Source organism: Leifsonia sp. KNZ12-8B, assembly GCF_056755495.1.
Window position 1 is genome coordinate 1 of sequence record NZ_JBPGXM010000002.1, and the last position, 55,804, is coordinate 55,804.

Consider the following 55,804-nt stretch of genomic DNA (forward strand, 5'->3'; position numbering starts at 1 on the left):
AGATGTGTATAAGAGACAGCCCTCCACCGGCCCGCCGCCACCCACTGCCCGTACTGCGCCCTCCAGTGCGCGATGACGCTGACGCCCGACCCGGCCGCGGCGACCCCGGTGACGGTGGCGGGGAGGATGTTCCCCACCAACCGCGGCGGCCTCTGCAAGAAGGGCTGGACCTCCGCCGAGCTGCTGGCGGCGCCGGACCGGTTGACGACGCCGCTGGTCCGCCGCGACGGCGAGCTGCGGCCGGCGACGTGGGAGGAGGCGCTCACGCTGGTGGCGGACCGGCTCACCGCGATCCGGCGTGAGGACGGACCGGACGCGGTCGGCGTCTTCGGCGGCGGCGGGCTCACCAACGAGAAGGCGTACCTGCTGGGCAAGTTCGCCCGGGTGGCGCTCGGCACCTCCCGCATCGACTACAACGGCCGGTTCTGCATGGCGTCCGCCGCGGCCGCCGGGACCCGCGCCTTCGGCATCGACCGCGGGATGCCGTTCCCGGTGACCGACCTCGACGACGCGGACACCATCCTGCTTCTGGGGTCGAACGTCGCGGCGACCATGCCGCCCTTCATCGGGCACCTCGCGGGCGCCCGCGCGGCGGGCGGCCTGATCGTGGTCGACCCGCGGCGCTCCCAGACCGCGCAGCTCACGGACGAGGGCGGCGGGGTGCACGTGCAGCCCGCTCCCGGGACGGACCTGACGGTGCTGCTGGGACTCCTCCACGTCGTCCTCGCCGAGGGCCTGGCCGACGAGACGTATCTCGCGGAGCGCACGACCGGCTTCGACGCCGTCCGCCGGTCGGTCGCGCCCTGGTGGCCGGAGCGGGTGCAGGAGCACACGGGCGTCCCGGTCGCACAGCTGCGGGAGGTCGCGCGGCGGCTCGCCCGCGGGCGCGGCACGTACATCCTCACCGGACGCGGGGTGGAGCAGCACGTCGACGGCACCGACACCGCGACGGCCGCGATCAACCTCGCGCTCGTCCTGGGCCTCGTCGGTCGCCGCGGGTCGGGCTACGGCACGCTCACCGGGCAGGGCAACGGTCAGGGCGGCCGGGAGCACGGCCAGAAGTGCGACCAGCTGCCGGGGTACCGGAAGATCGCCGACCCGGCCGCGCGCGCCGCGGTCGCCGCGGTCTGGGGTGTCGAGCCGGACTCGCTGCCCGGTCCGGGCGTCCCCGCGGTCGAGCTGCTCGGGATGCTGGGCCGGCCGAGCGGTGTGCGCGCGCTGCTCGTGCACGGCTCCAACGTCGTGGTCTCCGGGCCCGACGCCGGCGCCATCCGCGCCGGGCTGCGCTCGCTCGACCTCCTGGTGGTCAGCGACTTCGTGCTCTCCGAGACGGCGGCGCTGGCCGACGTCGTGCTCCCGGTGACGCAGTGGGCGGAGGAGGAGGGGACGATGACGAACCTCGAGGGACGGGTGCTCCGCAGGCGGCGAGCGCTGGACGCTCCGGAGGGCGTGCGGAGCGAGCTGCGCATCCTGGCCGAGCTCGCCGCACGGCTGGGAGCCCCGTCGGCGTGGCCCACCGACCCTGCCGCCGTCTTCGACGAGCTGGCACGGGCCTCCGCCGGAGGCATCGCCGACTACTCGGGCCTCAGCCACGCCCGCCTGGACGAGCTGTCCTCGAGGGACGAGGCCGCGCACTGGCCGTACCCCGCGGGGTCGGCGGGCACGCCGCGGCTCTTCCTCGACCGCTTCGGCCATGACGACGGCCGTGCCCGGCTGGTGGCGGTGCGGCCGCGCGAGCTCGACACGGGCCGGACGCCGGGCGCCCTCACCCTCATCACCGGGCGGCTGCTGGAGCACTATCAGTCCGGCGCTCAGACGCGGCGCGTCCCGGAACTCGTCGCCGCCCAGCCGGAGGCGCGGGCGGAGCTGCACCCGGCCACGGCGGCCCGCCTCGGCATCGGCGACGGCGACCCTGTGCGCGTGCGCAACGCGCGGGGCACGGTGACGGCGGTCGCGCAGCTGAGCGACGGGATGCGGATCGACACGGTGTTCCTGCCCTTCCACTTCGGTGGGAGGCAGTGCGCCAACCTGCTCACGGAGGGCGCCGTCGACCCGATCTCGGCGATGCCCGAGTTCAAGCGCACGCTCGTCACCGTCGAGGCCACGCGAGAGGGGATCGCGTGACGAGACCGCTGCGCATCGTCCTGATCGGCTACGGGCCGGTGGGGGCGCGCCTGGTGGAGGAGCTGCTCCCCGCGGTGACCGCCGGCCAGGCCTCCCTCGTCGTCGTCGGCGCCGAGGACGAGGACGCCTACAACCGCGTCCTGATCGCGGAGTACGCGGTGGGAGCCGCCTCCCGCGACCGCCTCGACCTGACCGACACCGAGGCAGCCCGGGAGGCGGGCGTCGACGTACGCCTCGGCGACGTGGCGGTGCGGATCGACCGGGTGCAGCAGCGGGTGCTGCTGGGCAGCGGCGCCGAGCTTCCGTACGACCGGCTGGTGCTGGCGACGGGCGCACGTGCCAACATCCCGACGCTCGACGGCCTGCAGCACGCGCGCCGCGAGCGGCTCGCCGAGCCGGCGCCCGAGCTCGATCGGGGGCCACGTCCCCTCCCGCGCGGGGTGGTCGCGCTCCGCGACCTCGCCGACGCCGACGCGGTCGCGCCGGTCGTCGCGGGCGGCGGCACGATCGTGGTGCTCGGCGCGGGCGTGCTCGGGATGGAGTTCGCCCTGCTCGCCGCCGAGCACGGCGCCCGGGTCGTGGTGGTGCACCACGGGCCGACGCCGATGGCCCGCAACCTCGACGAGGCGGGAGGGCGCATGCTGACGCGCTCGGCCAAGGCGCTCGGGATCGGCATGGCCGCGCACGCACGCGCCGAGAGCATCGGCTTCCGCGACGACGAGGCGGGCCGCGCCTTCGACGGCGTCGGCTGCGCCGACGGCACGTACATCCCCGGCGACCTGCTGGTCCTCTCCTGCGGGGTCGGCCCGCGGATCGAGCTGGCCGCCGCGGCGGAGCTGGCCTGCTCGGCCGGCATCCTCGTCGACGAGGAGCTCCGCAGCTGGAGCGACCCCGACGTGTTCGCCATCGGCGACTGCGCCCAGGTCGCCTCCCCCGAGGACGCGGGGCCGGACGGACGGGTCCCCGGTGCGCCCAGCGGCCTGATCGGGCCGGGATGGCGACAGGCGGCCGCGCTGGCCCGGCGGCTGCGCGCAGAGGCCGCCGGCGGAGCGGCCGGGCCGGACGCCGTGGTCGCCCTCCGCGAGCGCTCCACCGCCGTGATGCTGAAGGCCACCGGGATCGATGTCGTCTCCGGCGGCGACCACGCGGCGGAGCCGTGGGACGCCGACGCGCAGGTCACGGTGTGGCTCGACCCCGCCCGCGCCGCGTACCTCAAGACCGTGGTCCGCGACGGGGCGCTCACGGGCTTCGTCTCGGTCGGGCTCCCGCATGCCGGGGCCGAGCTCACGCTGCTCTTCGAGCGCGGCGCCGCCCTGCCCGCCGAGCCGTCGGCACTCCTCCGGCTCGACGCCGCCGACGCGGGCGCGCTGCCTGCGGCCGACCCCCTCGGACCCGACGCGACCGTCTGCTGGTGCAACGGCGTGACGGCCGGCCGCATCGGCGAGGCCGTCGCGGCGGGCAGCGACTCGGTGGAGTGCGTCGGCCGCGACACCAGGGCGGGCACCGGGTGCGGCGGCTGCAAGGGGCGCATCGCGGCCATCCTCGCGGCGGCGGCATCGGCGGCGGGGTGAGCGGCGGGATGAGCAGCAGAGTGAGCGGCGGCCGGGTGAGCGGCGGCGGGACGATCGGCGCCGGGATCCTCGGCGGCACCAGCAGCGCCGCCGCTCAGACGTCGAGCCGGTACCCGCGCTTGACGACGGTCGCGACCAGGCCGGGCGTCGCGAGGCTCTGCCGCAGCCTGCTGAGCGAGACCTCCATCGCGTGCTCGTCGTTCTCCCCGGCCAATGCGACGGCGAGCTCGTGGCGCGAGACCACCGCGCCGTTCGCCGCCACCAGGGCGCGGAACAGCGAGAGCGACGCCGGGGTGAGCCGCACGGGCATCCCGTCGACGATCGCCAGGCTGCCGCGCAGCTCGACGTCGCCGTGCCGGGTCGTCACGCGCCGGGTGGCCTGCGCCTCCAGGTGCTCGCAGACGAGCCGGATCAGCGCGCCCATGCGGTATCGGTCGGGCTGCAGCGGCGTCACGCCGACGCCGATCAGCGGCGCCGAGGTCACCGGGCCGACGGTCGCGGCGACCACGTCGCTCCTCAGCGCGTCGACCAGCTCGGTGTACCGGCCGCGGGCGAGCGCCGCGCAGAAGAGCCCGTCGACCGCCGGGGCGCTGGTGAAGGTCACGCAGTCGAGCTGGCGGGCGGCGATCGCCTCCACGAGGCGGGTCACGCGTTCGTCGCCGTCGTCGGCGACCGACCACGAGTACGGCGCGACCGCGAGCACGCTGTGCCCCGCGTCCCGCAGCCGCTGCAGCTGGCCCTCGTCCGTCTGGCCGTGCAGCTGCACGGCGACGGTGCGACCGGCGGGATGCTCGGCGATGACCTTGCTCACCAGGGAGGCCGTCGTCTCCTCGTCGCTCATCCCCGCGTCGTCGAGGCCCGCCGCGCGCACCGCGCCGCGCGCCTTCGGGCCGCGCACCAGGATGGTCGCGCCGGCGAGCACGCGCTGCAGGTCCTCGCCGAGACCGGCTGAGTCGGCGACCTCGAACCAGCGCCGCATCCCGTAGCTGGTCGTGGCGAGGAGGAGGTCGGGCAGCGCCGCGATGATGCTCTCGGTGTCGGCGATGACGGGAGCGTCGTCGTGCGCGTGCTGCATCTGCACCGTCGGCGCGTGCAGCACCGTGGCACCGCGCCGCTCGAAGGCGTCGATGAGGTCGGCCGAGCGGCGGTCGCTGGTCACGCCGATGCGGAAGCCCGCGAGCTGATCCGGGCGGAAGGCGGGAGCCGCGCCCCTGTCGTCCGTCATCTCAGCCTCCCGCCGCCGCCGCGTCCGCGAGCGCCGCCGCAGCCGCGGCGTCGCCGTCGCGGGCGAGCGCGACCACCTCGCCGATCACCACGACGGCGGGCGAGGAGACTCCCGCCCTGGCCGACTCGGTGAGGATCGTCCGCAGCTCGCCGAAGGTGGTGCGCTGCCGCGACGAGAAGCCGCGCTCGACGATCGCGACGGGCATCTCCGGGTCCATGCCGAAGCGCGCGAGGCCCGCCGAGATCGACGGGAGGTTCGTGATGCCCATGAGGATGACGATCGTGCCGCCCAGGCCGGCCAGGTGCTCCAGCTCGCCGGGCGAGAGCGGCGCGTGCCCGGAGACGACGGTGAACAGCCGGCTCACGCCGCGGTGGGTGACCGGGATGCCGGCCGCGCCGGGCACCGCGATCGCGCTCGTCACTCCCGGCACCACCCGCACCGGGACGCCGGCGCGACGGCAGGCCTCGGCCTCCTCGCCGCCCCGGCCGAAGACGAACGGGTCGCCGCCCTTGAGCCGCACCACGGTCGCGCCCGCCAGCGCGTGCTCGACCAGCAGCCGCTCGATCTCGCCCTGCGGGATGGGGTGGTGCCCCGGCTGCTTGCCGACGTCGATCAGGCGGGCGCGCGGAGCGAGCTCGACCAGCGTCTCGTGCGGCGCCAGGCGGTCGTAGAGCACCACGTCGGCCGCGGCGAGCGCCCGCACGGCCGCGACGGTCAGCAGGTCGGGATCGCCGGGCCCGCCGCCCACCAGGGTGACCGAGCCGACGGTGGTCCGGTCCGGGTTCGTCCGGTCCGCGTTCATGCGTCCACCTCGTCCCTGCCCCGGACCGGGAGGCTCGCCCCGGCCACGAGCACCGGCCCGGTAGCGAGGCCCGCCCGGCGCTCCTCCTCGGTCGCGGGGCGCAGCTGCCCGCGCTCCTCGACCCGCGCCACGGAGGGGTCCGGCGTGCCGGGCGCGTTCACGAACGAGCGGAAGCGCCGCAGCCGCTCGGGGTCGCGCAGCGTCGCCGCCCACTCGTCCTCGTACGTGTCGATGTGCTTGGCCATCGCCGCCTCCAGCTCGGCGCCGAGCCCGAGCGAGTCCTCCACGACGACCGCGCGCACGTGGTCGATGCCGCCCTCGAGGTCCTCCATCCAGCGGGCCGTGCGCTGCAGCCGGTCGGCCGTGCGGATGTAGTACATGAGGTAGCGGTCGATGTAGCGGACCAGCGTCTCGTCGTCGAGGTCGGAGGCGAGCAGCTGGGCGTGGGCGGGCTGGAAGCCGCCGTTGCCGCCGACGTACAGGTTCCAGCCCTTGTCGGTGGCGATCACGCCGACGTCCTTGCCCCGGGCCTCCGCGCACTCGCGGGCGCAGCCGGAGACGCCGAACTTGAACTTGTGCGGCGCCCTGAGCCCGCGGTAGCGCAGCTCCAGGTCGACGGCCATGCCGACCGAGTCCTGCACGCCGAACCGGCACCAGGTGGAGCCGACGCAGCTCTTCACGTTGCGCAGCGCCTTGCCGTAGGCCTGGCCCGACTCGAACCCGGCGTCGACCAGCCGGCGCCAGATGTCGGGCAGCTGGTCGAGCCGCGCGCCGAACATGTCGATGCGCTGGCCGCCGGTGATCTTCGTGTAGAGGCCGTACTCGGTCGCGACCTCGGCGATCACCGCGAGCTTCTGCGGGGTGATCTCGCCGCCCGGGATCCGCGGCACCACCGAGTACGTGCCGTCCTTCTGCATGTTCGCGAGGGCGCGGTCGTTGGTGTCCTGCAGCGGACCGCGGCCGCCGTCGAGCGGATGGCCGTTGTGCTGGCTGGCCAGGATGGAGGCGACCGCCGGCTTGCAGATGTCGCAGCCGAGCCCGGTGCCCAGGCGGCCGACCGTCTCCTCCCAGCTGGTGAGCTCGAGCACCCGGATGGACTCGAACAGCTCCTGGCGCGAGAGCTCGAAGTGCTCGCACAGCGCATGCGACACCGTTGCGCCTGTGCGGGTGAGCTCGGCCTCCAGGATCTTCTTCACCAGCGGGACGCACGAGCCGCATTGCGTCCCCGCCCTGGTGCAGGCCTTGAGCTCGCCGAGGTCGTGGCAGCCGTCGTCGGCGACGGCGCCGCGCACGGTCCCCACCGTGACGTTGTTGCAGGAGCAGACGAGGGCGTCGTCGGGCAGCGCCCCGCCCGCGGGAGGCTCGGCTCCGGCGGCGGAGAGGTAGGCCGCCGGCTCCGCGTCGAGCTCGCGGCCGAGCAGCGGTCGCAGGCTGGAGTACGGCGCCGCGTCGCCCACGAAGACGCCGCCGAGCAGCGTCTTGGCGTCGTCGCTCACGACGAGCTTCTGGTACAGGCCGCGTGCCGGGTCGGCGTAGACGATCTCCAGCGCGCCCGGCGCCGCGGCGAGCGCGTCGCCGAAGCTCGCGACGTCGACTCCGGAGAGCTTGAGCTTGGTCGCGTCGTCCACCGTGGTGAAGGTCGCGTCGCCGCCGAGCAGGCGGTCGGCGACCGTCTCCGCCATCGCGTTCGCGGGCGCCACCAGTCCGACGGTCCGCCCGTCGATCGCGGCGACCTCGCCGATGGCCCACACGGCCGGGTCGGAGGTGCGGCACGCCTCGTCCACGACGATCCCGCCGCGGTCGACCGTCTCGATCCCCGCCGCCCTGGCCAGCTCGTCGCGGGCGCGGATGCCGATCGCGAACACCACGATGTCGGCCGGCACCGTGCGTCCGTCCGCGCAGCGCACCGCCGTCGGGAGCCCGTCGTCGCCCCGCAGGATCTCGCGCGGCCGGGTGCCGAGGTGCAGGTCGATCCCGCGCGCCGCGATGAGCCGCCCGAGCGCCTGCCCGGCGCCCTCGTCCAGCTGCGCCGACATGAGCCAGCCGCCCGAGTGGATGATGACCGCCTCCGCACCGAGCGCCGCGACGCCTCCCGCCGCCTCCAGCCCCAGCAGCCCGCCGCCGGCGACCGCGACCCGCGGGGCCCGGCCGAGCCGCTCGCGCAGGTCGGCCACCTCGGCCACGAGGGCGTCGACGTCGTCGATGGTGCGGTAGACGCGGCACGCCTCGGCCCCGGGGATGTCCGGCACCGGAGCGGACGAGCCGGTCGCGAGCACGAGCTGGTCGTAGCCCAGCACGGCTCCGGAGCTCGTGGTGACGGTCCGCGCGGCGCGGTCGATCGCCGTGACGGCCTCGCCGATGCGCAGCTCGACCCCCGCGTCCGACCAGTGGGCCACCGGCTCCAGCGTCAGGTCGACGGCGCCGTCCGCGAGCCGCTTGCTCAGCTGCACGCGGTCGTACGGGAGGTACGGCTCCTCGGCGAGGACGACGATGGAGCGGTGGGCGCCGGAGTGGTCGGTGCTGCTCTCCGCGCCGCGCGAGACCAGGGCGTCGACCAGTCGGTGGGCGGCGGGTCCGCCCCCCACGATCAGCGTGCGTTCGGTCGTCATGCGGGCCCCTTCCCCGTCCGGCGGCTGGCGCCGCACCAGGGCGGACGTCGCTGCCTGGTGCCTTCCGAGCGTAGGTGCGGGCGGTTTCCCGACCGTTTCGGCGGTGTAACCGGGCGTTAACACGGGCCGCACACGGACGGGGCGCGGGTGTGAGGCGGGTGTCACGCGGACGTTACAGCGCGCGCCGCCTCCCGAAACATCCGCGCTCTAGCGTCGGAGCATGACGATAACCGGGAATGACGTGCTGGCGGCAGGAGGAGGCTCGGCCGTCGGCGGCGCGGCCGACCGCGGCACGGCCGAACGCGCCGAGTTCGAGCGGTTCGCGGCCGGGCGCGCGACCTGGCTGCGCGCCTGCCGGGTCGACGACCTGGAGCCCACGTGGGGCGAAGCCGTGCTGCTGAGGATGCGCCAGATCGCCGTCTTCCTGCTCGGCCCGCGCGAGGTCTACGCCGTCTCGCACGAGGACCCGGCGGCCGGCGGCGCCCCCGTGATGGCCCGCGGCATCGTCGGCTCGCGCGGCGACCGGCCCACCGTGGCCTCCCCGCTGCACAAGGAGGTGTACGACCTGGGCACCGGCGAGTGCTTCAGCGACCCCTCCCTCGCCCTCACGACCTTCCGCACCCGCATCGTCGGCGGCTTCATCGAGATCGAGGTCGGCGATGACTGAGCGCGCCGCCACCGCGGCCGTGCTCGCCTCCCACGGCACCGCGTCGCCGGAGGGCCAGCGGGCGGTGCGCAACCTCGTGGACGCGGTCGCTCGTGCGCTGCCGATCCCCGTCCTCGGCTGCCACGTGGACGTGGAGCAGCCGGACGTCCCCACCGCCCTCGCCTCCGCCTCGGCGCAGGCCGACCGGGCGGTCATCGTGCCGCTGCTGCTCTCGGCCGGCTTCCACGTCTTCGTCGACCTGGCCGACACGGCCGCCGCCTCCCCCGTGCCCGCGACGGTGGCCCCGGCGCTCGGCCCGGACCTCCGGCTCGTCCAGGTGCTGGCCACCCGTCTCGTGGAGGCCGGCTACCGCCCCGGCGACGAGGTCGTCCTGGCGGCGGCCGGCTCGACCGACGCGCGTGCGGTCGCCGACTGCCACCGCACCGCCGCCCTCCTCGCCGGTCGCCTGGCCGCGCCGGTGACGGTCGGATTCATCTCCGCCGCCGCACCGTCCCTCCCGGACGCGGTCGCCACCGCACGGCACCGCACGCCGGGAGCCCGGGTGCTGATCGCGACGTACCTCCTCGCGCCCGGCTACTTCGCCACACTCGCGGAGCAGGCGGGAGCCGACGTCGTCACCGCCCCGCTGCTCACGCCCGAGTCGACGCCGCAGGAGCTGGTGGACGTGGTCCTCGACCGGGTGGAGGCGCTGGCCCCGGTGCCGGCGCACTGAGCGGCGCGGCCGACACGCACGCGGACGGGAGCCTCAGGCGCTCCGCTCGAACAACGACCTCCCCGGCACGGCCTCCAGCAGCTCCTGCGTGTACGGATGCTGCGGCCGGGCGAACAGCTCCGCTGCCGGCCCCGATTCGACCAGCCTGCCCCGGCTGAGCACGGTCACATCGTCGGCGATCTGCTGCACGAGTCCGAGATCGTGCGAGATGAAGAGGTAGGTCAGGCTCCGTTCCTCGCGGAGGTGGAACAGCAGATCGACGATCTGCGCCTGGACGCTCACGTCGAGGGCCGAGGTCGGCTCGTCCAGCACCAGGATGCGCGGCGCGACGACGAGGCTGCGGGCGAGGGCCACGCGTTGCCGCTGGCCGCCCGAGAGCTCGATCGCGCGGCGCCCGAGGACCGACGTGGGCAGCGCGACCGCATCGAGCGCCTCGATGACGCGGGCATGCCGGGCGCGAGCGGTCGAGCCCCCTGCGATCCGGAGCGGTTCGGCGATGATCTGGCCGACGGTGAACCGCGGATCGACCGCGGCGAGCGCGTTCTGGTAGACGAGCAGGAGGTCCTCCGGGCGCTGGTTGAAGGGGGCGGGATCGCGTGCGACCTCGCGCCCGTGCACCGCGACGGCTCCGGACGTGTACGACGTGAGCCCGGCGACGATCCGCGCCAGCGTCGTCTTTCCCGACCCGGATTCACCGACCACCGCGTGGACCGAGCCATCGGAGACGTCGAGCGACACGTCGTCGAGGGCCACGACCTCCGTGCCCTTGGCGGAACGCGGCGGGAAGACCTTGCCCAGCCCGCGCACGCTGACGACGGGTTCGCGTTCGACGGCGGCGAGGAGCCGTCGATGCGCGTACTTGTCGGGCGCCGCTGCGGGCACGTCCAGGAACAGGCGCTGCGTGTACTCGTGCTGGGCCCCCGCGAGGAGGTGCTCCACGCGCCTGTGCTCGAGGAGGTCGCCTCCGTTCAGCACGGCGACGTGGTCGCTGCGCTCGGAGGCGAGCGCCAGGTCGTGAGTGATGAACAGCACGCCCAGGCCGCGCTCCGCGCGGAGCTCGTCGATGAGGTCGAGGATGCGCTTCTGCACCGTGACGTCGAGAGCGCTCGTCGGCTCGTCGGCGATCAGGAACACGGGATCGGCCGCGATGGCGGTCGCGATGAGCACACGCTGCAGCTGGCCGCCCGAGAGCTCGTGCGGGTACGACCCGAGCCGCTGCCCGGGATCGGCGATGCCGACCCGGTCGAGCAACTCGATGGCGCGGTCGCGCGCCTCGGCGCGACCGAGTCCGCGCCGCCCGACGCGGATGGCCTCGCCCAGCTGATCGCCGATGCGCTGCAGCGGGTCGAGCGAGCTCAACGGGTCCTGCGGCACGTAGCCGATCGTCGTTCCCCGCAGCGGACGCCAGTCGCGAGGCCGGAAGTGCGTCACGTCGGTGCCGGCGAGCTCCACGCGACCGGACGTGACCCGGCCTCCGGCGGGCAGGAGCCCCGAGACCGCCCGGGCGATCGTGGTCTTGCCGGAGCCCGACTGGCCGACCAACGCGAGGGTCTCGCCGCGGCCGAGGGTGAAGCCGACGTCGCGCACGACCTCGGTGGCACGACGGCCGGAGCCGTACGCGACACGCAGGCCGGAGACGGCGAGGAGGGGGAGTTGTTCAGTCACGGGTCCGTCCATTCCGCGCGGTGCTGCTGAGCTGGTTGATCGCCCACACCGTGAGCGCGATCGCGATGCTGGGGAAGACCACCAGCCAGGGCGACGAGGTGATGTACTGGCGGCCCTCCGAGACGAGGAGCCCCCACTCCGGCTGGGGCGGCGGGGCCCCGTAGCCGAGGAAGCTGAGCGCCGAGATCCACAGGATCGCCGTGCCGAACTGCAGGGCGGCGAGTGAGAGCACGGCCGAGAACGAGTTCGGGAAGACGTGCCGCCAGAGCACGTAGGAGGGACGACCGCCGATGTGGCCGGACGCCTCCACGAACGGCAGGTTCGTGACCGTCAGCACCTGCGACCGCATGACGCGGGTGAAGGTGGCGACCGACGAGACGCCGACAGCGACGGCCGCGTTGAGACTGCCGAAGCCGAGCGAGACGACCACGACCATGGCCAGCAGGAGGCCCGGGATGGACAGCAGCGCGTCGACGACGCGGCTGATGACCGCATCCACGGCCCCGCCGGCCGCGGCCGCGACGAGACCGAGGAATGTGCCGATGCCGAGTCCGACCACGACGGCGACCGCCGAACCGAGCAGGGTCCGGCCGGTCCCGTGGACGATGCGCGCCCAGAGGTCGCGGCCCAGGTAGTCCGTGCCGAGCCAGTGCTGCGCGCTCGGGGCGGCCAGGATGTTCGCCTGATCGCCCGCGAGCGGGTCGTCCGGGGCGAGCAGGCCGGGCGCGACCAGGGCTGCCACCAGCACGAGGAGCAGGGCGATGGCGATCCCGTCGACCCAGCCGAGGCGGCGTACGAGCCGGCGCAGGAATGGTGCGAGCGGCGATCCGCCCGGCCGCCGTCCGGCGATGCCGGGTCCGGTGGTGAGGATGGTCCTCGTCATGCGTGCACCTCCGCGGTCTTCTTCGCCCGCCGCCGCCCGTCACGCGGCGCCGACGCGACGATCCGCGGGTCGAGCACCGGGTAGGCGAGGTCGGTGATCAGGTTGATGGCCAGGTAGACGGCCGAGACGATGAGCACGATCGCCTCGATCGTCGGGGTGTCCTGGTCGCGCACGCTCGTGTAGGTGAAGTAGCCGAGGCCCGTGCGGTTGAACACCGTCTCGACGATCACAGAACCGGCGAGCAGGTCGCCGACGATGAGTGCGAGCAGCGTGATGGACGGGATGGCGCCGTTCTTCAGGACGTGCCGGAGCGCGATCCCGCTCGGCGAGACGCCCTTCGCGGTCAGGACGGTCACGAACGGCTGCGTGGACGCGTCCCCGAGGCCCTGGATCAGCACCTGGCTGAGTGCGCCGCTCGAGGCGAAAGCCAGGGTGAGGGCCGGCAGGATCAGCGAGACGAACCCTTGATCGGTGATCGACGAGACCCAGCCGAGCTGGAACGAGAACACGAGGATCAGCACGTAGCCCACCAGGAAGCTCGGGGCGGAGATCGACAGCACGGGGACGGCGCGCGCCGCATCCCGGAGCGGCTTCCATGGCGCGAACGTCGCCAGCAGAGCGATGCCCAGCGAGAGCACCACGGTGAACAGCAGCGCGAGTCCGGCGAGAGCGAGGGTCTGACTGAGCGCCTGCCCGATCAGGTCGGCGACGCTCTTGCCGTTCGTGAGCGAATACCCCAGGTCGCCCCGCACCAGCCGGGAGAAGTACAGGAAGAACTGCACGATCGCCGGCTTGTCGGTGTCGTAATACTCGCGCAGGCCGTCGGCCGTGGATTGCGGGAGCGGGTTGACCGGGTTGTCGATCTTGTTGTCGATCGGGTCGCCCGGCAGCACGAACAGCGCGACGAACGTCAGCGCGTAGACGATGAACATGACGACGAGGGACTGCCCGACCCGTCGCAGGATGTAACCGGCGGAGGGCATGCTCAGGGCACGCTCACGTTCGAGAACAGCGGGAGCGCGCCGTCCGAGAGCTCGAAGCCCGTGATCCCTGGCCGGACGACGAACACCTGGCTGTCGTTGAGGATGGGGATGACGTACGCCTTCTCGGTGACCAGGTGGTCCTGCGTCTGCTGGAGCAGGCTCGAGCGCTGCGCGTCGTCGACGGCGGTGATCTGATCGTTCAGCAGCTTCTCGAGCGTCGCATCCGCCCCCTTGAGGCCCAGAAGGTCGGAGCCCGCCTTGCCGTAGTACTCGATCAGCCCGACGGAGGGGTCGGGATGGGGCCAGCCGACGCGCAGGAAGCCCACCTCCTTGTCGGCGAAGGCCTTCGCCCAGTAGCTCGAGTAGTCCAGCTTGTTCAGCTCCAGCTCGATCCCCAGCTGTTCGAACTGGCTCTGCACGGCCTGGAACAGCGCGTTCGCCGTGTTGTCGTAGACGTCGATGTACGTCTTGAGGTGCAGCCGGGTGCCGTTCTTCGTGCGGTACCCGCCGGAGTCCCTGCCGGTCCAGCCCGCCTGGGTCAGCAGCTTCTCGGCCGCGCTCGGGTCGTACGAGAAGGCCGCCGAGACATCCTTGTAGCCGAAGGTGTGCGGCGACAGCACGCTCGTCGCCGCGGTCCAGCTGTCGGTGTAGATGTCCTTCAGGATCCGGTCGCGGTCGATCGCGTGCGACAGCGCCTGCCGTACGCGGATGTCGTCGAGCGGCGGCGTCGTCGTGCGCAGGAACCACTGGTTCGAGAGCCCCACACCGGACTTCGCGATGATCGTGTACTTCTGCTTCGCCAGCGCGATCTCGTCCTTCGGCTCGACGTAGCGGAGGATGCCGGCCTGGCCGGACCGGACCGCCCCCAGCCGGACGGCGTCGTCCTCGGTGGGGATCCACACGATCTTCTGCAGCTTCGACTCGCCCTGGTTCTTCGCGCTCTTCGGCGCCCAGGCGTAGTCCGAGCGGCGCTCCAGCACGTACTGCTTGCCGTACTTCTCGGACGCGACGCGGAACGGGCCGCTGCCGATCAGCTTCGTGTACTTCACCTGCTGATCGTGCGTCGCGTCGATCGTCGCGTTCGCGACCAGGCCGGCGCTCCACGAGGTCAGCACGTTCAGGAAGGGTGCGTACGGGGTGTCGAGGTGGACGCGCACCTCGCGCTTCGCCTCATCCACCGCCACCGAGATCGCCCGGGGGAACTGGCTGTTCGCCGAGATGCCGTTGCTGCTGTCGCCGTTCACCTGCCACTCGAGGTTCTTCTTGACGTTGGCGACATCGAGCGGTGTGCCGTCCGAGTACGTGATGCCGTCGCGGATCACGAACGTGTAGTCGCGGCCGTCAGCGGACTGCGTCCACGTCTCGGCGATCCACGGCTCGAGCTCGTAGGTCGTGGGGTTGCGGTTGATCAGCCGGTCGGTGAGGTTCTGGATGAGGTCGCGCGTCTGCCAGGTGCCGGACTCCTGCACCTGCGCAGAGGTCGGGATCTCGGGGTCGAGGTAGGTGAGGGTGCCGCCTCCGGCTCCCGCGGCCGGCACGGCCGAACTCTCGGTGGTGCATCCGGCGAGCAGGGTGGCGCTCGCGATGCCGAGTGCCGAGAACGCCAAGAAGTTGCGCCGGTTCAGTGCACGTGCGCCGAGGGTCTCGAGCGGTGAGGAGGCCATCGATCGTCCTTTCATCGGGGTGTGAGCGACGACTATCCCGGCGGTCGGGAAGCGCGGTCGAGCGGGCGTTTCGGTTTGTGACGTTCCTTACGGACCGTGACGTCGGCACGTGACGCGAGCGGCGCCGCCTGCGTAACGTGCCGCACCATGACCTCCCCGACGACCCTCGCCCCGCCCCGTTTCCGCACGCGCCTGGACGCTCTCGACCCCGTCATCCACGACCTCTCCGCCGAGCTGCAGGGAACGACGGCGCAGCGGGAGCGCGACCGCGAGCTGCTCCACGACCCCGTCCACCGGCTGGTCGACGCCGGCTTCGGCGCGGTCCGCGTCCCCGTCGCGCTGGGCGGTCTCGGCGGGTCGCTCGAGGACCTCTTCGAGCGCCTCGTGCACCTGGCCGCCGTCGACCCGAACCTCGCGCACGTCTTCCGCGGGCACATCGGATTCGTCGAGAGCCTCCACGCCGAGGCCCGCCGCAGCTGGGCCGACACCTGGCTCGCGCGGGCGGCGGACGGCATCCTGGTCGGAAACGCCCAGTCCGAGCGGAGGGCGACCGCCGACGTCGCGGCGACCATCGCCCGCACCGCCGACGGGTTGCGGCTCACGGGCACCAAGTACTACACGACGGGGAGCATCTACTCGGACTGGATCCTGCTCACGGCGAGCCTCGACGGCGAGCGCGTCAACGTGCTCGCCGACGCCGCGCAACCGGGCGTCGCCTCGGTCGACGACTGGGACGGCTTCGGCCAGCCGCTGACCGGGAGCGGGACGACCGTGTTCACGGACGTGCCGATCGGGCCCGCCGACATCATCGCCTGGAGCGACGAGGACGACGGCGCGGGCGAGTACGTCGCCGCGGTGTTCCAGCTCACGCTGCTGGCCGTCCTCGCGGGCATCGCCACGGCCGCCGTGCGCGACACGGTCGAGTTCGTGCGACCGCGCCGCCGCATCTTCGGGTTCGCGTCAGAGGCGCGGCCGCGCGACGACGCGCTCGTGCAGCAGGTCGTCGGCCAGGTCAGCAGCGCCGCCGACGCCGCCCGCCGTCTGGTGCTCTCCGCTGCGCGCGAGCTCGACGGCCTGAGGGCGCGGCCCGACCGGCGTGAGGCGTTCCGCGAGTCGGCCCTCAGCGTGTTCCGCGTGCAGCAGATCGTGCCGGGGATCGTCCTGGATGCGACCACCGAGCTCTTCGAGGTCGGCGGCGCGAGCGCGGTGGGGAACGGGTTCGCGCTCGACCGGCACTGGCGCAACGCACGCACCCTGTCGTCGCACAATCCTGCACGGCAGCGCGCCCGCTCGATCGGCGAGTGGGAGCTCAACGGCACGTTCGCGACCTGGGGACGCGAGCACACGCCGGCCGGGGCACGGGAGTCGGTGCAGTAGCGCCCGCGTCAGCCCTCCCCGAACGCGGCGCGGCGGAAGCCGCGGGCGCGGTGCTCGTCCGGCAGGAAGGGGCCCTTCCCGAACACCTTCTCGCGCAGGGTGCCCTCTCGGTACTCGCTCTGCATGAGCCCGCGCTGCTGCAGCACCGGCGTGACATGGTCGACGAAGTCCTCGAACGACCCCGGCGAGACCACGTACTGCACGTTCATCCCGTCGACGCCGGCGTCGTTCCACGCCTCCACATGGTCGGCGATCTGCTCCGGCGTACCCACCACCCGGAGGTTCCCGAACCAGCGGACCAGCTCGCCGATCGTGTACCGCGGGTTCGGCGACATGGCGATGAGCTTGCCGACGATGCCCTCCCGGCCCTCCGGGCGCTTCGCGATCTCACTGATCGGCTCCTTCGGATCAAGCCGGCTGAAGTCGTACCCGAGGAAGACGCTCTGCTTCGCCAGGTTGGCGTCGATGCTCTGGAAGTCCGTGATCTCCTCGTGCAGCCGGCGCGCCTCCTCCTCGGTGCTGCCCACCACGAAGCCGAGGATGCCGAACAGCTTGACGTCGTCGGCACGGCGGCCGTGGCGGACGGCGGCCGCTCGCACATCCTTCACGACCGGCTCGGCCTCGGCCGGGCTGAGCGCGTTGATGAAGAGGCCCTCCGCGTTGCGTCCGGCGAAGTCGCGGCCGCGCGGCGAGACCCCCGCCTGGATGAGGAACGGCGTGCGCTGCGGCGAGGGCTCCGTGAGATGCGGGCCGACGACGTCGTAGAACGGTCCGACGTGGTTGATCTCGTGGATCTTGCCGGGATCGGAGTACTGCTGCCGCGCCGTGTCCCGCACGACGGCGTCATCCTCCCAGGAGGCCTCCCACAGCTTGTAGACGACGTCGATGTAGTCGTCGGCGCGGGCGTAGCGGTCCTCGTGCTCCGGCAGTCCGCCGAAGCCGAGGTTGCGTCCAGCGCCGGGCAGGAACGTCGTGACGATGTTCCACGCGATCCTGCCCCGCGTGAGGTGGTCGAGCGTCGACATCTTGCGCGCGAACGCGTACGGAGGCTCCTGGAGGATGTTCTGCGTGAGCACGAAGCCCAGGTCCTCGGTGGCGTACGCCAGCGCCGGGATCAGCTCGCCCGGGTCGTTGATCGGGAACTGCATCCCGCTGTACACCGCACGCTCGCGCGAACCCTCGAAGGTCTCGTACGGCGCCAGCACGTCGGCGAAGAAGAGGGTGTCGAACCGTCCGCGCTCGAGCAGCCGTGCTACATCGGCCCAGTAGTGCACGTCGTTGTACCGCAGCTGCTCGCTGCCCGGCCACGCCCACATGCCCTGGTCGTGGTGGGAGACCGAGAAGATGTTGAAGGCGTTGAAGATCATGCGCTCGCGATCGGCCATGCTCACGCCACCTCCGCCTCGTCGGCCGGCACCGGTTCGACGCCGAGCACCTCTTTGCCGATCTCGGTCGCGAGCACCTCGGTCGAGTAGGCCATCAGCTGCCCGGCCTGCGCGTTGCGGAGGTGGCGCTGGATGGGCGACTGCTTGAGGTATCCCGATGCACCGCCCACCCGGACACCGAGCTGGGCGACGTCGACCGCGATCTTGTTGGCGAGGTACTTGGCGCGCGACAGGTTGGAGAAGAACTCGGGCCTCCCGGCGTCGGCCTCGGCGAGGGTGCGCTGGAAGAACGCGTGCACGGCCTCGAGGCGCGACTGGGCGTCGGCCACCTCGTGCTGGATCCACTGCTGGTGCGAGAGCGGCTTGCCGAGGATCGCGCGATTGCGCGCGTGATCCACGAGGGCGCCGAGGGCGGCGTCAGCGATGCCCAGCGAGATCGCGGGCAGACCGGCGGGCACCGCGGCGAAGTCGCCGGGCTGCGGCGAACGGCCGCGGAGCTCCTCGCGCAGGAGGGTGCCGCTGAAGGAGAGGAGCTGGCTGCGGGTGGCACGCAGGCCCAGCGTGTCCCAGATCGGGATGATCGAAACGGTGTCGTCGGGGATGACGGCGAAGAAGGTGGGCGCGCCGTCGACGAGCGCGTTCACCAGGAGGTAGTCGGCGATCTCGCTTCCTGACACGAACCGCTTGGTGCCGTCGAGCAGCCAGCCGCCCGCGGCGGGGCGCGCCTCCTGCTGCGGATTGAGGAAGCGGTTGCCGCTCGTGGGCTCCGACAGGGCGTTGGCGAAGCGCTTGCCGGCCAGCAGCTCGTCGGCGAAGAAGCTGCCCTGGCGCTCGCGGGTCAGCTCGGCCAGGCCGACGGCCGCGCCGGTGTGCATGGTCACGAGCGTGGCGGTGGAGGGATCGGCGGCGGCGAGGATCCGCACGGCTTCGCCGAAGGCCTGATAGCTGATGCCGGTGCCGCCGAGATGCTCGGGCAGCACGGCCGCATCCAGTCCGGCGTCGTGCAGCGCGGTCAGGTTGCCGACAGCGATCTCGGCCCGATCGTCGTACCCCGCGGCCTCGGCCTCGAAGCCGGTGGCGAGCTCGCCGATCGCGTCGAGCAGCTCGCGCTCGCGGGCGGGGAGGTCATGCAGGCTGTTCGGGGCGGTCATCGGACTCCTTCTGGTTCGGGTGCTGGGGTGGGGAGCGGCACGGCGGCAGAGCGGGTCGCACGTGTCCGGCGCCAGACGCGACGCGAGACCACGCAGAGCACGACGAGCGTCGCGAGGTACGGGAGCGCCTGGAAGAGCTCGACCGGCAGGCCGAGGCTCTGCGTCTGCGCCAGCAGGGCCAGGCTGTTGAAGAACGAGAACAGCAGGGCGCCCGCGATCAGTCCGGCGGGGGTCCTGCGGCCGATGATGACGACGGCCAGGGCGATGAATCCGGTGCCACCGGTCATGCCGGGCGAGAAGGTGCCGATCTCGGCGAGCGGGACGGTCGCGCCCGCGAGCCCCGCGAAGCCTCCGGCGATGATCGCCGCCACGACGCGGAAGCGGACCGAGGCGATGCCCCGCGTGCGCGCCACCGCCTCGTCGTCGCCGACGGCTCGCAGGCGCAGGCCGAACCGGGTGTGATCGAGGACCAGCCAGGAGAGCACGACGAGCACCAGCGAGAGATAGAAGAAGAGGCCGGCGCCGGCCAGGCCCGGTCCGATCACCGGGACCGCTTCGATCAACGGAAGATGCAGCGGCGGCTGCGTCTGCACCGTCTGATTGGTGTGCCCGGCCGGGTTGAGCACTTGGTAGAGGAAGACGCTCAGGCCGCTGCCGAGGAGCCCGATCGCGATTCCCACGATGATGATGTCGGCCTTGCCGACGGCCGACGCCAGGCCCACCAGGAGTCCCGCCACCAGTCCGACCAGGATTCCCGCGAGGGCGCCGACCCACACACCGCCCAGGTGCGAGCCGAGCACCCCGAACACGGCGCCGAGCAGCATCATGCCCTCGATGCCGACGTTGAAGCCGCCCGTGCGCTCGAGGAAGATCTCACCGAGGCCGGCGATCACGATCGGCGCGCAGAGGGCGAGCGCGCCGGACAGCACGACGGTCCAGAAGTCCACCGGGCTCATGCCGCCACCTCCGCCCTGGCTGCGACCGCGTCTGCGCGCTCACGGCCGGTGATCTTGACGGCGGCGAGCGCGAGAGCCGCCGTGAGCAGCAGGATGCCCTGCGTGACGGTCCCGATCGCGGTCGGCACCGTCCCCGTCGCGATCTGGATGCCCGCGGCGCCCGTCCCGAGGGACGCGTACACCACCGCGGCGATCGCGATGCCGATCGGGTTGCCGCGCCCGAGCACGGCGACGGCGAGACCGGCGAAGCCGATGCCGCTCGAGACGTCGGGCTCGAGTCGCTGCGTCACGCCCGCGACCTGCATCCACCCGGCCAGCCCCGCCGCGGCTCCCGACACGATCATGGCGGTGAGGACGGCGCGGCGCGGGGTGAGGCCGAGGCGGGCCGCGAGCAGCGGGCGCGACCCGTAGACGTCCAGCACGAACGCCTGCCGCGTCCGCGACCACCACCAGAGGACGACGAGCAGGACGGCGACGAGCACGATGCCGACGTGGATGCGCCCCGACACCGGCAGCATGGGGAGCTGGGACGGCACCGGCAGCGGCGGGCTCTGCGGGCTCGCGTTGGTCGCCGGGTCGCGGAGCACCGTCCGGAGGAGGAAGGTCAGGAGCGACACCGCGAGGTAGTTCGCGAGAAGCGTGAACAGGATCTCGGTGACGCCCCAGCGCAGCTTCGCGACGGCGGCGGGGAGCGCCCACAGGACTCCGCCGACGATCCCGGCGACGGCGCCGAGCGAGAGGGCGATGACCGGGCTCACCGACGGGCCGAGCAGCAGAGCGAGCGCGGTGGAGAGGACGGCACCCACGATCGCCTGGCCTTCGGCTCCGATGGTGATCACGTCGGCCCGCAGAGCCACCGAGACTCCGATGGCGACGAGCGCGAGCGGCGTCGCGTCGGCCAGGGTCTGCGTCAGGTTGTATCCGTCGCCGAACGCGCCGGTGAACCATCCGCTCACGGCGATCCCCAGGTCGCCACCGGTGGAGGCGACCAGCGCGAGCACGACGGCGAAGCCGGCGACCACGTACAGAGCCGCGATCAGGTAGCCGCGCCGGCGGCGCGCGAACGCGAGCAGGTCACTCATGGCCGCCTCCGTCCGTCGGCGCCGTGCCGGTGAGCCCCGCCATGGCGCGGCCCACCCGGGAGCTGTCGAACTCGTCGGCCGCGAGCCGGTCCACGATGCGTCCCTTCGAGAGGATCAGGATGGTGTCCGCCAGCTCACGGATCTCGTCGGTGTCGGCGCTGACGAGCAGCACCGCTGTGCCTGCGGCGGCGGCCGCGCGGATCTCGCCGCGGATGACGGCGCCCGCATGCAGGTCCAGCCCCTGTGTCGGGCCGTGCAGCACCGCGACGGCGGGAGCGCCGTCGAGCTCGCGACCGACGAGCAGCTTCTGCTGGTTGCCGCCGGACAGCGCCCGTGCCGGCAGATCCGGGTCGGCCGGGCGCACGTCGTGCCGCTGCAGGAGGGCCGCGGTGAACGACCGCGCCGCCTTCCAGTCCACGATCCCCCTCCGGAGGAAGCGGCGACCGCTGCCGAGGGTCCTCAGAACCGCCGAACGTGTGAGCGGCGCGTCCGGGAGGAGGGCCTCCTCGCGCACCTCCGGGACGTAGGCGAGCCCTGCCTCCGCAGCCCTCTCGGGCCGGCCCGTGACGGCCGTGCCGTCGACAGTGACGGTTCCGGACTGCGGCGCGAGCACCCCGGCCGCCGCCTCGGCCAGGGCGGTCTGGCCGTTGCCGGCGACGCCGAGCACACCGACGATCTCGCCGCCGCGGACGGCGAGGTCGACATCGTCGATGCGCGCCCCGCCGCCCGGGGCGGAGACTCCGGCGAGTCGCAGGCGCGGCTCGCCGACGACGTCATGCGATCGCTTCGGGACTGCCGGGACGCTGCCCACCATGGCGTTGACGAGCTCGTCGTCGGAGACGTCGGCCACCCGGGCCGCGAGCGTCACGCGGCCGTGCGACAGGACCGTCACCTCGTCGGCGACCTGCCGCACCTCGTCCAGGCGGTGGGTGATCAGGAGGACCGCGTAGCCGCCATCGGCCAGCGCGCGCACGCGGTCGAACAGCGCGGCGGTCTCGAAGGGACCGAGCGCCGACGTCGGCTCGTCGAGCAGCAGGATGCGGGCGCCCTGGGCCAGCGCGATCGCGAGTTCGCCGAGTTGCCGTTGCGCGAGGCCGAGCTCGCGCACCCGGACGTCGGGCCGGACCGGCAGACCGGCCTGGTCGGCGGCCTCCCGCAGCAGACGGGCGGCACGCCCGCGACGGGCGATGCGCTCCGGCTGGCCGAGGATGAGGTTCTCGGCCAGGGTGAGCTCCGGGATGAGGCTGAGCTGCTGCGCGACCAGGCCGATCCCCCGCTCGATCGCCTCCTGCCGACCGGCGAAGGCCACCGGCTCGCCATCGACCGTGACGGCGCCCCGGGTCGGCCGCTCGAGCCCCGCCAGGATCTTCAGCGCAGTCGACTTCCCCGCACCGTTCTCCCCCACGAGCGCGTGCACTCCGCCCGGCGCCAGGCGCAGGTCGACGTCGTGCAGCACCTGGGCGCCTCCGAAGGATTTGGAGGCGCCCAGGAGCGCGAGAGCGGAGCCCATCGTGGTGCCGTCCCGTCCGATCAGCCGACCGAGGGAATCGTCAGCTCGCCGCTCGCGAGCTTCTTCGCCAGCTCGTCGACCTGCTCGGCGATGTCCTTCGGGAGGCCGGGAGCCGCGTCCACCGGGTTGATGTCGGCGAAGACGAGGCCCTTGTTGGCGATCGTCGAGGTGTACGAGTGGTCGCCGAAGTCGCCCTTCCCCACGTGTCCGACGATCTCCTCGAGCGTCGGAGTGAAGTCGAGCTTCACGAGGCCGATGTTGACCTGCTCGGCGTCGGAGGACGAGGTGCTCGACGCCCCCAGCGTGGCGATCCCGCCCGCCTTCGCGGCCGACAGCACGCCCGGGGTGTACCCCTCGGCGCCCGTGACGATCAGCTTGGCGCCGGCGGCGATCTGCGCCTTGGCGGCCTGGTTCGCGAGAGCAGGGTCCTCCCAGCTGCCCGTGAAGATCGGCTTGAGCTCGGTCGCTGCCGGGTTCGCGTCCTCGAGCCCGAGCGTGAGGGCCTTGTAGGTCGTCTCGTTGAACGGGGCCAGCTGGCCGTCGACGACGCCGACGGGCGACAGACCGGTCTTTCCGGCGACCCAACCGGTCAGGTAGCCCTGCTGGTCGCTGGCGTAGGTCCAGGTCTCGACGTTGGCGGTGGCCTTCTTCAGGATGTCGGCGGAGCCCGTGGCGACGAAGTGCGCCTTCGGCTGCTCCTTGGCGACGGTGAAGACGGAGTTCGCGAAGTCGAGGCCCCACCCGATGATGAGGTCGTAGCCCTGAGCGGCGTACTGACGGAACGCCGCCTCGGCGTCGGACGACGACGTCACCGATTCGCGGATCTGGGCCGTGATCTCACCCTTCTTCTCGAGGGCGTGCGCGGCGTCGGCCGCGTACTGGTTGAACCCGCCGTCGTTGGCCAGGCCGCCGAGGACCACGGCGACCTTCAGCTCGTGGGCGGACGGACCGTCGGAGCCTGCGGCGGCTCCGGCTCCGGAGGAGCAGGCGGCCAGCACGGCGACCACGGGGATCGCGACCAGCGGGGCGAGGAGGGAGCGCAGCTTCATGGCGGGCGCCTTTCGTCGGGTGTGCAGGGGCAGTCGCGGAATGGGGGGCGCAACTTGTCGACAAGTTTGCCCAGACCGCGGGCCGGGCGCGACGCGGGCCGAAACATAACGCCACACTCGACGCGGCGGCAGCGGGTCAGAGGCTCAGCGGGTCAGAGGCTCAGAGAGCGTCCCACGGCGGTCGCACGGTGCGAGCGAAGGAGTAGCGGACGACCTCGGGCAGATGATGCTCGAACGCGTAGAACAGGCGCCGGCCGCTCACCGAGACGCCGATCAGCTCGAACGTCATCACCGGGGTGCCCTCCGGCCGTTCCAGCAGGCCGGCCGCCTCCGCGTCGAGCGCGGCGGCCCCGGGCGTCGCGACCTCCCACACGAGCGGCTCGTTCCAGACCTGCGTGACGGCGGTGAACACCGAGTCGTCGAGCTCTCGCGGCTCGGCATCCGGGAGGAGGAGGTAGCCGGAGGCGAGCATGGCGGGCTGCCCGTCGGCCCGCCACCGCTTGACGCTCCGCAGCGCCGGGCTGCCGGGTTCGGCGTCGAGCAGCGCGGCGATCGCGGCCGGGAGCGGCTCCACCGCGGAGGCGAGGATCTCGACCTCCGCCCGATACCCCATCCGAGACAGCAGCACGGTGTGCTCGAACTGGTCCTCCAGCCGCACGCTCATGCGGAGCCCGACGTGATCCACCGTGGTGGGTGCGCCCTGGCGGCGGCGGAGGATGCCCTGCCGCTCCAGCTCGGCGAGCGCATTGCGCAGCTGCTGCCGCGTGCACCCCAGGCGGGCGGTCAGCTCCAGCTCGCCGGGAAGCGCCGCATTGGCCGCAGCCGCCTCGCGGACCTCCCGGAGGAGCTCGTTGTGCAGGCTGCGGTCGGTCACGATCCCCGAATCTATCGGGCGGCGGCCGCGGAGCGCAGTCGGGCCTCCAGGCGCGCCTTCGTCGTGTCGTCGGCGAAGCAGGCGGCGATCGACGCCCGGGCGAATCCGATCAGGTCGGCCTCGTCGAGGCCGAAGGTCTCGGCGCACACGGCCCAGTCGGCCTCCAGGGTCGTCCCGAGAGGCGCAGGGTCGTCGGTGTTGATCGTCACGTTCACGCCCGCGTCGCGCAGCGTGACGAGTGGGTGCTCGCGCCAGTCGTCGTAGATGCCCAGCACCACGTTCGAGCGGGGGCACACGCCGAGCGGGATCTGGGTGTCGGCGAGGTACCGCAGCAGCTCCGGGTCCTCGACCGCCCGTACGCCGTGATCGATGCGCTCGGCGTGCAGCAGGCGGATGGCGTCCCACACGCCCTCCGGCCCGCTCGACTCCCCCGCGTGCACCGTGCGGCGGAATCCGGCCGCCTCCGCCAGCGCGAACGCCTCCGCGAACCGGGCGCTCACGCGGCCGGCTGCCCGCTCGTCGCCGTCGATCGAGAGCGCGACCACGCGCCGGGGGCGCGCGTCGGTCATCCACTCGACGACGTCGCGCGCCTCGGAGGCCGACTGCTGACGCAGCAGCGAGTAGCACAGCCGCACCTCGGCGAGGCCGTCCTGCTCGGCCTCGTCGAGGCCCGCGGCCAGCGCGTCGAACAGCTCGGGCACGCGCCCGGCCCAGGCGCCCCAGTGCGTCGGGTTGATGATCGCGTCGGTGTAGTCGATGCCGGATGCGGTCTGGCGCGCGGCGAAGGTGTAGGCGTGGCGCGCGGCCTGCTCGGGAGTGCGGACGAGCCCGCACTCCCAGTCGAGGAAGCGCAGGAAGTCGGCCAGGTCGCCGGAACCGTCGCTCGCGTCGTGCGTGGACACGTCGAAGAGCGTGGCCGCGGGGCCCGGAAGCGGCTCTCCGGCGGCCTTCGCCAGGTCGAGGAGGTCGACCAGCTCGAAGTTGCCCTCGAGATGGACGTGCGTCTCGGCCTTCGGCAGGGCCCGGATCCAGGTCTCGTCGATGCGGCGTGCCGTCGCGGCGCTCCCGGCGGTCGGCGCGGCGGTGGTGGTCGTGCTCATGGGCGGCGGGATCCTTTCGGCGGGCGGCCCGCCGACTCTATTCGCCGCAGCAGCTTGTTGACAAGTTGGCTCACACGGCCAGCTGCGACGCCGTGCCGAGGCTGTGCCAGGTGCGGTTGTGGTACACCAGCGGGGCGGCCTCCTCGTCGCGCACATGCGACTGGAGGGCGTGCACCGCCACGATCGTCGACTTGCCGGCGCTCATCGTGTCGACGACGCGACCGCGGATCCAGGCGTGCGCGGCCGGGAAATACGGTTCCCCGGTGATCAGACGCGTCCAGATCCTCGTGTCGGCGAAGCGGTCGGCGCCGCTCGTGGCGCACAGCCGCGCCAGGTCCAGCTGGTCTTCGGCCAGCAAGTGCACCACGACGTTCTCGGCACGGAGCAGCGTCGGCGCACTCGACGAGTGCGCCGAGATCGAGAAGACGAGCAGCGGGGGTTCGGCGCTCACCGAGAACACGCTCGTCGCCGTGAGGCCGACCGGTCCTGCGCCGTCGTCGGCGGTGATGACCGCGACGCCCGCCGCATGGTTGCGGAAAGCGAGTTTGAACTCGTCCGGGGTGAGTCCCTGCGAGAAGCGGGCGCCGTGCTCCCGAGGGCCGGCGTGCTCCCGAGGGCCGGCGGTCTCTGCGGCGTGCACATCGGTCATGCGGGCTCCTCGGGACGATGCGTGGGATGCGGAACGAATGGCGTCCATCCTGCACCCGCGTCAGGCCGAGCCCCTCCCCCGCATTACGCCGCTTTACGAGGTCGTCGGCCGGCTGAGAAGGTCGGCGTGGTGGATGGCCGCCACGTTCGGATGCGCCCGGAGGCGGTAGCGGAGAGCGTTGTCGCCGTAGGTCTCGAGGATCGGGCTGTCGGTCGGATCGGACGAGAGGCCGCGCGCGTCCGCCTTCAGCTCGGGCGGCAGCTCCAGGCGCGGCACGGTCGAGTCCAACGCCGGGTTGAAGAAGAAGGGGATCGAGATGCGGTCCGTTCCGAGCCGCGGGGACTCGACGCGGTGGAGGGTCGCCTTCAGATAGCCGTCGGTCGCCAGCTCGAGCATCTCACCGATGTTGACGACGAACGCTCCGGGAATCGACGGGGCGTCGATCCAGGCCCCGTCGTGCTCCACCTGCAGCCCGCCCTTGCCGGGCTCGACGAGCAGCAGCGTCAGCACACCGCCGTCACGATGCGCGCCGACGCCCTGCTCGGCGACCTCGGCGCTCGCGCCCGGGTAACGCACGATCTTGATGAGCGAGAACGGGTGGTCCGCGAACGCCGCGTCGAACACGTCCGCCGGGGAGCCGAGTGCCACCGCCCACGTGCGCAGAAGCCGCAAGGAGAGCGCACTGAGCTGTTCGCGCCAGCGGGTGATCGCGCTCTGCAGCTCCGGGAGGGCCTCCGGCCACAGGTTCGGTCCCTCCAGCCGCTGGAAGGCGGGGCCGCCATCCACGGTCTCGCGCTCCTCCCCGATGTCGATCTGCTCGCGCCAGTCGACCACGCCGTTGGTCAGCTCACCGCCCGTGCGCGTGTACCCGCGGAACTGCGGGCTGCGCACGTTCTCGATCGCGAGCTTGTCCGCTTCCGGCAGGTCGAAGAACCGTCGGGAGACATCCAGCACCTCGTCGATCAGCTCCTGCGGGATGCCGTGGCCGACCAGGTAGAAGAACCCGACGTCGTGCGTGACCTCGCGCAGCTTCGCGCGGAACGCCGACGCGGACGCATCACCCCGATCGAGTTCCGAGATGTCGAGGACCGGGAGTGCGTCGAGAGCCATGGGATCCATGGTCGCAGGAGACGACGCCGATTTTTGCTGTGTTACACGAGCTTTCGACGCCGCCGCCGGTTTGGCGAGAAACCGATCACCGGGTAGTCTGGGCCGCAGCCTCACTCCCCAATGTTTTACTGGGATCGCGGGGCCGCGCGAGTGTAGTTCAATGGTAGAACCTCAGCTTCCCAAGCTGATAGCGCGGGTTCGATTCCCGTCACTCGCTCCAGTTGTCACTTCTTGAGCCGGGTGTGCTTTTTCTGACCGCCTCGGCCAGATGGCACAAGGCTCATCGACGTCGGCACGACACAACACTCGTACTGCTGAAGCCGGCACAAAACCGCGTATCCGCCACTTCCAGTCCGTGGTTATCCCTATACCCGATGGACTGGCGGAGTATCGCGCCGGGATGTGCCGCGCTCAGCAGAACGGCATCGACGACGACGAGTGCCGGACCGTACTCGCCGTCGCCGCTCGATGAGACCAGTCAGTAGGGCCGAGGACGTGCTTCGAAGTCGTGGTCCTCGATGCGGCGGACCGCTTGCTGCAGCACGCGGAGTGCTGCAGCGAGCTCGCCGGGGTCGATTCCCTCGAGCGCGACGTCGCGGACCTCGGCGAAGGGGTCGGGCAAGGTACTCCATAGGGCGCGCCCGGCTGCTGTCAGAGCGAGGATCCTTTGACGTTGATCGGTCGGCGACGCGGTCTGCTCGACCAACCCCTTCTTGACGAGGGTGGTGACGATCCCGCTCAGGCTGGCGCGTTCGATGTGGAGTGCGGGGCCCAGTTCGCGCTGCGCGGTAGGTCCGTTGCCGGCGAGCTGATAGAGCACGGCCCACTGGGTAGATCCGATGCCGTGTCCGCGGAGCACGGCATCGACAGCCGCCCTGTTGGCGAAGTAGTAGCGCTTGGCCCAGGTGCCCAGTGACGTCGCCTCGGCATCGGTCATGGGCTCAGTTCTACCAGGGGATCGGAGTGTTCTCCCAACGGGTGAAGGTGCCGGTCGGGCCGTCGGGGCCCAGCAGGCAGACCCGCACGACCTCCCGCGAACCGTCCTCCAGAGATTCTGTTCCGGCGAAGCTGTTGAGGTTGGTGGCGGTGAATGCCGGGGACACGAGGTTGACCTTGATGTCTGTGGCCTCCAGCTCGATCATCATCGCCAAGGTGATCGCGTTCAGAGCCGCTTTCGAGGCCGGGTACACCGGCCCGAACATCGAGTGATACGGATAAGACGGCTTCGCGTTCTCCGTCAGCGAGCCGACGCCGCTCGACACGTTCACGATCCGGGCGTCGGTGGATTCCCGCAGCAGCGGGAGCATCGCCTGATACACCGCGAGTGCGCCGAACACATTCGTCTCCCAGACTGTGCGGATCTCTGCCAACGATGCGGTACTGGCTTTGTTCGCCGCCTCGTAGTCCGCCAGGAAATCACCGGCGCCCTGGACCGAGCGGGAGATGCCGGCGTTGTTGACGAGCAGATCCAAGCGGCCGTAGTCGTCTCCGATGCGTCGCGCGGCGGCGGCAATCGATTCCGCGTCAGTCACGTCGATCTGGATGGCTACTGCTCCAGGTCCGATCTCCTCGGCCGCGGCCGACCCGCGGCCGAGGTCTCGTGATCCGAGGAGCACAGTGACGCCGTTGGCGGCGAGCTCCTTGGTGACCTGGTATCCCACCCCTTGGTTCGCACCGGTGACCAGTGCAATGCGTTCTCCAGCCAATGCCTTCCCCCTTGTTCGGTACCCAACGATTATTGTTCGCTACCATACGACCCGTCAAGGCGTCGTATGCATCACATCCGCGCTTGAATCATGAGGAGTCCCGCCCGCCGGCTGCCCGCTTGCGTGCTACAGTTTCGCGTATGATCACGCGTGTGCACGCATATCTTCCGGCTCTGGTCAGAGCCGGCGTCGTGTAGCGCGCGTTCCTAACTGGTCAGAGCCCCAAGGCAAGGACATTCGTCCTTGCCTTTTCGTGTATCCGCGGGAGGCTCTGGCCCGTCCACTCCTCTCGTCGCGTGGAGAGGAAACCCATGTCTCGGGCAGATGAGATTCTTGAACCGATGTGGCGGACGATCGACTCGATCATCGATGAGGAGGCCCTGCGACAGCGGCTGGATACGGGCGAGCGACTGCGCATCAAGTACGGCGTCGATTTGACCGCTCCCGATCTTCATCTGGGCCACGCGGTGAACCTCTGGCTGATGCGTCATCTGCAGGACCACGGACACAAAGTGGTCTTCCTCCTTGGCGACCTGACCACTCAGGTGGGAGACCCGACGGGCAAGAGCGAGACTCGTCCCGTCCTCTCCGAAGATGCGATCGAGGCCAACGCGCGGGCGCTCCTGGACCAGGTCTCGGTCGTGCTCGACACCGATCCGGAACTCTTCGAGGTGCGCCGGAACTCGGACTGGTTCGGGCGCATGCCGATCTCGGAGCTGCTGGGGCTGTTCAGCATGACGACGCACGCTCAGCTCATGGCGCGGGACATGTTTCGTGACCGCGTTGCCGCTGGACGCGAGATCGCCCTGCATGAGCTGACGTACCCGGTGTTTCAGGGCTACGACAGTTTCGCGATGCACAGCGACCTGACCATCGTCGGCTCCGACCAGCTTTTCAACGAGATGATGGGCCGTCAGTTCCAGCAGCGCCTCGGCGCGCGCCCACAGAGCATCGTCACCACCGTGATCACCCCCGGGCTGGACGGCGGCCCGAAACAGTCGAAATCTCTCGGCAACTACGTTGCGCTCACGGACACGGCGACCGACAAGTTCGGGAAGATCATGAGCCTCAGCGACGACCTTGTCCCGACGTGGGCTGGCGCTTACACCGCCCTCGCGGATTCAGATCTTGCCGAGATCCATTCGGACGCGGAGGCCGGCGGCACGCGAGCCCGCGACGCCAAACTGCGGCTGGCCGAGGCCGTCGTCGAGCGCTACCACGGCACCGCAATCGCCGCCCAGGAGCGTTACGCTTTCGCCGACGTGTTCTCGCGAGGTGCGGCCCCCGAGGACATCCGGGACGTCTCGGTGGTTGAGAGCGAGCTCACCGCGTTGGGCCTGCTCGAACGTGTCCGGCCCGACATCAGCCAGTCCGCCCGCAGGCGCTTGCTCGCTCAGAACGCGGTCCGCATCGACGGACGGGTCATCAGCGATCCAGACGAACGGATCATCGTCAGCGACGGAAGCATCGTCCGAACCGGCAGGCGAGCATGGGCACGAGTCAGGCGGAGATAGTCACCTCCACAGCCAACGCAAGGCATCCGGGAGAAGAACGCCACCGTGGTTGGGGCTGTGTCCTCCGTCGCCCACGACCAGACGGAGGTCGTATCCGGCACGGGCGAGTGCCGCGGCAGTTTCCAGGTTCTCCGCGAACCAGTTGTCCTCCGGGGCGTTCCAATTGAGGTCTCGGTGGGCCGCGTGGACGAAGACGCGGAGGTCTCGTGGTGGTTCTTGGGCGAGCAGTTCCGGGTAGGGGTTGCCGTGGGGCATCTGCGCGAAGCTCGCATTGAAGGTGATCACGCGCCCGATCGCATCCGACCGGTTCCATGCCGCCGTGAACGCGGCGTTACCACCGCTGCTCCCGCCACAGATGCCCGTCATCGACGCTTTCTCGGAGAGCCGGTGCCGGGAGCGGACGAGCGGAAGGACCTCCTCGATGAGGAAGTCCGCGTATCGGCTGTCGTCAGCGTCGTACTCGACGTTGCGGTTCTTGATCGCCTGCCCGTCTTCGTCCCGGATGCCCGGATCGACGAAGACGCCGATGACCGGCGGGATGGCGGTCGCCGCGGAGAGGCTGTCGAGCACCGTCCCACCGCGGACATCGCCGTCCGGATCGAGGTACCACCAGCCGTCGTTGAAGAACATGACCCCGGCCTCGGCGTCGGACGGGAGTCCGGCGGGCCGATGGATCCAGATCGTCCTCGACGTCGCCGGGTAGAAGCGGCTGCCGGTGAGGCGGAACTCCTCGACGTCACCCCGAGCAACGGCTGGGTCGGGAACGGAATCCGGACCGTACTCGTAGACGACGTCGGCCTCGTCCAGCGCGAGGGATTGGAAAGGAACCGTCGTCGACACATCTCGACCCTACTTGCGGCCGGCCGGCACCCGTCCTGTACCCAGCAGGTGGTTGCTGAAGTCGCGGATGTCGGGCGCTTCTTCAAAGGTGATGGCGAGACGTTTGGCCGCTTCGTAATCCGAGCCCGAGACCTCCGCGGTGGTCTCGAGGGCGAGCCCCGCCGGCCCTTCGAGCCCGATCACTCGCACGTCGGTCAGGCCAGCTGCCCTCATCTCCTCGTGCAATTCGCGAGGCGTGTGGAAGTGCCCCGCAGGGAAACGCAGCGATGGGACCGGCGTGCCGTGCCGAAGCAGGTCCAGCCACGCGTCCGGTGATTCGTCCAACAGCGCCGGGTCCAGAGCCGCCGCTGCAAAGGCGGAGAGCCGAGGTATCGCCGCAGCGTGTACGAATCCGCCTGCCCTGGTCACCCGGCGCGCTTCTCGCAACGCCGCGAGCCGGGCCTCACGCGAGGCGAGATGGTAGAGGGGACCGGCCATCAGCACGGCGTCGAAGCAACCGTCCGGGAATTCAAGCTGCCGCGCATCACCCACGGCCGCGAGAAAGGTGCCCGCCCGCTGGGCCGCGGCGACGTGACTCTCGACGGGGTCGACGAGCACGACCTCGTACCCGTCGGCGGCCAGGGCGGCTGCGTGAACGCCGGTTGCGCCGCCGACGTCGAGGATCCGCGCGGGTGCGGGAGTGGCGCTACGGACGATCTCCTGCGTGCGTTCCAACTCGAGGCGTACTTGCGCTGAGCGCCTCGTGAGTCGCGCGTCCTCCTCGAAGACTCCGCCGTAGAACGACTGGATGGCCTCATCGATCCGCTGCTGATCCACACGTCATCATGCCCCGGGAAGCCGTTGCTTCGTCAAGGGTCGTGTGCGTTGCGCAGTGCTGAGGGCTTATGGGCTGTCGAGACGGGACCGATCGCCGTGATCGCGCGAATCAACGCGGCACACCCGCGGTCGCATCACTTCGTGCGGTCGATGAGCAGATCGAGCGCACCGGCGGGGTAAAGCGGCGGTGCATTCGTCTGCAGGTCCCGTATGGGGAACCAGGCCACGGTCGCTCCGGTGTCCAGGATGGTGAGTTCGTCATCCAGCCCGACGCGATCGAGCTCCTCCGACTCGACGGAGAAGACATGCACGATCTCGTGACCGGGCTGCCCCTCGAACTCGAAGAGGTTCTCGATGACTCCGAGCAGGCGCGTCGGTCGAACACTGACATCGAGCTCCTCGCGGTATTCCCGAACGAGTGCCTCTTCCGCACGTTCCCCGAAGTCGATTCCTCCGCCTATCGCGCGGCAGAATGTTTCGCCGGTCATCCGGTCGCCGCCTACCGAAACAAGCACATGGTCGCCACGGCGAGGAAGCCCTACGGCGAGGTTGCGGATGACATCGACCATCGTCCCATCATGCAACGCAACCCAGTAGTCGGATCTACGGGAAACGGCCGGAACCCCTGAATGAGGACTTCCGGCCGCTTTCCTCGGGGTCTAGTTGATCGGTGCGATCATGCCGCCGTTGACGTACACGGTCTGGGCGGTGATCCATCGTGCGTCCGGGGCTGCGAGGAAGCGCACGACGGGTACGACATCGTCGGGCTCGCCGATGTCGCCGCTGATGGTGAGGCCCTTGAGCCAGGCGATGGTCTCGGGCGTCTCCACGTCGTAGAAGAACTTCGTCTTCTGAGGCCCGGGCGCGACGGAGTTCACGGTGATCCCCCGCGAGCCGACCTCCTTGGCGAAGGCTTTCGTGAACTGCTCGACCGGCGACTTGCTGCCGGTGTAGGCGGCGTAGGTGGGCGCGGTGAATGCCAGTTGGGTTGTGACCAGGTTGATGATGCGGCCATTGTCGGCCATACGGTTCGCGGCCTCCGCCATGAGGAAGAACGGGATCTTGGCATTGATGAGGAACGAGTTGTCGTACTCTTCCTCGGTGGTCTCGGCGAGCGGCTTCCGGACGATGAGCCCGGCGGTGTTGACGAGGATGTCCCATCGCCCGAAACGGGCGATGGTGGCGTCGATCAGTTTCTTGATCTCGGCCACGGCCGTGAGGTCGGCCTGGTACGCGAGGGCCTGCACACCGAGGTCCTCGAGGTCCTTCACGGTCGCGTCGGCGTCTGCGGCGCTACTGGCCGAGTTGTAGTGAACGACGACGTCGGCTCCGTCTCCCGCGAGGGATTTGGAGAAGAGCCGTCCGAGGTTCTTCGCGCCGCCGACGACGATGGCGACCTTTCCGTCCTGGATTCCGGTCATGACGTGTACTGCCTTTCTTGTTGGTGAGCTGCGACGGGAAGGAGCCGGCCGGCTACTTCGACTCCGGCGTTTGCAGCGCGGGATGGAGAACATCGGCGAGGCCGATGCGGGTCAGAAAGTTCACTCGGATGGCGTCAGCGACGTCGGAAACCGTCTTCGACCCGTCATCCACCGGGTCGACCGTCGAACGGAACGGCCGCTGGCCGTCGGGAAGGGCGACGATGCGGGCGACCTCTTCAGCGACCTGAGCCGGGTCCTGGTCGGCAGGGGCGAGTGCGGCGAGCTTGGCGGCCACATCGGAGAGCAGCCCGGGGTATTTCTGGTCGTACTCGGCTTCGACGCGCTTGTCGTCGGGGGTCCACGCGGTAGCGAAATGCTCGGTCCCCTTCGTGAACGACCCCGGTACGACGATCGAGGTCTCCACGCCCCACCGGGCGAGCTCGTCAGCGTACGAGACAGCGAGTGCGTCCATCGCAGCCTTCGCCGCGAAGTACGGCCCCAGGTACGGCGGTGTGCCGCCCTTGACGCTGGAGCTGGAGATCCAGATCACGAGCCCGCGTCCTGCCCTCCGGAGATGCGGCAACGCCGCCCGATTCAAGCGCTGGGTGCTGAGCACGTTGACGTCGTAGAGCGCTGTCAACTGATCGAGGGTGAAGGCTTCCGCGGGCCCGGTCACCATGTGGCCGACGTTGTGGATGAGGACGTCGATGCGGCCCTGCTCGCCGATGACGGTGTCGACCGCGTCGTCGACGGACTGCTGTGATTGCGAGTCCATCTCCACGATGTTCAGCGCCACGCTGTGTTCGGTGGCGTACGCCTTGGCCTCTTCGACCCGGCTTCGGTTGCGGCCATAGATGTCGCGTATGCCGCCGTAGACGGTGTGGCCGGCGTCGGCGAGCGCCCGCGCTGTGAGGGCGCCGAAGCCGGAACCCGCCCCGCTGATCAGTACTACTTCGCTCATTGGACCTTCCTTTCTCGCAGGTCCAGTTCAGCGAGACGCCCGACGGTTCGAATCGGTCAGATGACTCGACGAAAGCAATCGAGTCCGGAAATCGCGACGGTTCGGTCAGGAGGAGCGCGTGAGAGCCCCACGTTGCTAACGACACAGCCGCCCGAGCTTCGCGGTTCGGGACAGTTCGGTGATGGACCGGCTTGCGGACATCCTGAGGCGGGAAGGTTCCGACGACGCGCTATCGAACGAGCGGCACGATCCGCAAGCATGGCCGCTTGGAAGCACCGGCCTTGTCATCGGAGAACGAACCATGAGTGGCACGACCCTCTTCGGATGGGGACCCGACCACGAAGTCGAAGCGACCGCGATCCAGTCCACCGTCACGAAAGAGGTGCCATGAGCGCGTCGTGCGCGGACGGCCGCGATACGTAGGGCTCCACCGACGGAAATGTGCTGCAAAAGCTAGGGTCGAACCATGCCGATGTCGCCCTACGTTCGATCCCTACGCGAACGTGTCGGACATGATCTGCTACTCCTGCCCGGCGTGACGGCCGTGATCCGCGACGGTGATCATTTCCTCCTTGCACGACAGCGGGACACCCAGCGATGGAGTCTCATCGGCGGCGGTATCGAGCCTGGGGAGACGCCGCACGAGGCCGTCGCTCGGGAAGTCCTCGAAGAACTCGGAGTAAGGCCAAGACTCGGCACGATTATCGGTGTTTACGGCGGGCCGCTTTTGGAGACGGTGTATCCCAATGGGGATCGCGTCGCCTATGTCACAACCGCTTTCGAATGTCGCCTACCAAGCCGCCCTCTCACGTTGGAGACCGAAAAGCTGCTTGAGACCGGCTGGTTCACACGCAGTGACGTCGACGGTCTCGTCCGACACGAGTGGATTGACACCGTCCTCAACGACGCCCGCTGAACGATCGCTATGTGTGCGCGCTGGTCGACCCGCTTGCGAACGCGGAGCGATCCACCGGGTAGGTGTCAGTGTTCGATCACCGACATTGCTCCGTCCTCATAGCGGTTGCCGACGGCGGGCTGAAGCGCGTCCAGTCGCGCGATCTGCTCCCGGGTGAGGGTCGTCTGGTCGGCGCCGACGTTCTCCTCGAGCCGGTTCACGTGCTTCGTCCCAGGGATCACGGCAAGATGCGGGCTCCGCGTGAGGAGCCAGGCCAGAGCGACTTGCGCCGGAGTTGCGTCAGCGTCCTCGGCGACCGCCTTGACCTCGTCCACCAGTTGGAGGTTCTTCTTCAGATTTTCACCGACGAAGCGCGGGTTGTTCTTTCGGATGTCGTCGTCCGCGAAGTCTTCCACAGAGCGGATCTGCCCGGTGAGGAACCCGCGGCCGAGCGGTGAGTAGGCCACGAACCCGATACCGAGCTCCTCGAGAACGGGGAGCACGTTCGCTTCGACGTCGCGAGTCCAGAGTGAGTACTCGCTTTGTACAGCGGTGATCGGGAAGACACTGTGTGCGCGACGGATGGTGTCCGGGCCGGCCTCGGAAAGGCCTGCGTGTCGGATCTTTCCTTCAGCGGCCAGTTCTGCGAACGTCCCGGCGACGTCTTCGATCGGCGTGTCCGGGTCGACCCGGTGCTGGTAGTAAAGGTCGATGTAGTCGGTGTTGAGTCGGCGCAGCGATCCTTCCACCGCCGCTCGAATGTTCTCTGGCCGGGAATTGAGCCCTGTCTGCGAACCGCCGACATGGGAGATGAAACCGAACTTCGTTGCGAGAACGACCTGGTCTCGTCGTCCAGCGAGCGCGCGACCGACGAGCTCCTCGTTTGTGTACGGCCCGTACACCTCCGCAGTGTCGATGAAGGTGACGCCAAGGTCGAGCGCGCGCTGGATGGTGCGAATCGACTCGTCCTCGTTCTGACCCGCGCCGGTGTAGTACGCGGACATGGTCATGGCGCCGAGGCCGATGCGTGTGACGTCGAGTGTGCCGAGAGTGGTGTGCTTCATGGTTTCCTTTCTTCGGTTTCTTGTCACGCCTGGTTGCGCGTACGGCGGAATCGCACGGAGGCGATAACAGCGGCGATGAGCGCAAGCACGGTGGCGATGACGATCGTCAGGTCGATTCCCCTGCCCTGCGGGAGGGTCAGGTCGAGAATCAGGGATGTGACGAGTTGTCCGGCAACGGTGCACAGTCCGAGGATGAGCACTCCGGTGACCCGAACGAGCACGGTTGTCGCGGCGATGAAGATGACCGCGGAGACGCCACCCATGTAGAGGAGCGGGTTGGTGGGGAACGAATGAGGGAACCCTGCGGCCAGACCGTGGATGACAGCGACCAGTACGACAACGACGGTACCGGTGAGGAAGTTCACGAAGGTGGCGCCGAGTGCCGAATGGGTTGCCGCGCGGACGCGCCCGTTCACGGCTTGCTGCCAGGCGGTCGCCGCGCCTCCGATGATGGGCAGGATGACGAGCCAAACCGGGATCTGGCTTCCGATGTGCTGCGCGACGGCGAAGCCGACTGCGATGACGCAGAGCGCTGCGCTGATGAATCGAGGCGGTGTGATCAGCCGGCTCCCGCCTGGCCCCACGCCAATCCGGTCGACGATGAGCCCGCTCACGGTTTGACCGGCGACCGCTCCGACGGTGAAAAGCGCAGTTCCGAGCAGTGCGCCTGTGAGGCCCTGGGCGATGACGAAGATGGAGGCGACCGCACCTCCAAGAAGCATCCAGGGCGCGAGAACCTTCTCCCGAATCAGGAGAGGGATCTCGTGTAGCGCTGCGCGCGCTTTGCGGTTGAAGATCAGTCCGATCGCGGTGAGGATCAGGCCGACGCCGAACGCAATTGCCGCGGCGGTGAGCCCGTCGCCCAGAGCGGCGCCGAGCGCTCCGTTGATCCTCGTCTGGAAGGCGAGGAGACCACCGACAATGACAGTGAGGACGACAGCTACCAGGAGGCTGGTGTCACGGCGGCTCCCCGCGCTCTCAGGCGAGGGACTGGCTTGTTGTTGGGTGGAGGATGTCATGGTTTCGCTTCTTCGATGTCGTTACTTCACGGTTACGAGATTCGACGCTACGAACGCCGAGGGCCGGGAGGCAGGCAGAGACGCACCCTGGGTGCCGCGCACCCTGTCTGTGAGCTTGGGGTCAGCGCTGCCCGGCTGGGACGCTGTCGGTGTGGCTAGCGGTGCCTGGTCCGTCCGCGGTCAGACTGCCCAACATCAGCAGTCGTTCTTCGGTCTCGGTCCCGGAGGCGGCTCGGTAAACCTTCATCAGGACGTCATCTGCACCGTTCGGCTGAAGGGTGGTGTATTCGAGTTGCAGCTTCCCGACTTCTGGCCGCATAAGGACGAGAGATCCTGACGTTTTCTCTCGAACTTCCGCTTGTGCCCAAAGGGCGCTGAATGTCGGGCTTCCGATGCTCAACTTGCCGACGATTTCATTGAGCTCAGCATCGTCTGGCATGTAGGCGGCGGCTGACCTGAGGGCTGCGACGCTGCTTCTCGCGACCGCGTCCCACTGGACAAACAGTTCCCTGCCGGCGGGCTCGAGGAAGAGAAGCTCTACGATGTTTCGGACGTTCGCCGGGTTTGAGAACAACGCATCACCGAGTTGGTTCGCGGCGACGATGTTGTATCGGCGGTCGAGGATGACCGTCGGGTTCATTGACCAGTCACCGACCAGCTTGAGCAGATGGCTCGCGATGGGCGTGGGGTTCCCGGCGGACGCTCGCGATGCTGGCTTCGGGGCTGCGATCGCGCGCATATAACGCCGTGCGTCTGGCCCGAGCTTGAGCACTCGCGCGAGTGCGTCGAGGACTTGGGATGACGGGTGCCTTTCGCGGCCCTGTTCGAGACGGGTGTAGTAGTCGACGCTGACGCCGGCTAGGGACGCCAGCTCTTCTCTGCGGAGGCCGCTCACTCGGCGTGTGCCGCCGCCCGGCAGCCCTACGGCCGTCGGGTCCACCTGCGAGCGGCGTGCTCGGAGATAGTCGCCGAGCTCGTTGTGGTTTGCCATATCGGGAACCTACTTCCGCCTGGGGTACAGAGGGAGGGTGTTCCACTCCCCCCATCAGCGCTGTCACTGTCGGGCGGGGTGGACGCCGCAGGGTTACGCGGTCGGCACCCACTTTGGCGCGAAACTGCGGTGTTGCCCTGAGCAATTTGACTCAAATCCGCAGGCCCAATCACACGGTCGGGCCGGCGGCCCGTGCTTGCCTGCTTCGTGTCGGAACCTCTCTTGTCTGGGGATCGAGTCATTTAGCTGGGGATGCACCGCTCTTTCGCCGTTACGTTCGCGATAGAAATCTGGCTCAACGCGAGAAACCCGGAGGAGAGATGGCAGTCGATTTGCAGGGATCAGCTCAGGATCGTTTGGCTCAGCTCGATGAGCTGGTCATCGCCGGAGGGACCACCGATGAATGGCTTCTCCGACATCTACGGCTTGCGCTCGGAGAACTAGCCGCTTTGGAACCCGTTTTAGAGATGGAGCTGGAACGTCGCGAGGACTATTGACGGTTCCGATCCGCGGACTGGAGATGTGGTGAGTACTGCTGCGCAGAATCAAGCCAATGTAGGCGTTGTGCTGGTGCACGGCGCGTATGCAGACGGTTCAATATGGAGAGGTGTGATCCGGGAACTGCTGGGTGCGGGCGTCCGAACCACAGCAGTCCAGAACCCTCTGACTTCCTTGGTCGATGACGTGGACGCGGCCAGGCGCGCGATAGAAGCCCAGCCAGGGAAGGTGATCCTCGTCGGTCACTCATGGGCTGGCACGGTCATCAGCGAGGTCGGGGACCACGATAAGGTTGCAGGCTTGGTTTTCGTTTCGGCTCGCGCCCCCGAAGCCGGCGAGAACTTCGCCGACATGGCCGCCCAGTTTCCTGCCCCTCCGATAAGTTCCGGCGTAACGGAGCGGGATGGGTTTCGTCGCCTCAAGGAAGACGCGTTTTATCGAGATCTGGCAAACGGGGTCAGACCGGCAGAGGCGCAGTTGCTGTACGCCGTTCAGGCGCCCATCTCGAGAGATCTGTTCTCCGAGCGGACTTCGAGAGCCGCGTGGAAGGTGCGCCCCAACTGGTACCTGATCTCAACAGAGGATCGTGCGACCGTCCCGTCCCTGCAGCGCTTTCTCGCCCAGAGGATGGGTGCGCGGACCGTCGAGGTCGCTTCGGGCCATCTGCCGATGGTGTCGAATCCCGTCGAAGTGGCAAACGTCATTCACGAAGCTGTCGCGGCAGTTGCGGTAGCGAGTGGTGACTGCATCTAAGCCATCCGTTACCGTGGCCCCGGTTCCTCGAACGTGGCGTCCAGTTGGATTAGCAATTCGGAGACGAAGGCGGTGGGGTCGGTGATCGGCCACGCATGCGGCTGGCCATCCACAAGGGATGTTGCGACTCCAACTTCAGTCCAGGATGCACGGGTTGCCTTCGGTTCAAACACCAGATCGTCGGACACGATGAGCGCACGCATTCGCCGCCGCTCATCCGGCCCCAGCTCCGCGAGAAACGGGCGGTAGTCGAAAGGTGCTCCTAGAGCAGATGTCACGGCGCGGGGATTCGTCATCGCAGTGACTGCAGCAACAGCTGCCACCCGGCCTTCGTCGAACGTTTCGGCGGTCGAATGATCCACCCGGCCGAGGAGAAGCTCGGCATAGGCGCGCTCTCCGCCTTCGGCTGCCCGGAAGAGGATAGGCAACGCGTCTGGCCTGACGGCGCCGTCGGCGGGGTCGCCCTCGGGTAGCGGCGCGAGAACGCTGGGCCCAGCAACGAACGTAGCGCCGCTCGCGTTGCCGAGACCTCCCCTCTGATGCAACCATCCAGCGGTCACACGGCAACCGAACGACCATCCCACGACATGGACTCCGGTAAGTCCGGCAACAACCGCATCGAGGTCTTTCGACCAGGTCAGCTCGTTGATGGCTGCGGTTGTCGCGTCGAGTTGTTTACCGGTGAGCGGTTGGGCAGTGTCGCCGTGTCCTCGAAGGTCGAATGCGATGAGTCGAAACCGTTCCGCCAGTCGACGGTCTCGCATGACACCGGACCACGCCGCATGCGAACTCGCCAGCCCGTGCACAAAAACGATCGGAGAGCCGTCGATGGGCCCGTTTTCGACGACAGGGATATGGACACCATCCACGGCGGTGACGACTCTGGTTCTGAACTCCGCGATCGGATCAGTCGACTCGGTGGTCTGATCGGCCGACATGTTTTCTCCTCTCGGCGAGCAGTCACCAGGTAGGAAGAACCGCAGTGCTGCTGTCGAGATTCTATGGATTGGCCGAGTACGGCAGGTAGAGCGGAAACCCCACAATGGACGGCCTTCGTCCCCGGGCTCTGGTTCGCACGGTCGATCAGACCGTCGCGCCAGTGCGGCGCTACTGCTCCGCAAGGGGAAGCCTTGCTGCGACCTGATGCTTCCCGCCGGGCAGATCCCGCGTTGGTCCTCTTATCTGCCACTAAGCCAGCACCCGGCTCATATCTGGACGCCAGGGACACGGATGACGTTCATGCGCTCGGCGGCACGGCCCACATCCTGTCGAACGCGATGCTGTCGTAGAAGGCGACCGCCTCGACAATCTGGCCGTCACGCATCCTCATGAACCACGCATACGTGTTGTCGTAGACGGTGTCCGCGTTGGTGATGCCTCGCGCCTCGTAAAGGGTGACCACCCAGTCGTCGTCGGCGAGAATGAGGCGGATGTTGGTCGGTTTGACAAAGCCGTGTTTGCTGAACCGCCGCCCGATGGACGCCAGGACGCCGTCGACGAATCCATCCCGCGTGTACGTTCCAGCTGCTGCCGACTCCCCAACGATCTCCCATCGCAGGTCGGGAGCCAGCAGATCCACAATGCTGCCGCTTCCCTCTTTCCACGCCTCGAACGTGTCCGCGATGGTCGCCTTGTTTTTCTCGCTGATGCTGCTCATTGTTTCCTCCGTGGGTTGGGTGTCGGGCTATTCGTCGTCTTCGGTTTCGTCGCGCAGGCGGAGCTCGTTCCGGTCGAGCCGGCCTTGTTGGCGCCGCAATATGACGTCGTCGATCAGGCGCTGCCTGCGGAGTTTGAAGAGAGCGGTGCGTTGGGATGGAATGAGCGCAAGCTCGAGCGCACGCTCCTCCGCGGTCGCGGTCCGGGGTTGGGCATCGTGCTGGGTCTCTTGCTGGCGGTGGATTCCGGCTAGCAGGTCATCCATCCGCGTTTGCAGGTCGTTGACCGCTTCCGTCCTGGTGTGGAGTCGCGATGAAACCTCGGGGAGGTCACGAAGCGCAGCTTCGACAGTGCTCTGTTGCGCAAGGAGATCCTCGCTGCGTTCGTCTTCGTCACCCGCGTATCGGGCGTATCGGATGACACCGAGCATGCTCGGCCCGAGCACGACAAGTGTGAGGAGGATCACTGCGATGGTTGTGCTGATGATGACGTCTCGGCCGGAGAGGGGATCGCCCGCAGCTGTCGTTGTCGGGATCGAGAGCGCTGCGGCGAGGGAGACAGCTCCGCGGAACCCTGCCCAGCTCAACGGTAAGCGCTGGCGTTGCGTGACGGGCGCAATCGGTTTGGGCTGTCGCGTCAGCCGCAGGGTGAACGGTGTCACGCTGACCCATGCGATGCGGAGCGCGATGAGGGCACCGGTGCAGGCTATGCCGACGATGATTGCCTGCATCGTACTTGGGCCGTCGTATTTGAAGACGATGCTGGTCTGCACGCCGATAACGACGAAGAGCGTGCCACTGAGAAGGAACGTCGTTAGCTGCCAGAAACCAAACGATTGGGACCGCATCGAAGCAGTAATGACATGCGGGCCGATCTGGCTGAGGAGCAGCCCGGCGGTCACGACGGCGACAACTCCTGAGACTTCGATTTTCTCGGCGATTATGAACGCAGCGAAAGGTGTCAGCACACTGATTGTGCTGTTCAGGAGCTTGTCTCCGCGGATAAGCAAGCGGGCAAGCACGGCGAGGAAACCGACGACAACTCCAATCGCGATTGCTGCGATGTAGGAGTACGCGAATTGCACGGCTACCGATCCGAACGACACACCACGTCCGTCAGCTGCAGCTGATACCGCGACACCGTAAAGGACGAGTGCGGTGCCGTCATTGATCAGGCTTTCCGTGCGAAGCACCGTGCGGATGCGCCGCGGCAAGCGGCGGAGCACGAAACTGACAGCGGTTGCATCTGTCGGGGCCAGCACCGCACCGAGGAGGAGGGCAGAGGTCCACGTCATCCCGAACGCGTGACCGATGAGCGTCACCACACCTGCCGTCGCGAGGACCAGCCCCACCGACAGGGAAGCTATCACCACCCAATTGCGGCGGATCTCGCGCAGCGAGGTATTCAAGGACTCCCAGTAGAGAAGTGCCGGAACGAAGACAGTAAGTAGGATCTCCGGCGGGATAGTCACCGCATCGGCGATCCCCGGAATGATCCCGACAACGGCGCCGACGATAATTGCGAAGACCGGCAGAGGTACTCTTGCCTGCCTTGACAGCACACCTGCAACAAGGATGGCGAGGCCGAGGAGGACCACGACCAGCAGCCCATTCATGGTTTGCGACGGTTAGCCGCTCGGTGAAGGCCGGGAGTGGGCCTGGGGGTTCCCCGGTGCCGTGCGCCGAAGTCACCTCCCACAGCCGCCGCTGGAGTGCATCCCATGCCCTGCCCCGCCTCTCGCTCGGTTCCCAAAGCTCAATTCCAGCATCTAGATCCGGCCGTACGGTTTCGTCAGTCGAATTACTCGATCCCACGACCGAATCAAACGAGCCGGACCATGCGTCTGATCGGTGTGACGTCAGTCAGCCTTCAACGCGTTGGACTCCCGTTCGAACAAGGCTGCGTAGCTGATTCCGGCGATTACCGCGCCGAGGAGCGGAGCGACGACGCTCATCCACAGTTGTGTCAGCGCGGTCGATCCGCCGTAGATGGCGGTTGCGATGCTGCGGGCCGGGTTGAACGAGCCGTTGGAGACCGGGATTGCGATCAGAGCGACAAGGAGCAGGGTCAGTCCGATGGCAACCGGCGCGGTGGCCGGGTTCGATCGTTCACTAGTGACGGCAAGGATCACCCAGAGGAACACGCAGGTGGTGACCACCTCGATGAGGAAGCTAGACGGCAGCGGGAAGCCTCCGGGGGACAACGGCCCCCAACCGGTGGAAGCGAACCCCGTGGCTCTCGCGTCGGCGAGGAACTGATGAGGGCCGCCTGCCGCGATGATGACGAGCAGCGACGATCCGATTACTCCGCCGACGATCTGAGCGAGCACATACCCGGGAACACGTCGCCACGGATGCCGGCCTGCGATCGCTAGCCCGATCGTGACGGCGGGGTTGAAATGGCCGCCCGAGAGCGGGCCGAACGCGTAAGAGCCGACGAGCACGCTGAGACCGAGCGCAAATGCCACCCCGAAAAACCCGAAGTTCAGCCCACCGTGACCTTGGTCGAACTCAGCGCCGAAGATGGCGGCGCCAGCGACGCTGAACACCAAGATCATCGTGCCGGTCACCTCGGCCGCGAGCTGCGAAGTCGTTGCGGAACGTGTCACCTCAGTGGGGCTTGCGGTTCTTTGCGTCATCTTTCCTCGCCGTTTCGGGGTGAGAGAGCGTGCGGTTTCAGCGCCGGTTGACGCCATAGCTCAGCTTCGCAACGAGAGTCGAGGGTCAGAATCGGTCATTTGACCTCATCGGGTGACCGCATCGGTCGGGGTCGAGTCGTTTGACTGATTCGACTCCGACCACCTCGTTCGGAAAGTGGGATGGACGCGAAATCGTCTCATTCACACCCTTTTGGGAAAGGAACAGGCACATGCCGTACATCACCACAACCGACGGGACCGAGATCTACTACACCGATCAGGGCAGCGGTCAGCCGATCGTATTCAGCCACGGTTGGCCGCTGAGCTCGGACGCCTGGCAGGTGGAGCTGAAGGTGTTCGCTGACGCGGGCTACCGGACCATCGCCCACGACCGCCGCGGTCACGGCCGTTCGTCGAAGACGTACACCGGCAACGACATGACCCAGTACGCGAAGGACCTCGCCGAGCTGATCGAGCATCTGGACCTCCACGACGTCATCCTGGTCGGACACTCCACCGGTGGCGGTGAGGTCGTCCGTTACGCCGCGCAGTTCGGAAAGGGCCGGGTGGCGAAGGTCGTCACCGCCGGCGCTGTCCCCCCGATCATGCTGAAGTCGGAGACGAACCCGGAGGGCACCCCGATCGAGGCGCTGGACGGCATCCGAGAGGGTGTGCTGAAGGACCGTTCGCAGTTCTACGAGGACCTGGCGGTTCCGTTCTACGGCGGCAACCGTGACGGCGCGAACCTCTCCCAGGGCCTCATTGATGACTTCTGGCGTCAGGGCATGCTGGTGAACCTCGCCGCCGCATACGACTGCGTGAAGGCGTTCTCGGAGACCGACCAGACGGAGGACCTGAAGGCCATCGACGTTCCGATCTTCATCGCGCAGGGCGACGACGACCAGATCGTTCCGATCGCCGCGGCGGCGGAGAAGTCCATCAAGTTGGTCAAGGACGGCACCCTGAAGGTCTACCCGGGCGCTTCCCACGGTATCTGGGGCGCCTACCAGGAGCAGCTGGACAAGGACATCCTCGAGTTCATCAAGAAGTAGCGACACCGTTACGAGGCCCCCGCGGATTCGATCCACGGGGGCCTCGTTGTGCGCCCTCAACTTGCGGGCTCGATCACCTCAGCGCAGCTGATGATCCTGGGGTGCTAGCCCACGGCGTCGACGGCGTTGGAACGTCCCACAATCAGTGGGTCGACCCCGGTGAAGGGGAACTGGGGCAGCTGGCGCTCAGGGACGTCGAACGCCGCAGACAGGACCTCTCGGGAAAACGCCGATGCCGTTGCTCGGTAGCCGATGTCTCCAGGGGTCGGCTGATCGAAGAAGATGAGGAACTGAATCGCCTCCTCTCCCAGGTTCTCGATGTGGTGCGGATATGCGCGCGGGATGAAGTACACGTTGCCCGGCTCGAGCTCGTACGTGTCGAGGGAGCCGTCCGGGTCCAACACCGTCATACGGGCGTGGCCGGACCGAACGTAACCGAGCTCTCCCGTGACAGGATGCCAGTGGGGTTCGCGCATGCCAGTGCTCTGCACGTTCAAGGAGTACATGGAGAGATCGTCCAAGGCCGCCCAGAACTGCTTCCTGGCTAGGCGGGCGTGGCCGTATGGGTAAGACAGCGGCGGGATTTGGCCCTCCATGTCGAAGAGGCGCGCGTTAGGCAAACCGGCGTTGTCAGGGATGCTTGCCCGGCCTTGTCGCTGGACGATCTGCTGTGCGTCATCGCGGTCGAATGCGGCGAAGGCGGATGCGGGGAGGTCGTATGTATTGCCGAGAACGGCGTCGGAAAACGCGTTGAAGCTGCTGTGCAGCGAGAAGTGCGTGGGCTGGTCTGAGCGCAGGGCGGCGATGACCTCAGCCCGCTCCTCTCCGACATTCTCGATGTGATAGACCGCTCCGGACTCCACGTGGTACATCTGTCCCGCTTCTACCAGGAAAGTGGAGAACGAGTCCGCGTTTCCAAGGGTCGACACAAGTACACGACCGGAGACTACATACGCGATCTGGTTCGCGTTCACGTTCCACTGAGGCTCGCGAATCGCACCGGGCTCGAGGACGATCCGCTTGATCGAGAGGCCGTCCAGCAGCGGGAATGAAGTCGAGGTCAGCTGAGCGATGCTCCCGTACTCGTTCTCGTACAGCGGTTCACCTGTGGTGAGCGATGCCACGTGCCGGGATGTTGTGGTCATGATGAGTTGTCCTCCTGATTATGTGAGCTGGTTATCGTTGCATTGACTCTGGCCGGTGTTACCAGCCGAGGGCATGCGTCAACTGACTTGACTGGCACATACATGCCTGCGGGCGATGGTCGAAGCGCCGATTGACGCTGGCCTGGTGACGACGCCTTCCAACGGCGACGTCATCAGCTCGGCGGCCAGCTGCCAGGCCCAACGACGTGATTCTTGTTATGGCGAGGGGAAAGGTTGCGGCCAGCGGGCAACCCACCCTTCAGAGGATCCGAATGGACGCCTCTGGTGTCGCTACTCGGAAGGTGAACGTCTCTTCGAGGTAGAAGCTGACGGTGCTTTCGGAGTGGTTGACGTATCCGACCGCGATGTCCTGGCCCGATTCGTAAAGGAAGTCCCCGCCTCGGAGGCTGAGGACTACGCAGCCGGCGATTCCCGGCGCCCATTCGACCGGCCCGTCGAGGATCTCGTGAAGGTGGGCGAGCAGAGGTGAGCCACCACTGTCGCTTCCGCCAGTGGCGGCAATCCAGGTGTCGGTGTCGACGGCGAGCCCGTAGGGGCCACCGATGCCTTCGTGCTGAAGGGCGGCGATCGCGGCTGCAACCTGCTGCGTGAGTTGGGCTGGGTTGTCGTCTCGGGTGAGCGGGCTGAGCGGGGACGCTTGTCCCGCACCGACGATGCCAGCTTCGTCCCAGCCGTCGAGGATGGCTCGGTTTTCGTTGCTGGCGATCCTGGCGGCGGCGTCGTCGAGCGGGCCGTAGTCGGCGTCGACAGCCCCGCGGGCGGCGCTGTCGAGTTCCCCACGGTTGAGCGTGAAGTCGGCTCGGACTTCGACGACCCGGATGACATCGCGTGAACGTGCAATCAGTCCGGTTTCCGGGGCGGAGATGACGTCGCTGACCCGCCCGGTGGAGGTAGCGGAATGCTTCCATCCGAGCGGTCCTGCGAAGTCGACGAGTTTACGTCCGCCGAGGGCCGGCGCCAGCCGGGTTCGCGCTTCGTCGTCGATCTGCGCCCATACGTCCGCGGAGACCGGAGCAAGGTGACGGAGAAGGTGGTCCATTGTGCTGCCTTTCATGTTCAGGCGCGCAGAGCGCCGAGGCCGAGAGAAATGTCGTTGGTGGTGGGAGCCGCCGGGCTATCGTCGAAGGAGTCGAACAGCTCAAGGGCTGGAGCGAAGAACACGTTCCCGGTGACTGGGGTGGAGAAGTCGAGGATGCGGTCGTGGGCGCCGGGCGGGTCGCCGATGAACATCCGCTCGAGCATGCGTTCGATGACCCAGAGCCGCGCGGAGTAACCGATGAAATAGGTGCCGAACTGGTCGGCGCCGGGCCGCCCGAATGGCATGTTGTCGCGGAGGATCGAGTACTCGTTGCCGGCGTCGTCGGTGATTGTTGACAGCGTTTTGTGGGACCGCTGACCAGATGTGGCGTCTGGCAGTTCGATGTCGTCCGCTTTGGTTCGGCCGATGATGGTCTCTTGCTGCTCGGTCGTGAGTTGAGACCAGGCGTCGATGTTGTGCAGGTATTTCTGGGTGACGATGTAGGACCCTCCGCGGAAGTCGGGGTCTTCATCGTCGACGAGGATCGCGTCTGCGATTTCCCGTCCGACAGGGTTGGCGGTGCCGTCGACGAAACCGAGCAGGTCTCGGGTGTCGAAGTATCGGAACGCGGTCGTTTCGTCGACGACGTCGCCGGCGCCGCGGAGGGTGGCGAGGATCTGCCGTTCCAGTTCGAAGCACAAGTCTTGCCGGTCTGCGCGGATGTGGAACAGGAGGTCACCGGGGGTGGTGACCGCAGTATGGACGCTTCCTTGGATTTCCTGGAAGGGGTGCAGCTCTTTCGGCAGCGGGCGGCCGGTGAGCGGCGGCCACGCGCGAGCGCTGATTCCGGTTACACAGGTGAGGTTCGCTGTCCGGTCCCGGAATCCGACGGACTTCACTTTGTCGCTGACATCGGCGAGCGTTCTACGCACGGTTTCGTATGCTGCCGGGGTGTCGCGCACAGTGAGAGTGAGGAAGATGGCGTGCCGGCCGAGCGGCGCAGCTGTTGCTTGTGCGAGGTTCGCAGCCGCGTCCGCTGTCATTCGTGCGCCTGGTCTGGGGCGAGGTCGCGGTACATCGGCTGCTGGTCGGTGAGCACGGGGACGTCCATCCGTAGGCCGGTCTGTCCCGGATACGTGAAATAGACGGGATAGAGGGACCCAGCCTCGGCGGTGAAGTCGTCGAAAATCACCGTCTGCGTGTTTTTGCGGCCGACTTGGACGACGCCTCCTACGGTGAGGTCCACTGTGCTGTCGGCTTGCGGCTGGCCGTGCGAGATCTGAATGTGGATGTCCTTTTTGCTTTCGTTGACGAAGGAGGCGACGAGGTTTGCCTGATCGTCGCCGACGATGAGAACTGCGTTTGCGACGTACACCGAGCCGACCTGGCCGCTGACCCCGTCGGCGGTTTCGCCGTTTGTCTTTGTCGACTGCGGAACCCACAGGTCGCAGCTGGTGAGGACAGCGGCTATGGCGAGAGCGCCGGCGATCGCTGTGCTGCGGCGGCGGAAGTTGGTGCTGTTCACTTTCCGTCCTCGGTCTGCTCGAACGCCGCCCGGCGCCGGTAGTGCCGCAATATCAGCCATATGGTGAGCACTCCGGCGACCGCTACGACTGCGATTCCGGCGATATACAGGAGGGTGGTTGTCGCGGATACCGCCTCGGCGGTTCGGGCGAGGATGAAGCCTGCTTCGAGTTCCTTGATGGCGCGGCCGTTGAGAAGCAGCGCCGCCGCGGATGCGAGCTCCGATGACGAATCCCAGAGGGCATGGAGAAGGGCTGCACCCGCGTATGCGAGGAGAATCCACCGGGACCAGCGGAACCGAGTTCGCCCGGAAGAGACGCCGAAAATGACGGCTCCAAGGATCGCAGTCCAGAGCACATGCCCTACGGGGGCGAGGATGGCGCGGACGATCTCCGTCTCCAGCAGCGAAGCTAGGTCGATTCCCTGAGAGGTGATCGCTGCGTTGAACGCGTATCCAGCGGATTCGAACGCTGCGAAACCGGCGCCGATGGTCGCCCCCAGAAGAGCGCCCTGCTTGGCGTTCTTGGGGACTACCCGCCACCCGAAAATGACCAGAAGGACACCTTTCACGAACTCTTCGATCAGGCCAACCAAGCCGTAGACCCAGAAGCTCTGGGACAAATCGGCCTCGAGCAGGGAAGCTCCGAGAACACCGAAGATGCCGCCGACGAAGAACGCGAGGATGAGCTGGCGTGTGCTGATATTGCCGGCCACTCGTTCGATGACGAACAACACGACCGCAAATGGGACCAGGAAGCTGCCAACCAAGATAAGGGTCGGGACGAGGTTTGAGTTGCCCGTCAAGGCGGTCACCACCACAGTGACAGCCCACAAGGCTAGACCGGTGAGAAGGGTCTTCCACCACCAGCCGTGATGGTGGTGCGGGTGATGCTGGCGTCGGATCCGATGCCGCCCAACCCGGTCGTCGGCCGGTGGCGATGTTGGAACGTGGGCGTCCGTCGAGGTGCTCACCGTTTCCTCCTCAGTGCGTAGGTGATCGGGACGAGCCTCCCAAGCGGTGGGTTTCGAAGACTTGAGTCAGTTGACTTGTGTTCCTTAAGCGAGCCATGACCCTGCTTAGGAACGCGTCATTCGACCGATGAAGGGAGGCCTGGCGTTTGCTGAGGTGGAAGCATGCCTAAATCCCGTGCCCTGATCGTTGGTCTTGTCGCGCTGTCGTTCGGTGCGGGTGCGACTGACGCGTTCGCGTTCCTATGCCTTAGTGGAATCTTCTCCGCGAACATGACCGGCAACCTGGTCCTCATCGGTTTGTTTAACCGTCCGGGTTATACGCAGACCCTCGTGAGCGCCGGGTGTGCGGTCGTGGCGTTCTCGGCCGCCGCATACTTCTGCTTTCGTGTTGCCCGCACTGCGGGTGGGGTCGCCGCAGGGTTGGCAATGAGCGTTGCCGCTCAGATGCTGGTTCTTGCCGGGTGGGCGGCGGTCGAAGGACACGCGGCACCGTGGGTGCAGGTGGGGCTCGTCGTGTTGTCCAGCGTGGCAATGGGTGCGCAGACTGCAGTGAGCCGCACCGTCGCTCCCCCGCTGACAACGACGTATGTGACGGGCACTCTGATCAGTGTTCTGGAAGATGCTGCCGCGGGACAAGGGAACAAGACCCTTCGGCTGGTGACAATTGCAGCGCTCGTCTTCGGGGCGATCGCAGGGGCCGCGGCTATCGGATGGTCCGCCAACGTGGGACCTGTCCTGCCGCTGGCCGCGACCACCGCGGGAACGGTTCTGGTGCTCGCAGGCACACACCGCAGACTCGACGCGCGGTCTACTTCGGAAGCACACGGCTGAATGATCAACGGACACTGCCCGTCCCGATCGTGCAACACGGTGCAGGTACCGGAATCGAGTCATCCGACTGATCCCGGTTATCGCACCGTTCGGCATCGTGTGACGCGTACCGAAAACCGGCGATGAGGAGTTGACATGTCAGACGAGTACGGAGACTTGGCAGCGCAAGGCATCACCCGCATCGAAAACGAGCTCCTCATCCGAGATTTCCTCGAGGTGATGAGTCTTCGCGACGCCCGGGCGATGGATCCTTTTCTCCACCCAGAGGTTAGATTCACCGGCTCATCGTCGGAGGTGGAAGGGAAAGCCGCGGTGTTGAATTTGTGCCGCGAAGTGTTCGACACCTTTTCCACATTCGAGGTGAAGGCGGTGGTGATGAGCAGCGTCGAACAGTTCGTGCTCGTCGAGGAAGTGGTTTGGGTTTCGCTTGACGCGGCATGCCGGTCGCACTCGCTGATGGGGTTCGCTTCGTTCGAGATCGTCAACTATCAAGTCATCAACTGGCGCCAACTCCACGGCTGATCTCGCGCCCGCTGATGGCCGGCGCGCTGACTTCACCTCAGCTGTGCCCGACCGCTTAACCTTCCAGCTGTTGCCAGCCCCGGATCATGAAATCCTCGACGGTGTATACGCTGCGCACGGTGACCGGTAAGGGCTGGTCTCCGATCCGAGGCAGCATCACCCGATATTCCGCCAGCACACCGCTGTCGCTGACAATTATCTGCGATACAAGGATCGGTGATCCCTGGATCGGGCACAGGTGCAACCGGCACTCCCGGACTGCCGGCTCGCGGCCCCGCACCACACCAGTCCACCGGGTTCGCACGATCACGTTCGGGTGGAGCAATCCAGCGCACTCATCGGGTAGACCGAGCGAAAGCCCCTCCAGAACATCCCTTACGAGCAGCTCAAGCTCAAGCCGTTCAATCGCGGTGAGCGTCGACGATCCCATGATTGCGGATCCCTGGTTAGATGCTGATGCGCAACATGGTTATCAGCCCATCTTCCACATCGAAGGTGAACGTGCCTGGGCTCTCGGCAGCCCCATCCCACCCGACGCGGGCGCGCATCGCTGTTCGGACCGGAGACTCATTGACGATCATCGCGTTCGAGACGGTGGCGGCTCGGCGCTCGAAAAGTTCGTTACACCAAAGTCGAATCGCCTCCGCCCCGATGACCAGACGCCCCAGCTCGTCGATAACCGCCTGATGGTGAAAGCAGCTGCGCAACGCATCACTGTCACCATCGTTGATCGCGTGGAGAGCGCCGCGAACCGCGTCCGGAACAGACTGCGACACGATACGAATCACGTTGTCCTCCTTCGACCTCGATGGCGCGGGCCCCAGCCGGCGACCTAAGCCGAGACTTCCAACAACCTCGCCGACGTGTCTTGAGTCGGATGACTCGGCAGCCTCGGACCCCACGGCAACTAGGGCAGACCCGACATCGCGAGGGTGGAAGCGTCGGGTCCACTCGATGGCGCAAAGTTCTCGTCGTCGCGGAGTCTGTATAAGCAACGGAATGGCTACTTAGGAGACTGAGGAGAGGGAATGGAATCCAACGACTGCGCAAACGGCCTCGAGCCGAACTCATACGTGACCCACTGCGCCGACACCGAACAGACCCTGGGGCCGCTACGTCAGCAGCACCGACGCGCCGCTCGAACCAGGTGCGGGAACATTCGTACGCGCCGAGGAGCCGGCGGTTCGTCAAGGCGCGTACACCGACAGCGCAGATCAATAGGGTCATTTGTCCGTGGAGGGTCACCGCCCGCTTCCGAGACCATCAGATCACGGTGAAAACGCCGGACCTGGACGTGAGGAGCGGAAATGCACACTGGGCTGCTGCACCCCGCTCCCCTCCTCATCCTTGAAGCGGTACCTCAACCGGTATGGGTCGTCGACGCCGACGGAAACATCGTCTTCCCCAACAGAGCCGCCGTTGAAGCCCTCGGCTACTCCGACCGGTCCGAGCTCGAAGGCCTCCCCAGCCACGCCACCGTCCACCACTCCCACGGCGACGGGACACCCTTCCCCGCGGCGGACTGCCAGATGCTTCAACCGGCTCGCACCGGAGAACAAGCACGCGGCGAGGACTACTGGTTCGCCCGCAAAGACGGCAGCCTGTTCCCCATCGCATGGTGGTCAGCACCGATAGACCTTTCCGGCGGCCGCGGAGTCGTCACCGCATTCACCGACCTAACTGAACGCCGACACGCGGAACAGCTGCAACGCGAACTCGACGCGGCGCGTGTCCGTGCCGATGACGCGCGGGATGCGCAACGCAGGGTGATGGAGGCGACCGCGGAGGTGCGGCGGCGGACGGCGCGGGACCTGCATGATGGCGCGCAGCAGCGGCTTGTGAGCTTGGCGATTCTTTTGCAGTTGGCGGCGGAGCAGGTTTCGTCGGCCCCTGATGGTGCGGCGCTGTTGTTGAAGCAGGCGGCGGGGGAGGCGAAGGCAGCGATTGATGAGCTGCGGGAGCTCGCCGCGGGTGTGTACCCGGCTGCGTTGTCGTCTGGCGGGTTGCCGGCGGCGATTGATTCGTTGGCGATGCGGAGCGCCGTTCCAGTGGTGACGGATGTGGTTATCCCGAACCGGTTGGATCCGGCGGTGGAAGCGCATGCGTATTTCATTGTGAGTGAGGCGTTGGCGAACGCGGTGAAGCATGCGTCGCCGTCTCGAATCAATGTGGTCGCCCGTGTGGGCGAGTTTTTGGAGTTGTCGGTCGCTGATGATGGGCTCGGCGGCGTCGGCGAGTCGGTGGCCGGGACGGGGCTGTCGGGCATGTTTGACCGGGCAGCAGCCTTGGGCGGCCAGCTGATGATTACGTCTCCTGCTGGCGGCGGGACGACGGTCCGTGTGGTTGTCCCTGTCGGGTGATGAGTGCAGGTTGTGGGGTTTGCCCCATTCTGATTGCCCGCCTGGGTGGGCATAGTTGTGTTCCATGTCGTTTAGCTTTGTCATCGTCGATGACGATCCCGCGTTCCGTGCGGTGGCCCTTGCGCTGTTGACGGCGCGGGGTTTCGACGTTGTCGCGCAGGCTGACGACGTTGCAGGCGGCGTCGCCGCGGTCGGCGCACATGTCCCGCATGCGGTGTTGCTGGATCTTCAGCTTCCTGACGGTGACGGGTTGTCTGCAGCGTGGAGCATACGGGCGTCGAATCCAGGGGTTCGGGTGCTTCTCACGAGTGCTGGCGAGCGGACACCGTCGGAGGTTGAGCTGTCGGACGCGGGAGTGTCGGCGTTTGTCCCGAAGGAGCAGCTGGCGACCACTGACCTGGTCAGTTTGCTGTCTCTTTGAGGTAGTGGAGCACAGCGGCGACTCGTTTGTGTTGAGCGGTGTCTGCTTCCTGCAGCTGAAGTTTTGAGAAGATCCCGGTGATGTGCCGTTCGACGGCAGGTACGGTGACGTAGAGCTGCTCGGCGATGCCGGCGTTGGACCGCCCTTCCGCCATGAGCGCGAGAACTTCCCGTTCCCGCGGCGTGAGCTCGTCCAACGGGCTGGCAACGCGTTTACGTCCGACGAGCAGCCCGATGACGTCGGGGTCTAGCGCTGACTCGCCAGCTGCGACGCGGTTGACAGCGTCGATTACGACACTGGGATTCGCCACTTTCTCTTTCAGCAGGTAACCGATCCCGTCGGCCCGGTCTCCGACGAGTTGGAGGATGAACCGGTCGTCGAGGTACTGGGAGAGAACGACGACGCCAATGTTCGGGTGTGATGCGCGAATCTGCTGCGCTGCCTTCAACCCGTCGTCTTCTAGACCTGGCGGCATTTTGATGTCGGTGATGACGACATCCGGGGTGGTTCGCTCAACGACGCGGACCAGTTCTGTTGCGGTGCCTGCGGTACCGACGACTGTCATGCCGGCGTGTTCGAGAAGCCGGACGATTCCCTCGCGGACGAAGAGCTGATCTTCAGCCACGACAACTGTTCGCGCGTTCACGTCCGTCACCTATTCAGCGTACTGAGAAGCGGTGTGGGGTTCTCCCTACATTCTGTGTCGGGGCGCCCGTTTCGATTGTGGTGGCGGCGGTACAGACCGGAGTTTTCGTCGGCCGAAGACTGGTGAGGCGCCTGATAAAGAGGCGGACCCCGAAACCACAACCGTTAGAAAGAGAAGCTCAATGTCTCACCACCTCGACTCCCCGATCGCACGTCAGGACGTGCGCCTCGACATCACCGACATGTACGTCTTCCGCGGTGAGACCGGCACGGTCCTCGCGATCGACGTCTCCCACTCCCTCGGCGAACCGAAGGTTCCGGGCTTCCACCCCGAGGGTAAGTACGAGTTCAAGATCGACACCGACGGTGACGCCGTCGAGGACGTGACGTACCGTTTCGTCTTCGATGAGCGTGACGAGGCCGGCAAGCAGCGGTTCGTCCTCCGCAAGCTGACCGGGTCGGACGCCGCGAACGACTTCGCCGAGGGTGAAGTCATCGCCGAAGGCGTCGAGGGCACCGAGGTCATCGGCTCGAACGGTGTCCGCGTCTGGGCAGGGAAGGCCGGCGACCCGTTCTGGATCGAGCCGACTGTCCTGCACGCCGTCGGCCACGCGTTCCAGGACGGGACGAAGGTGGACCTGGGTGACTGGACCGCGGCAGACGCGGTGAACCACTTCGCCGGCACCACCCTGTACGCGCTCGTCCTCGAGCTGCCGGATGCGGAGATCGGCGCTGAGCAGATCAACGTGTGGTCGCTCGCAAGCCTGCAGACCGACGCAGGCGGCTGGCGCCCGATCAATCGTTTCGGCCTGCCGATGATCCACCCGCTGTTCACCCAGTTCAACGAGCAGCTCGGTGACGACCTGAACGGTGGTCGTCCCGCGGACGACTTCGCCACCTGGGGCGAGGTACTCGCTTCCGAGATCGCCGGCGTTGTCCGCGCGTACGGAACCGCTGTTGACCCGGACGCGTACGGCCTCGCGATCGCGCACCGCTTCCTGCCGAACGTGATGCCGTACACGGTCGGTACCCCCGCCGCGTTCAGCTTCAACAGCTGGAACGGCCGGTCCCTGATCGACAACGCCCCTGATGTGATGTTCTCCCTCGCGGCGAACACCCCGGTCACCCTCGCTATCGGGCGCGAATCGGTGGAGCTGAAGCCGACCGACACGTTCCCGTACGTGCCGGTTGTCTCCGAGTAACCGGCGACGATAGGAGCATCCGGATGAGCATCCTCTCATCCCGTCGAGCGGCCGAGGTTCCCTCGGCCGCTCCGGCTCGTCAGGGCTGGCCGATCTTTGGGATGGCGACGACGATCCTCGCCCTTCACATCATGGGATGGCTGCTGCTTGCCAGTTCCCACACGACGACCG

Annotated in this window: 53 protein-coding genes, 1 tRNA gene and 1 pseudogene (1 of these 55 cut by a window edge); 16 read left to right on the forward strand and 39 right to left on the reverse strand. The window is 68.0% G+C overall.

Annotation, left to right across the window (positions count from 1 at the left end; translation table 11 throughout):
• Positions 1 to 33: 33 nt before the first annotated feature.
• Together ACR9ZG_RS00320 and ACR9ZG_RS00325 are read left to right on the forward strand one after the other, a co-directional pair.
• A pseudogene (locus tag ACR9ZG_RS00320) lies at positions 34 to 2,124 on the forward strand (molybdopterin oxidoreductase family protein); the annotation flags it as partial.
• Positions 2,121 to 3,695: an FAD-dependent oxidoreductase gene (locus ACR9ZG_RS00325; protein WP_481282824.1), complete on the forward strand. Its 1,575-nt coding sequence runs from the start codon at positions 2,121 to 2,123 to the stop codon at positions 3,693 to 3,695. The pseudogene ACR9ZG_RS00320 and the gene ACR9ZG_RS00325, both read left to right, overlap by 4 nt.
• Positions 3,696 to 3,789: 94 nt before the next feature.
• Here the strand turns inward: ACR9ZG_RS00325 and ACR9ZG_RS00330 are convergent, their stop codons facing one another.
• From ACR9ZG_RS00330 to nirB, 3 genes are read right to left on the reverse strand one after another with little or no spacing between them, the layout of a single operon-like run.
• Complete coding sequence (locus ACR9ZG_RS00330; protein WP_481282825.1) at positions 3,790 to 4,920, reverse strand: uroporphyrinogen-III synthase; 1,131 nt, start codon at positions 4,918 to 4,920, stop codon at positions 3,790 to 3,792.
• Position 4,921: 1 nt separating this feature from the next.
• The gene (gene cobA / locus ACR9ZG_RS00335; protein ID WP_481282826.1) at positions 4,922 to 5,722 is read right to left on the reverse strand and encodes a uroporphyrinogen-III C-methyltransferase; all 801 of its coding nucleotides are present in this window, start codon (positions 5,720 to 5,722) and stop codon (positions 4,922 to 4,924) included.
• On the reverse strand, positions 5,719 to 8,331 hold the full coding sequence (gene nirB / locus ACR9ZG_RS00340; protein WP_481282827.1) for a nitrite reductase large subunit NirB: 2,613 nt from the start codon (positions 8,329 to 8,331) through the stop codon (positions 5,719 to 5,721). Before nirB ends, cobA begins: the two co-directional genes overlap by 4 nt.
• A 220-nt stretch (positions 8,332 to 8,551) precedes the next feature.
• Between nirB and nirD the strand changes: the two genes are divergently transcribed.
• Positions 8,552 to 8,998, forward strand: a complete 447-nt coding sequence (nirD, locus tag ACR9ZG_RS00345) for a nitrite reductase small subunit NirD (RefSeq protein ID WP_481282828.1) — start codon at positions 8,552 to 8,554, stop codon at positions 8,996 to 8,998.
• Complete coding sequence (locus tag ACR9ZG_RS00350; RefSeq protein WP_481282829.1) at positions 8,991 to 9,710, forward strand: sirohydrochlorin chelatase; 720 nt, start codon at positions 8,991 to 8,993, stop codon at positions 9,708 to 9,710. Before nirD ends, ACR9ZG_RS00350 begins: the two co-directional genes overlap by 8 nt.
• A 33-nt stretch (positions 9,711 to 9,743) precedes the next feature.
• Here ACR9ZG_RS00350 and ACR9ZG_RS00355 read toward each other — a convergent pair whose 3' ends face one another.
• Genes ACR9ZG_RS00355 through ACR9ZG_RS00370 form a run of 4 tightly spaced genes read right to left on the reverse strand, consistent with a single transcriptional unit; the run spans position 9,744 to position 14,905 of the window.
• A complete protein-coding gene (locus tag ACR9ZG_RS00355; protein WP_481282830.1) occupies positions 9,744 to 11,375 on the reverse strand; it encodes a dipeptide ABC transporter ATP-binding protein in 1,632 nt (543 codons plus the stop codon).
• The gene (locus ACR9ZG_RS00360; protein ID WP_481282831.1) at positions 11,368 to 12,258 is read right to left on the reverse strand and encodes an ABC transporter permease; all 891 of its coding nucleotides are present in this window, start codon (positions 12,256 to 12,258) and stop codon (positions 11,368 to 11,370) included. The genes ACR9ZG_RS00355 and ACR9ZG_RS00360 overlap by 8 nt, the downstream gene beginning before the upstream one ends.
• The gene (locus ACR9ZG_RS00365) at positions 12,255 to 13,241 is read right to left on the reverse strand and encodes an ABC transporter permease (RefSeq protein WP_481282832.1); all 987 of its coding nucleotides are present in this window, start codon (positions 13,239 to 13,241) and stop codon (positions 12,255 to 12,257) included. The genes ACR9ZG_RS00360 and ACR9ZG_RS00365 overlap by 4 nt, the downstream gene beginning before the upstream one ends.
• Before the next feature lie 2 nt (positions 13,242 to 13,243).
• The gene (locus ACR9ZG_RS00370; protein ID WP_481282833.1) at positions 13,244 to 14,905 is read right to left on the reverse strand and encodes an ABC transporter substrate-binding protein; all 1,662 of its coding nucleotides are present in this window, start codon (positions 14,903 to 14,905) and stop codon (positions 13,244 to 13,246) included.
• A gap of 147 nt (positions 14,906 to 15,052) precedes the next feature.
• Between ACR9ZG_RS00370 and ACR9ZG_RS00375 the strand changes: the two genes are divergently transcribed.
• Positions 15,053 to 16,282, forward strand: a complete 1,230-nt coding sequence (locus ACR9ZG_RS00375; protein ID WP_481282834.1) for an acyl-CoA dehydrogenase family protein — start codon at positions 15,053 to 15,055, stop codon at positions 16,280 to 16,282.
• 8 nt (positions 16,283 to 16,290) lie between these two features.
• Here the strand turns inward: ACR9ZG_RS00375 and ACR9ZG_RS00380 are convergent, their stop codons facing one another.
• The 10 genes from ACR9ZG_RS00380 to ACR9ZG_RS00425 form a co-directional block, all read right to left on the reverse strand.
• Positions 16,291 to 17,667: an LLM class flavin-dependent oxidoreductase gene (locus tag ACR9ZG_RS00380; RefSeq protein ID WP_481282890.1), complete on the reverse strand. Its 1,377-nt coding sequence runs from the start codon at positions 17,665 to 17,667 to the stop codon at positions 16,291 to 16,293.
• A gap of 2 nt (positions 17,668 to 17,669) precedes the next feature.
• On the reverse strand, positions 17,670 to 18,818 hold the full coding sequence (locus ACR9ZG_RS00385) for an acyl-CoA dehydrogenase family protein (protein WP_481282835.1): 1,149 nt from the start codon (positions 18,816 to 18,818) through the stop codon (positions 17,670 to 17,672).
• Complete coding sequence (locus ACR9ZG_RS00390; protein WP_481282836.1) at positions 18,815 to 19,774, reverse strand: ABC transporter permease; 960 nt, start codon at positions 19,772 to 19,774, stop codon at positions 18,815 to 18,817. Before ACR9ZG_RS00390 ends, ACR9ZG_RS00385 begins: the two co-directional genes overlap by 4 nt.
• The gene (locus ACR9ZG_RS00395; RefSeq protein ID WP_481282837.1) at positions 19,771 to 20,856 is read right to left on the reverse strand and encodes an ABC transporter permease; all 1,086 of its coding nucleotides are present in this window, start codon (positions 20,854 to 20,856) and stop codon (positions 19,771 to 19,773) included. Before ACR9ZG_RS00395 ends, ACR9ZG_RS00390 begins: the two co-directional genes overlap by 4 nt.
• Positions 20,849 to 22,366 (reverse strand): ABC transporter ATP-binding protein, encoded by a 1,518-nt coding sequence (locus ACR9ZG_RS00400; RefSeq protein WP_481282838.1) that lies wholly within the window; start codon positions 22,364 to 22,366, stop codon positions 20,849 to 20,851. The genes ACR9ZG_RS00395 and ACR9ZG_RS00400 overlap by 8 nt, the downstream gene beginning before the upstream one ends.
• Positions 22,367 to 22,386: 20 nt before the next feature.
• Complete coding sequence (locus ACR9ZG_RS00405) at positions 22,387 to 23,415, reverse strand: BMP family ABC transporter substrate-binding protein (RefSeq protein WP_481282839.1); 1,029 nt, start codon at positions 23,413 to 23,415, stop codon at positions 22,387 to 22,389.
• Between the two features lie 160 nt (positions 23,416 to 23,575).
• Complete coding sequence (locus ACR9ZG_RS00410; RefSeq protein WP_481282840.1) at positions 23,576 to 24,289, reverse strand: GntR family transcriptional regulator; 714 nt, start codon at positions 24,287 to 24,289, stop codon at positions 23,576 to 23,578.
• Between the two features lie 11 nt (positions 24,290 to 24,300).
• Entirely contained in the window at positions 24,301 to 25,389 is a 1,089-nt protein-coding gene (gene add / locus ACR9ZG_RS00415) for an adenosine deaminase (RefSeq protein ID WP_481282841.1), read from the reverse strand.
• A 70-nt stretch (positions 25,390 to 25,459) separates the two neighbouring features.
• On the reverse strand, positions 25,460 to 26,038 hold the full coding sequence (locus ACR9ZG_RS00420; protein ID WP_481282842.1) for a flavin reductase family protein: 579 nt from the start codon (positions 26,036 to 26,038) through the stop codon (positions 25,460 to 25,462).
• A gap of 93 nt (positions 26,039 to 26,131) precedes the next feature.
• Complete coding sequence (locus ACR9ZG_RS00425) at positions 26,132 to 27,148, reverse strand: isopenicillin N synthase family dioxygenase (RefSeq protein WP_481282843.1); 1,017 nt, start codon at positions 27,146 to 27,148, stop codon at positions 26,132 to 26,134.
• A gap of 146 nt (positions 27,149 to 27,294) precedes the next feature.
• On the opposite strand from ACR9ZG_RS00425, the gene ACR9ZG_RS00430 reads away from it, so the two are divergent.
• Positions 27,295 to 27,368, forward strand: a tRNA-Gly gene (locus ACR9ZG_RS00430).
• Positions 27,369 to 27,626: 258 nt separating this feature from the next.
• Here ACR9ZG_RS00430 and ACR9ZG_RS00435 read toward each other — a convergent pair.
• A complete protein-coding gene (locus ACR9ZG_RS00435) occupies positions 27,627 to 28,085 on the reverse strand; it encodes a MarR family winged helix-turn-helix transcriptional regulator (RefSeq protein ID WP_481282844.1) in 459 nt (152 codons plus the stop codon).
• Positions 28,086 to 28,095: 10 nt separating this feature from the next.
• Positions 28,096 to 28,854: an SDR family NAD(P)-dependent oxidoreductase gene (locus ACR9ZG_RS00440; RefSeq protein WP_481282845.1), complete on the reverse strand. Its 759-nt coding sequence runs from the start codon at positions 28,852 to 28,854 to the stop codon at positions 28,096 to 28,098.
• Between the two features lie 311 nt (positions 28,855 to 29,165).
• On the opposite strand from ACR9ZG_RS00440, the gene tyrS reads away from it, so the two are divergent.
• Positions 29,166 to 30,368 carry a tyrosine--tRNA ligase gene (gene tyrS, locus ACR9ZG_RS00445; RefSeq protein WP_481282846.1) on the forward strand — a complete coding sequence of 401 codons (1,203 nt, stop codon included), beginning with the start codon at positions 29,166 to 29,168 and terminating at the stop codon, positions 30,366 to 30,368.
• Here the strand turns inward: tyrS and ACR9ZG_RS00450 are convergent, their stop codons facing one another.
• From ACR9ZG_RS00450 to ACR9ZG_RS00470, 5 genes are all read right to left on the reverse strand, one after another.
• A complete protein-coding gene (locus ACR9ZG_RS00450) occupies positions 30,369 to 31,208 on the reverse strand; it encodes an alpha/beta hydrolase (protein WP_481282847.1) in 840 nt (279 codons plus the stop codon).
• 9 nt (positions 31,209 to 31,217) lie between these two features.
• Complete coding sequence (locus ACR9ZG_RS00455) at positions 31,218 to 32,024, reverse strand: class I SAM-dependent methyltransferase (protein ID WP_481282848.1); 807 nt, start codon at positions 32,022 to 32,024, stop codon at positions 31,218 to 31,220.
• 134 nt (positions 32,025 to 32,158) lie between these two features.
• On the reverse strand, positions 32,159 to 32,593 hold the full coding sequence (locus ACR9ZG_RS00460; protein ID WP_481282849.1) for an NUDIX hydrolase: 435 nt from the start codon (positions 32,591 to 32,593) through the stop codon (positions 32,159 to 32,161).
• Between the two features lie 90 nt (positions 32,594 to 32,683).
• On the reverse strand, positions 32,684 to 33,445 hold the full coding sequence (locus ACR9ZG_RS00465) for an SDR family oxidoreductase (protein WP_481282850.1): 762 nt from the start codon (positions 33,443 to 33,445) through the stop codon (positions 32,684 to 32,686).
• A gap of 52 nt (positions 33,446 to 33,497) precedes the next feature.
• Positions 33,498 to 34,406 (reverse strand): SDR family NAD(P)-dependent oxidoreductase, encoded by a 909-nt coding sequence (locus ACR9ZG_RS00470; protein ID WP_481282851.1) that lies wholly within the window; start codon positions 34,404 to 34,406, stop codon positions 33,498 to 33,500.
• Between the two features lie 466 nt (positions 34,407 to 34,872).
• On the opposite strand from ACR9ZG_RS00470, the gene ACR9ZG_RS00475 reads away from it, so the two are divergent.
• Positions 34,873 to 35,322 carry an NUDIX domain-containing protein gene (locus tag ACR9ZG_RS00475; protein WP_481282852.1) on the forward strand — a complete coding sequence of 150 codons (450 nt, stop codon included), beginning with the start codon at positions 34,873 to 34,875 and terminating at the stop codon, positions 35,320 to 35,322.
• 65 nt (positions 35,323 to 35,387) lie between these two features.
• On the opposite strand, the gene ACR9ZG_RS00480 is transcribed toward ACR9ZG_RS00475, so the two are convergent.
• The 3 genes from ACR9ZG_RS00480 to ACR9ZG_RS00490 form a co-directional block, all read right to left on the reverse strand.
• On the reverse strand, positions 35,388 to 36,365 hold the full coding sequence (locus tag ACR9ZG_RS00480; protein WP_481282853.1) for an aldo/keto reductase: 978 nt from the start codon (positions 36,363 to 36,365) through the stop codon (positions 35,388 to 35,390).
• Between the two features lie 23 nt (positions 36,366 to 36,388).
• Positions 36,389 to 37,384, reverse strand: a complete 996-nt coding sequence (locus ACR9ZG_RS00485; protein ID WP_481282854.1) for a DMT family transporter — start codon at positions 37,382 to 37,384, stop codon at positions 36,389 to 36,391.
• 121 nt (positions 37,385 to 37,505) lie between these two features.
• A complete protein-coding gene (locus ACR9ZG_RS00490) occupies positions 37,506 to 38,375 on the reverse strand; it encodes a helix-turn-helix transcriptional regulator (protein ID WP_481282855.1) in 870 nt (289 codons plus the stop codon).
• A 570-nt stretch (positions 38,376 to 38,945) separates the two neighbouring features.
• Between ACR9ZG_RS00490 and ACR9ZG_RS00495 the strand changes: the two genes are divergently transcribed.
• Entirely contained in the window at positions 38,946 to 39,626 is a 681-nt protein-coding gene (locus ACR9ZG_RS00495) for an alpha/beta fold hydrolase (RefSeq protein ID WP_481282856.1), read from the forward strand.
• A gap of 8 nt (positions 39,627 to 39,634) precedes the next feature.
• Here ACR9ZG_RS00495 and ACR9ZG_RS00500 read toward each other — a convergent pair whose 3' ends face one another.
• From ACR9ZG_RS00500 to ACR9ZG_RS00515, 4 genes are all read right to left on the reverse strand, one after another.
• A complete protein-coding gene (locus ACR9ZG_RS00500; protein ID WP_481282857.1) occupies positions 39,635 to 40,564 on the reverse strand; it encodes an alpha/beta fold hydrolase in 930 nt (309 codons plus the stop codon).
• A gap of 299 nt (positions 40,565 to 40,863) precedes the next feature.
• Positions 40,864 to 41,283: a nuclear transport factor 2 family protein gene (locus tag ACR9ZG_RS00505; RefSeq protein ID WP_481282858.1), complete on the reverse strand. Its 420-nt coding sequence runs from the start codon at positions 41,281 to 41,283 to the stop codon at positions 40,864 to 40,866.
• 27 nt (positions 41,284 to 41,310) lie between these two features.
• Positions 41,311 to 42,897, reverse strand: coding sequence for a Na+/H+ antiporter (locus ACR9ZG_RS00510; RefSeq protein WP_481282859.1), 1,587 nt, complete (start codon positions 42,895 to 42,897; stop codon positions 41,311 to 41,313).
• A 243-nt stretch (positions 42,898 to 43,140) separates the two neighbouring features.
• Entirely contained in the window at positions 43,141 to 43,890 is a 750-nt protein-coding gene (locus ACR9ZG_RS00515) for an aquaporin (RefSeq protein WP_481282860.1), read from the reverse strand.
• Between the two features lie 260 nt (positions 43,891 to 44,150).
• On the opposite strand from ACR9ZG_RS00515, the gene ACR9ZG_RS00520 reads away from it, so the two are divergent.
• Entirely contained in the window at positions 44,151 to 44,972 is an 822-nt protein-coding gene (locus tag ACR9ZG_RS00520) for an alpha/beta fold hydrolase (RefSeq protein WP_481282861.1), read from the forward strand.
• A 104-nt stretch (positions 44,973 to 45,076) separates the two neighbouring features.
• Here the strand turns inward: ACR9ZG_RS00520 and ACR9ZG_RS00525 are convergent, their stop codons facing one another.
• From ACR9ZG_RS00525 to ACR9ZG_RS00545, 5 genes are all read right to left on the reverse strand, one after another.
• Positions 45,077 to 46,117: a cupin domain-containing protein gene (locus tag ACR9ZG_RS00525; RefSeq protein WP_481282862.1), complete on the reverse strand. Its 1,041-nt coding sequence runs from the start codon at positions 46,115 to 46,117 to the stop codon at positions 45,077 to 45,079.
• A gap of 259 nt (positions 46,118 to 46,376) precedes the next feature.
• Complete coding sequence (locus ACR9ZG_RS00530) at positions 46,377 to 47,177, reverse strand: family 1 encapsulin nanocompartment shell protein (protein WP_481282863.1); 801 nt, start codon at positions 47,175 to 47,177, stop codon at positions 46,377 to 46,379.
• A gap of 17 nt (positions 47,178 to 47,194) precedes the next feature.
• Positions 47,195 to 48,199 (reverse strand): Dyp-type peroxidase, encoded by a 1,005-nt coding sequence (locus tag ACR9ZG_RS00535; protein ID WP_481282864.1) that lies wholly within the window; start codon positions 48,197 to 48,199, stop codon positions 47,195 to 47,197.
• Positions 48,196 to 48,681, reverse strand: a complete 486-nt coding sequence (locus ACR9ZG_RS00540; RefSeq protein WP_481282865.1) for a hypothetical protein — start codon at positions 48,679 to 48,681, stop codon at positions 48,196 to 48,198. Before ACR9ZG_RS00540 ends, ACR9ZG_RS00535 begins: the two co-directional genes overlap by 4 nt.
• Positions 48,678 to 49,652 carry a PrsW family glutamic-type intramembrane protease gene (locus tag ACR9ZG_RS00545; protein WP_481282866.1) on the reverse strand — a complete coding sequence of 325 codons (975 nt, stop codon included), beginning with the start codon at positions 49,650 to 49,652 and terminating at the stop codon, positions 48,678 to 48,680. Before ACR9ZG_RS00545 ends, ACR9ZG_RS00540 begins: the two co-directional genes overlap by 4 nt.
• 162 nt (positions 49,653 to 49,814) lie before the next feature.
• On the opposite strand from ACR9ZG_RS00545, the gene ACR9ZG_RS00550 reads away from it, so the two are divergent.
• Positions 49,815 to 50,483 (forward strand): YoaK family protein, encoded by a 669-nt coding sequence (locus tag ACR9ZG_RS00550; protein ID WP_481282867.1) that lies wholly within the window; start codon positions 49,815 to 49,817, stop codon positions 50,481 to 50,483.
• A gap of 135 nt (positions 50,484 to 50,618) precedes the next feature.
• On the forward strand, positions 50,619 to 51,005 hold the full coding sequence (locus ACR9ZG_RS00555) for a nuclear transport factor 2 family protein (protein WP_481282868.1): 387 nt from the start codon (positions 50,619 to 50,621) through the stop codon (positions 51,003 to 51,005).
• Positions 51,006 to 51,060: 55 nt separating this feature from the next.
• On the opposite strand, the gene ACR9ZG_RS00560 is transcribed toward ACR9ZG_RS00555, so the two are convergent.
• Positions 51,061 to 51,435 (reverse strand): hypothetical protein, encoded by a 375-nt coding sequence (locus ACR9ZG_RS00560; protein ID WP_481282869.1) that lies wholly within the window; start codon positions 51,433 to 51,435, stop codon positions 51,061 to 51,063.
• Between the two features lie 16 nt (positions 51,436 to 51,451).
• The gene (locus ACR9ZG_RS00565; RefSeq protein WP_481282870.1) at positions 51,452 to 51,793 is read right to left on the reverse strand and encodes a nuclear transport factor 2 family protein; all 342 of its coding nucleotides are present in this window, start codon (positions 51,791 to 51,793) and stop codon (positions 51,452 to 51,454) included.
• Positions 51,794 to 52,312: 519 nt separating this feature from the next.
• On the opposite strand from ACR9ZG_RS00565, the gene ACR9ZG_RS00570 reads away from it, so the two are divergent.
• Both ACR9ZG_RS00570 and ACR9ZG_RS00575 read left to right on the forward strand, forming a co-directional pair.
• The gene (locus tag ACR9ZG_RS00570) at positions 52,313 to 53,365 is read left to right on the forward strand and encodes a PAS domain-containing sensor histidine kinase (protein WP_481282871.1); all 1,053 of its coding nucleotides are present in this window, start codon (positions 52,313 to 52,315) and stop codon (positions 53,363 to 53,365) included.
• A gap of 64 nt (positions 53,366 to 53,429) precedes the next feature.
• Positions 53,430 to 53,786 carry a response regulator gene (locus tag ACR9ZG_RS00575; protein ID WP_481282872.1) on the forward strand — a complete coding sequence of 119 codons (357 nt, stop codon included), beginning with the start codon at positions 53,430 to 53,432 and terminating at the stop codon, positions 53,784 to 53,786.
• On the opposite strand, the gene ACR9ZG_RS00580 is transcribed toward ACR9ZG_RS00575, so the two are convergent.
• On the reverse strand, positions 53,767 to 54,441 hold the full coding sequence (locus tag ACR9ZG_RS00580; protein ID WP_481282873.1) for a response regulator transcription factor: 675 nt from the start codon (positions 54,439 to 54,441) through the stop codon (positions 53,767 to 53,769). The genes ACR9ZG_RS00575 and ACR9ZG_RS00580 overlap by 20 nt on opposite strands.
• 172 nt (positions 54,442 to 54,613) lie before the next feature.
• On the opposite strand from ACR9ZG_RS00580, the gene ACR9ZG_RS00585 reads away from it, so the two are divergent.
• A complete protein-coding gene (locus tag ACR9ZG_RS00585) occupies positions 54,614 to 55,633 on the forward strand; it encodes a DUF4331 family protein (protein WP_481282874.1) in 1,020 nt (339 codons plus the stop codon).
• A gap of 23 nt (positions 55,634 to 55,656) precedes the next feature.
• Positions 55,657 to 55,804, forward strand: partial view of a Nickel transporter NicT gene (gene nicT, locus ACR9ZG_RS00590; protein WP_481282875.1) — the 5' portion only. 941 nt of this gene lie beyond the right edge of the window; 148 of the gene's 1,089 nt are visible here — the first part of the coding sequence; its start codon is at positions 55,657 to 55,659; its stop codon lies beyond the right edge, outside the window.

Coding starts and splice junctions, on each gene's coding strand:
- ACR9ZG_RS00390 (WP_481282836.1), bottom strand. CDS start 19,774: ATGAGCCCGGTGGACTTCTGGACCGTCGTGCTGTCCGGCGCGCTCGCC.
- add (WP_481282841.1), bottom strand. CDS start 25,389: ATGAGCACGACCACCACCGCCGCGCCGACCGCCGGGAGCGCCGCGACG.
- ACR9ZG_RS00365 (WP_481282832.1), bottom strand. CDS start 13,241: ATGCCCTCCGCCGGTTACATCCTGCGACGGGTCGGGCAGTCCCTCGTC.
- ACR9ZG_RS00535 (WP_481282864.1), bottom strand. CDS start 48,199: ATGACAGCGGACGCGGCTGCGAACCTCGCACAAGCAACAGCTGCGCCG.
- ACR9ZG_RS00470 (WP_481282851.1), bottom strand. CDS start 34,406: ATGAGCGAAGTAGTACTGATCAGCGGGGCGGGTTCCGGCTTCGGCGCC.
- ACR9ZG_RS00380 (WP_481282890.1), bottom strand. CDS start 17,667: ATGGCCGATCGCGAGCGCATGATCTTCAACGCCTTCAACATCTTCTCG.
- ACR9ZG_RS00550 (WP_481282867.1), top strand. CDS start 49,815: ATGCCTAAATCCCGTGCCCTGATCGTTGGTCTTGTCGCGCTGTCGTTC.
- ACR9ZG_RS00500 (WP_481282857.1), bottom strand. CDS start 40,564: ATGTCGGCCGATCAGACCACCGAGTCGACTGATCCGATCGCGGAGTTC.
- ACR9ZG_RS00435 (WP_481282844.1), bottom strand. CDS start 28,085: ATGACCGATGCCGAGGCGACGTCACTGGGCACCTGGGCCAAGCGCTAC.
- ACR9ZG_RS00400 (WP_481282838.1), bottom strand. CDS start 22,366: ATGGGCTCCGCTCTCGCGCTCCTGGGCGCCTCCAAATCCTTCGGAGGC.
- ACR9ZG_RS00395 (WP_481282837.1), bottom strand. CDS start 20,856: ATGAGTGACCTGCTCGCGTTCGCGCGCCGCCGGCGCGGCTACCTGATC.
- ACR9ZG_RS00560 (WP_481282869.1), bottom strand. CDS start 51,435: ATGGGATCGTCGACGCTCACCGCGATTGAACGGCTTGAGCTTGAGCTG.
- cobA (WP_481282826.1), bottom strand. CDS start 5,722: ATGAACGCGGACCGGACGAACCCGGACCGGACCACCGTCGGCTCGGTC.
- ACR9ZG_RS00490 (WP_481282855.1), bottom strand. CDS start 38,375: ATGGCAAACCACAACGAGCTCGGCGACTATCTCCGAGCACGCCGCTCG.
- ACR9ZG_RS00570 (WP_481282871.1), top strand. CDS start 52,313: ATGCACACTGGGCTGCTGCACCCCGCTCCCCTCCTCATCCTTGAAGCG.
- ACR9ZG_RS00350 (WP_481282829.1), top strand. CDS start 8,991: ATGACTGAGCGCGCCGCCACCGCGGCCGTGCTCGCCTCCCACGGCACC.
- ACR9ZG_RS00360 (WP_481282831.1), bottom strand. CDS start 12,258: ATGACGAGGACCATCCTCACCACCGGACCCGGCATCGCCGGACGGCGG.
- ACR9ZG_RS00375 (WP_481282834.1), top strand. CDS start 15,053: ATGACCTCCCCGACGACCCTCGCCCCGCCCCGTTTCCGCACGCGCCTG.
- ACR9ZG_RS00330 (WP_481282825.1), bottom strand. CDS start 4,920: ATGACGGACGACAGGGGCGCGGCTCCCGCCTTCCGCCCGGATCAGCTC.
- ACR9ZG_RS00530 (WP_481282863.1), bottom strand. CDS start 47,177: ATGGACCACCTTCTCCGTCACCTTGCTCCGGTCTCCGCGGACGTATGG.
- ACR9ZG_RS00485 (WP_481282854.1), bottom strand. CDS start 37,384: ATGACATCCTCCACCCAACAACAAGCCAGTCCCTCGCCTGAGAGCGCG.
- ACR9ZG_RS00480 (WP_481282853.1), bottom strand. CDS start 36,365: ATGAAGCACACCACTCTCGGCACACTCGACGTCACACGCATCGGCCTC.
- ACR9ZG_RS00555 (WP_481282868.1), top strand. CDS start 50,619: ATGTCAGACGAGTACGGAGACTTGGCAGCGCAAGGCATCACCCGCATC.
- ACR9ZG_RS00460 (WP_481282849.1), bottom strand. CDS start 32,593: ATGGTCGATGTCATCCGCAACCTCGCCGTAGGGCTTCCTCGCCGTGGC.
- nirD (WP_481282828.1), top strand. CDS start 8,552: ATGACGATAACCGGGAATGACGTGCTGGCGGCAGGAGGAGGCTCGGCC.
- ACR9ZG_RS00585 (WP_481282874.1), top strand. CDS start 54,614: ATGTCTCACCACCTCGACTCCCCGATCGCACGTCAGGACGTGCGCCTC.
- nirB (WP_481282827.1), bottom strand. CDS start 8,331: ATGACGACCGAACGCACGCTGATCGTGGGGGGCGGACCCGCCGCCCAC.
- ACR9ZG_RS00510 (WP_481282859.1), bottom strand. CDS start 42,897: ATGAATGGGCTGCTGGTCGTGGTCCTCCTCGGCCTCGCCATCCTTGTT.
- ACR9ZG_RS00520 (WP_481282861.1), top strand. CDS start 44,151: ATGCCGTACATCACCACAACCGACGGGACCGAGATCTACTACACCGAT.
- ACR9ZG_RS00525 (WP_481282862.1), bottom strand. CDS start 46,117: ATGACCACAACATCCCGGCACGTGGCATCGCTCACCACAGGTGAACCG.
- ACR9ZG_RS00575 (WP_481282872.1), top strand. CDS start 53,430: ATGTCGTTTAGCTTTGTCATCGTCGATGACGATCCCGCGTTCCGTGCG.
- ACR9ZG_RS00505 (WP_481282858.1), bottom strand. CDS start 41,283: ATGAGCAGCATCAGCGAGAAAAACAAGGCGACCATCGCGGACACGTTC.
- ACR9ZG_RS00425 (WP_481282843.1), bottom strand. CDS start 27,148: ATGGCTCTCGACGCACTCCCGGTCCTCGACATCTCGGAACTCGATCGG.
- tyrS (WP_481282846.1), top strand. CDS start 29,166: ATGTCTCGGGCAGATGAGATTCTTGAACCGATGTGGCGGACGATCGAC.
- ACR9ZG_RS00405 (WP_481282839.1), bottom strand. CDS start 23,415: ATGAAGCTGCGCTCCCTCCTCGCCCCGCTGGTCGCGATCCCCGTGGTC.
- ACR9ZG_RS00475 (WP_481282852.1), top strand. CDS start 34,873: ATGCCGATGTCGCCCTACGTTCGATCCCTACGCGAACGTGTCGGACAT.
- ACR9ZG_RS00465 (WP_481282850.1), bottom strand. CDS start 33,445: ATGACCGGAATCCAGGACGGAAAGGTCGCCATCGTCGTCGGCGGCGCG.
- ACR9ZG_RS00385 (WP_481282835.1), bottom strand. CDS start 18,818: ATGACCGCCCCGAACAGCCTGCATGACCTCCCCGCCCGCGAGCGCGAG.
- ACR9ZG_RS00370 (WP_481282833.1), bottom strand. CDS start 14,905: ATGGCCTCCTCACCGCTCGAGACCCTCGGCGCACGTGCACTGAACCGG.
- ACR9ZG_RS00420 (WP_481282842.1), bottom strand. CDS start 26,038: ATGACCGATGTGCACGCCGCAGAGACCGCCGGCCCTCGGGAGCACGCC.